The organism is Paenibacillus sp. OK060 (genome assembly GCF_900101205.1).
Classification (GTDB): domain Bacteria; phylum Bacillota; class Bacilli; order Paenibacillales; family Paenibacillaceae; genus Paenibacillus; species Paenibacillus marchantiae.
The window spans coordinates 403,701-461,371 of record NZ_FNFR01000002.1; the positions used below are offsets into that span (position 1 = coordinate 403,701).

The 57,671-nt window shown below is 43.7% G+C and carries 51 protein-coding genes (2 of these 51 cut by a window edge); 17 read left to right on the top strand and 34 right to left on the bottom strand.

All coding sequences use genetic code 11. The features are described from left to right. From BLS14_RS08090 to pdxS, 4 genes are all read right to left on the bottom strand, one after another. Positions 1-417, bottom strand: partial view of a serine hydrolase domain-containing protein gene (locus tag BLS14_RS08090; RefSeq protein ID WP_090950907.1) — the 5' portion only. The gene continues 1,635 nt to the left of window position 1, outside the view; 417 of the gene's 2,052 nt are visible here — the first part of the coding sequence; the start codon lies at positions 415-417; the stop codon falls past the left edge of the window. 118 nt (positions 418-535) lie between these two features. Continuing rightward, the gene (locus BLS14_RS08095) at positions 536-1,834 is read right to left on the bottom strand and encodes an ATP-binding protein (RefSeq protein ID WP_090950912.1); all 1,299 of its coding nucleotides are present in this window, start codon (positions 1,832-1,834) and stop codon (positions 536-538) included. Between the two features lies 1 nt (position 1,835). Then, positions 1,836-2,576, bottom strand: a complete 741-nt coding sequence (locus BLS14_RS08100) for a LytR/AlgR family response regulator transcription factor (RefSeq protein WP_072733171.1) — start codon at positions 2,574-2,576, stop codon at positions 1,836-1,838. Positions 2,577-2,826: 250 nt separating this feature from the next. Next, a complete protein-coding gene (gene pdxS, locus BLS14_RS08105) occupies positions 2,827-3,711 on the bottom strand; it encodes a pyridoxal 5'-phosphate synthase lyase subunit PdxS (RefSeq protein ID WP_211754044.1) in 885 nt (294 codons plus the stop codon). A 132-nt stretch (positions 3,712-3,843) separates the two neighbouring features. Here pdxS and BLS14_RS08110 point away from each other — a divergent pair, with 132 nt between their 5' ends. Continuing rightward, a complete protein-coding gene (locus BLS14_RS08110; protein WP_090950916.1) occupies positions 3,844-5,334 on the top strand; it encodes a MocR-like pyridoxine biosynthesis transcription factor PdxR in 1,491 nt (496 codons plus the stop codon). A 167-nt stretch (positions 5,335-5,501) separates the two neighbouring features. Here BLS14_RS08110 and BLS14_RS08115 read toward each other — a convergent pair whose 3' ends face one another. The 3 genes from BLS14_RS08115 to BLS14_RS08125 form a co-directional block, all read right to left on the bottom strand. Further along, positions 5,502-6,770: a cytosine deaminase gene (locus BLS14_RS08115; protein ID WP_063562655.1), complete on the bottom strand. Its 1,269-nt coding sequence runs from the start codon at positions 6,768-6,770 to the stop codon at positions 5,502-5,504. Further along, positions 6,739-8,019: a cytosine permease gene (gene codB / locus BLS14_RS08120; protein ID WP_090806903.1), complete on the bottom strand. Its 1,281-nt coding sequence runs from the start codon at positions 8,017-8,019 to the stop codon at positions 6,739-6,741. The genes BLS14_RS08115 and codB overlap by 32 nt, the downstream gene beginning before the upstream one ends. 406 nt (positions 8,020-8,425) lie before the next feature. After that, complete coding sequence (locus BLS14_RS08125; RefSeq protein WP_090950920.1) at positions 8,426-9,832, bottom strand: family 4 glycosyl hydrolase; 1,407 nt, start codon at positions 9,830-9,832, stop codon at positions 8,426-8,428. Positions 9,833-10,031: 199 nt separating this feature from the next. Between BLS14_RS08125 and BLS14_RS08130 the strand changes: the two genes are divergently transcribed. Then, the gene (locus tag BLS14_RS08130) at positions 10,032-10,862 is read left to right on the top strand and encodes a helix-turn-helix domain-containing protein (protein ID WP_072733527.1); all 831 of its coding nucleotides are present in this window, start codon (positions 10,032-10,034) and stop codon (positions 10,860-10,862) included. Between the two features lie 100 nt (positions 10,863-10,962). On the opposite strand, the gene BLS14_RS08135 is transcribed toward BLS14_RS08130, so the two are convergent. Next, positions 10,963-12,078, bottom strand: a complete 1,116-nt coding sequence (locus BLS14_RS08135) for a phosphotransferase enzyme family protein (protein WP_256336280.1) — start codon at positions 12,076-12,078, stop codon at positions 10,963-10,965. A 382-nt stretch (positions 12,079-12,460) separates the two neighbouring features. Between BLS14_RS08135 and BLS14_RS08140 the strand changes: the two genes are divergently transcribed. The 3 genes from BLS14_RS08140 to BLS14_RS08150 are packed head-to-tail and all read left to right on the top strand — an operon-like array spanning position 12,461 to position 15,893. Next, on the top strand, positions 12,461-14,065 hold the full coding sequence (locus BLS14_RS08140) for a type 2 periplasmic-binding domain-containing protein (protein ID WP_063562659.1): 1,605 nt from the start codon (positions 12,461-12,463) through the stop codon (positions 14,063-14,065). A gap of 31 nt (positions 14,066-14,096) precedes the next feature. Next, a complete protein-coding gene (locus BLS14_RS08145; RefSeq protein ID WP_063562660.1) occupies positions 14,097-14,987 on the top strand; it encodes an ABC transporter permease in 891 nt (296 codons plus the stop codon). A gap of 15 nt (positions 14,988-15,002) precedes the next feature. Continuing rightward, the gene (locus BLS14_RS08150; RefSeq protein ID WP_090950924.1) at positions 15,003-15,893 is read left to right on the top strand and encodes a carbohydrate ABC transporter permease; all 891 of its coding nucleotides are present in this window, start codon (positions 15,003-15,005) and stop codon (positions 15,891-15,893) included. A 108-nt stretch (positions 15,894-16,001) separates the two neighbouring features. Here BLS14_RS08150 and BLS14_RS08155 read toward each other — a convergent pair whose 3' ends face one another. Further along, positions 16,002-17,744: a cache domain-containing sensor histidine kinase gene (locus tag BLS14_RS08155; protein ID WP_090950928.1), complete on the bottom strand. Its 1,743-nt coding sequence runs from the start codon at positions 17,742-17,744 to the stop codon at positions 16,002-16,004. Positions 17,745-17,766: 22 nt separating this feature from the next. Next, on the bottom strand, positions 17,767-19,389 hold the full coding sequence (locus tag BLS14_RS08160) for a helix-turn-helix domain-containing protein (protein WP_176854436.1): 1,623 nt from the start codon (positions 19,387-19,389) through the stop codon (positions 17,767-17,769). A gap of 198 nt (positions 19,390-19,587) precedes the next feature. Between BLS14_RS08160 and BLS14_RS08165 the strand changes: the two genes are divergently transcribed. The 3 genes from BLS14_RS08165 to BLS14_RS08175 all read left to right on the top strand — a co-directional run bounded on the left by BLS14_RS08165 (position 19,588) and on the right by BLS14_RS08175 (position 23,103). Next, entirely contained in the window at positions 19,588-20,154 is a 567-nt protein-coding gene (locus tag BLS14_RS08165) for a GNAT family N-acetyltransferase (RefSeq protein WP_090950937.1), read from the top strand. Positions 20,155-20,407: 253 nt separating this feature from the next. Then, on the top strand, positions 20,408-22,429 hold the full coding sequence (locus tag BLS14_RS08170; protein ID WP_090950942.1) for an ATP-dependent DNA helicase: 2,022 nt from the start codon (positions 20,408-20,410) through the stop codon (positions 22,427-22,429). A gap of 146 nt (positions 22,430-22,575) precedes the next feature. Then, entirely contained in the window at positions 22,576-23,103 is a 528-nt protein-coding gene (locus BLS14_RS08175) for a DinB family protein (protein ID WP_090950945.1), read from the top strand. A gap of 6 nt (positions 23,104-23,109) precedes the next feature. Here the strand turns inward: BLS14_RS08175 and BLS14_RS08180 are convergent, their stop codons facing one another. Beyond that, positions 23,110-24,183 (bottom strand): NAD(P)H-dependent flavin oxidoreductase, encoded by a 1,074-nt coding sequence (locus tag BLS14_RS08180; protein WP_072733179.1) that lies wholly within the window; start codon positions 24,181-24,183, stop codon positions 23,110-23,112. A gap of 132 nt (positions 24,184-24,315) precedes the next feature. Here BLS14_RS08180 and BLS14_RS08185 point away from each other — a divergent pair, with 132 nt between their 5' ends. Next, positions 24,316-25,191, top strand: a complete 876-nt coding sequence (locus BLS14_RS08185) for a LysR family transcriptional regulator (RefSeq protein ID WP_090950948.1) — start codon at positions 24,316-24,318, stop codon at positions 25,189-25,191. A gap of 87 nt (positions 25,192-25,278) precedes the next feature. Here BLS14_RS08185 and BLS14_RS08190 read toward each other — a convergent pair whose 3' ends face one another. Beyond that, positions 25,279-25,743, bottom strand: coding sequence for a hypothetical protein (locus tag BLS14_RS08190; protein ID WP_064637420.1), 465 nt, complete (start codon positions 25,741-25,743; stop codon positions 25,279-25,281). An 18-nt stretch (positions 25,744-25,761) separates the two neighbouring features. After that, positions 25,762-26,241 carry a GyrI-like domain-containing protein gene (locus tag BLS14_RS08195; RefSeq protein ID WP_063562670.1) on the bottom strand — a complete coding sequence of 160 codons (480 nt, stop codon included), beginning with the start codon at positions 26,239-26,241 and terminating at the stop codon, positions 25,762-25,764. Positions 26,242-26,347: 106 nt separating this feature from the next. Here BLS14_RS08195 and BLS14_RS08200 point away from each other — a divergent pair, with 106 nt between their 5' ends. Beyond that, the gene (locus tag BLS14_RS08200) at positions 26,348-27,310 is read left to right on the top strand and encodes a helix-turn-helix transcriptional regulator (protein WP_090950951.1); all 963 of its coding nucleotides are present in this window, start codon (positions 26,348-26,350) and stop codon (positions 27,308-27,310) included. A gap of 188 nt (positions 27,311-27,498) precedes the next feature. Here BLS14_RS08200 and BLS14_RS08205 read toward each other — a convergent pair whose 3' ends face one another. Together BLS14_RS08205 and BLS14_RS08210 are read right to left on the bottom strand one after the other, a co-directional pair. Beyond that, complete coding sequence (locus BLS14_RS08205; protein ID WP_090950953.1) at positions 27,499-28,530, bottom strand: ketopantoate reductase family protein; 1,032 nt, start codon at positions 28,528-28,530, stop codon at positions 27,499-27,501. Between the two features lie 43 nt (positions 28,531-28,573). Further along, positions 28,574-29,323, bottom strand: a complete 750-nt coding sequence (locus BLS14_RS08210; protein WP_256336385.1) for an acetoacetate decarboxylase — start codon at positions 29,321-29,323, stop codon at positions 28,574-28,576. Positions 29,324-29,478: 155 nt separating this feature from the next. Between BLS14_RS08210 and BLS14_RS08215 the strand changes: the two genes are divergently transcribed. Further along, a complete protein-coding gene (locus BLS14_RS08215) occupies positions 29,479-30,363 on the top strand; it encodes a LysR family transcriptional regulator (protein WP_063562674.1) in 885 nt (294 codons plus the stop codon). 57 nt (positions 30,364-30,420) lie between these two features. On the opposite strand, the gene BLS14_RS08220 is transcribed toward BLS14_RS08215, so the two are convergent. Both BLS14_RS08220 and BLS14_RS08225 read right to left on the bottom strand, forming a co-directional pair. After that, positions 30,421-30,936, bottom strand: coding sequence for an AAA family ATPase (locus BLS14_RS08220; protein ID WP_063562675.1), 516 nt, complete (start codon positions 30,934-30,936; stop codon positions 30,421-30,423). An 81-nt stretch (positions 30,937-31,017) separates the two neighbouring features. After that, complete coding sequence (locus BLS14_RS08225) at positions 31,018-31,929, bottom strand: helix-turn-helix transcriptional regulator (RefSeq protein WP_090950963.1); 912 nt, start codon at positions 31,927-31,929, stop codon at positions 31,018-31,020. Between the two features lie 109 nt (positions 31,930-32,038). Between BLS14_RS08225 and BLS14_RS08230 the strand changes: the two genes are divergently transcribed. Together BLS14_RS08230 and BLS14_RS08235 are read left to right on the top strand one after the other, a co-directional pair. Beyond that, entirely contained in the window at positions 32,039-32,503 is a 465-nt protein-coding gene (locus BLS14_RS08230) for a VOC family protein (RefSeq protein ID WP_090950967.1), read from the top strand. Continuing rightward, positions 32,493-33,074: a YdeI/OmpD-associated family protein gene (locus BLS14_RS08235; protein WP_090950972.1), complete on the top strand. Its 582-nt coding sequence runs from the start codon at positions 32,493-32,495 to the stop codon at positions 33,072-33,074. Before BLS14_RS08230 ends, BLS14_RS08235 begins: the two co-directional genes overlap by 11 nt. A gap of 26 nt (positions 33,075-33,100) precedes the next feature. Here the strand turns inward: BLS14_RS08235 and BLS14_RS08240 are convergent, their stop codons facing one another. After that, positions 33,101-34,084, bottom strand: coding sequence for an aldo/keto reductase (locus tag BLS14_RS08240; protein WP_090950977.1), 984 nt, complete (start codon positions 34,082-34,084; stop codon positions 33,101-33,103). Positions 34,085-34,270: 186 nt separating this feature from the next. Here BLS14_RS08240 and BLS14_RS08245 point away from each other — a divergent pair, with 186 nt between their 5' ends. Beyond that, positions 34,271-35,152 carry a LysR family transcriptional regulator gene (locus tag BLS14_RS08245; protein WP_072733188.1) on the top strand — a complete coding sequence of 294 codons (882 nt, stop codon included), beginning with the start codon at positions 34,271-34,273 and terminating at the stop codon, positions 35,150-35,152. 173 nt (positions 35,153-35,325) lie between these two features. Here BLS14_RS08245 and BLS14_RS08250 read toward each other — a convergent pair whose 3' ends face one another. The 5 genes from BLS14_RS08250 to BLS14_RS08270 all read right to left on the bottom strand — a co-directional run bounded on the left by BLS14_RS08250 (position 35,326) and on the right by BLS14_RS08270 (position 40,184). Continuing rightward, entirely contained in the window at positions 35,326-36,294 is a 969-nt protein-coding gene (locus BLS14_RS08250) for a hypothetical protein (RefSeq protein WP_090950982.1), read from the bottom strand. Further along, positions 36,291-36,785 carry an RNA polymerase sigma factor gene (locus tag BLS14_RS08255; protein ID WP_076289255.1) on the bottom strand — a complete coding sequence of 165 codons (495 nt, stop codon included), beginning with the start codon at positions 36,783-36,785 and terminating at the stop codon, positions 36,291-36,293. Before BLS14_RS08255 ends, BLS14_RS08250 begins: the two co-directional genes overlap by 4 nt. Before the next feature lie 328 nt (positions 36,786-37,113). After that, entirely contained in the window at positions 37,114-38,178 is a 1,065-nt protein-coding gene (locus BLS14_RS08260; protein ID WP_090950986.1) for a Gfo/Idh/MocA family protein, read from the bottom strand. Positions 38,179-38,335: 157 nt separating this feature from the next. Continuing rightward, positions 38,336-39,226 (bottom strand): AraC family transcriptional regulator, encoded by an 891-nt coding sequence (locus tag BLS14_RS08265; protein WP_063562684.1) that lies wholly within the window; start codon positions 39,224-39,226, stop codon positions 38,336-38,338. Positions 39,227-39,503: 277 nt separating this feature from the next. Further along, complete coding sequence (locus BLS14_RS08270; RefSeq protein WP_090950990.1) at positions 39,504-40,184, bottom strand: TetR/AcrR family transcriptional regulator; 681 nt, start codon at positions 40,182-40,184, stop codon at positions 39,504-39,506. A 171-nt stretch (positions 40,185-40,355) separates the two neighbouring features. Here BLS14_RS08270 and BLS14_RS08275 point away from each other — a divergent pair, with 171 nt between their 5' ends. After that, entirely contained in the window at positions 40,356-41,708 is a 1,353-nt protein-coding gene (locus BLS14_RS08275) for an MATE family efflux transporter (protein ID WP_090950993.1), read from the top strand. 97 nt (positions 41,709-41,805) lie between these two features. On the opposite strand, the gene BLS14_RS08280 is transcribed toward BLS14_RS08275, so the two are convergent. The 7 genes from BLS14_RS08280 to BLS14_RS08310 all read right to left on the bottom strand — a co-directional run bounded on the left by BLS14_RS08280 (position 41,806) and on the right by BLS14_RS08310 (position 50,127). Then, positions 41,806-42,444, bottom strand: coding sequence for a sugar O-acetyltransferase (locus tag BLS14_RS08280; protein WP_090950996.1), 639 nt, complete (start codon positions 42,442-42,444; stop codon positions 41,806-41,808). A 195-nt stretch (positions 42,445-42,639) separates the two neighbouring features. Continuing rightward, positions 42,640-42,861, bottom strand: coding sequence for a DUF896 domain-containing protein (locus tag BLS14_RS08285; protein WP_063562690.1), 222 nt, complete (start codon positions 42,859-42,861; stop codon positions 42,640-42,642). A gap of 66 nt (positions 42,862-42,927) precedes the next feature. Then, positions 42,928-43,878 (bottom strand): LLM class oxidoreductase, encoded by a 951-nt coding sequence (locus BLS14_RS08290; RefSeq protein ID WP_090951000.1) that lies wholly within the window; start codon positions 43,876-43,878, stop codon positions 42,928-42,930. Between the two features lie 170 nt (positions 43,879-44,048). Next, on the bottom strand, positions 44,049-45,683 hold the full coding sequence (locus BLS14_RS08295) for a type 2 periplasmic-binding domain-containing protein (protein ID WP_090806938.1): 1,635 nt from the start codon (positions 45,681-45,683) through the stop codon (positions 44,049-44,051). A gap of 76 nt (positions 45,684-45,759) precedes the next feature. Further along, positions 45,760-46,656: a carbohydrate ABC transporter permease gene (locus tag BLS14_RS08300; protein ID WP_090806940.1), complete on the bottom strand. Its 897-nt coding sequence runs from the start codon at positions 46,654-46,656 to the stop codon at positions 45,760-45,762. A gap of 1 nt (position 46,657) precedes the next feature. Next, positions 46,658-47,551 (bottom strand): ABC transporter permease, encoded by an 894-nt coding sequence (locus tag BLS14_RS08305; protein WP_062319113.1) that lies wholly within the window; start codon positions 47,549-47,551, stop codon positions 46,658-46,660. Between the two features lie 110 nt (positions 47,552-47,661). After that, a complete protein-coding gene (locus tag BLS14_RS08310; RefSeq protein ID WP_090951003.1) occupies positions 47,662-50,127 on the bottom strand; it encodes a beta-mannosidase in 2,466 nt (821 codons plus the stop codon). A gap of 127 nt (positions 50,128-50,254) precedes the next feature. Between BLS14_RS08310 and BLS14_RS08315 the strand changes: the two genes are divergently transcribed. Next, a complete protein-coding gene (locus tag BLS14_RS08315; protein WP_163760625.1) occupies positions 50,255-51,115 on the top strand; it encodes an AraC family transcriptional regulator in 861 nt (286 codons plus the stop codon). Positions 51,116-51,348: 233 nt separating this feature from the next. Here BLS14_RS08315 and BLS14_RS08320 read toward each other — a convergent pair whose 3' ends face one another. Both BLS14_RS08320 and BLS14_RS08325 read right to left on the bottom strand, forming a co-directional pair. Next, positions 51,349-52,815: a sensor histidine kinase gene (locus BLS14_RS08320; protein ID WP_079693840.1), complete on the bottom strand. Its 1,467-nt coding sequence runs from the start codon at positions 52,813-52,815 to the stop codon at positions 51,349-51,351. Position 52,816: 1 nt separating this feature from the next. Beyond that, positions 52,817-53,533, bottom strand: a complete 717-nt coding sequence (locus BLS14_RS08325) for a response regulator transcription factor (protein WP_063562698.1) — start codon at positions 53,531-53,533, stop codon at positions 52,817-52,819. Positions 53,534-53,694: 161 nt separating this feature from the next. Here BLS14_RS08325 and BLS14_RS08330 point away from each other — a divergent pair, with 161 nt between their 5' ends. Then, positions 53,695-54,459: a hypothetical protein gene (locus tag BLS14_RS08330; protein WP_072733200.1), complete on the top strand. Its 765-nt coding sequence runs from the start codon at positions 53,695-53,697 to the stop codon at positions 54,457-54,459. A gap of 202 nt (positions 54,460-54,661) precedes the next feature. On the opposite strand, the gene BLS14_RS08335 is transcribed toward BLS14_RS08330, so the two are convergent. Beyond that, the gene (locus BLS14_RS08335) at positions 54,662-57,178 is read right to left on the bottom strand and encodes a glycoside hydrolase family 38 N-terminal domain-containing protein (protein WP_090951012.1); all 2,517 of its coding nucleotides are present in this window, start codon (positions 57,176-57,178) and stop codon (positions 54,662-54,664) included. A 24-nt stretch (positions 57,179-57,202) separates the two neighbouring features. Continuing rightward, positions 57,203-57,671, bottom strand: partial view of an ROK family protein gene (locus BLS14_RS08340; protein ID WP_090951017.1) — the final stretch only. The gene runs 500 nt beyond the window's last position; only the last 469 of its 969 coding nucleotides appear in the window; its start codon lies off the right edge, out of view — the gene reads right to left on this strand; its stop codon occupies positions 57,203-57,205.

Sequence of the window (57,671 nt, forward strand, 5' to 3'; positions counted from 1 at the left end):
GGAATGGTTCATGAGCATTCGTGGGGTTATTTGGGTATACCGGGCGTCTGCCATTTCAAAATCTTTAATATAGGAAGTGAGGGACTGATCCAGATCCACTTTACCGGAATCCACCAGCATCATGGTGGCAGCCGTGACAACCATTTTGCTAACGGAGCCTATTCCAAACATGGTATCCTTGTCGACTGGTGTCTTGGATGCTTTGTCCTGAAATCCAACACTGTCGGACAAAATGATCTTCCCTTCATCCATGATCGCATATTGTAAACCTGTGACACCATAATTCTGCACCATCTCTGTGGCGAGTCGCCCAGCCTGATCTTCAATCGCTCCCATCTTGTTCGTCTCTGCACTGACATCTGTCATCGGAATGACTACAAGTACAGCCGTACATAGCATACTGATTAGTTTCTTCATGATAATAACTTCCTCCCTTATGATACTGCTCATATAATTACATTCATCATATCGGGGAAGAAGCATATAGAATGATAACGAACCCTGAATGGAAAAAAACAATCCCCGAACGGTATGTTCAGAGACTGTTCATGTCAAAAGGAAGAACGACCATGTTATTAAATGTCCGATGATGATTCTCGATACTCATATGTCCGCCATACTTGTCGCACATTCTCGATATATTGGTTAAGCCGATCCCATGGAACTCGGGATTGGGCTTCTCACTCTTGAGGTGAGTCAATTTTTGCTCCACATGATTTAGAATCTGGATTACGAGTGCAGACGCCGTGGAGTGAATTGCAACCAGGATATACCTGTCTTCGGCATGTCTAACTTTCTTGGAAGCTTCGATGGCATTATCCAACATATTGCCGAGCACAACGCACAGATCATAACGATCGATATGGAGATGTTGTGAATGGAGTTGAATACGGGTGTCGACTTTGATCCCATTTGCCTTCCCCACGGCGATGGTATTCGTAACAAGGGCATCGATAACAAGATTGCCGGAGTTCACACGCTGGTACGCTCCTTCAATCTTATTCAATGTGAGTTTAATATGCTCACCTGCGGCATCAAGCTTGTTTTGCTTGATACACTCTTCAATGTACAGGAACTGCTGATTGGTATCATGGATGATGCTTTTCACGTTTTTGAAACTGTGCACTGTCTTTTCATAGTTGGCATCCTGATAGTCCATCTGACGCTGTAGTTGAACATTTTCATGTGCGAGCTGAACCTTTTCCACCATATTATCGAATACATAAACAATGAACACATTGAGAAAAAGAGAGCCCAGCACGGAAACGACGTAATATATATTTTTTTCACTATAAGTCGAGGCCACATTGATCTGATAGATCGTAATGGTAGGTACGATCAGAAACAAGAAATAATAACGATAATGCACAGCGAAACTTCTCCGTTTGGCAATCAAACGCACAATCTGGATAACAATGAACATGATACTGCAACCAAGCAACATCACTTTGGAGAACACCCAGTGATAATCCACGTTGAAATGATCCCATATGCTGTAATCCGTGGAATCGATCGCACTCATAATATATACGGCAATGTAATTTACCGTTGTGAGTAGTACTGCATAGAGGATGGTAAAAGCAAGTTTTATGATGAATTCCACCTCATAGGATTGTGCCAGGCTGAAGATGAATAACAATGCAAAAGCGGACGAAACGACAGGTGAAAATGAAGATACCAAATAGAAATACCCTAGTACGATAAATACAATGAAATAGATTGCTCTATATGGCTTTCGTCTGGACTTGCCCAGCACGGAATTGAAATAAAAATTCACCTGAAATGCCATAAGTAAAGGAACGACGAAGACGGACAAGATTACATACATATCCATATCACTGAATCCTCATGATCATATATTTGGTATAAGCATCCTTGACTTCCTTTACTTTGGAGCGGCCTATAGGCAATTCCGTACCATTTAACATGACGACTTGGGTACCCGCAAACTTCTGAACATGCATCAGGTTGATGATAATCGAGCGATGAATCTGCAAGAAACCATGATCTTTCAAAGCGGTAGCGTAACCGGATAAGATGCCTTTGCTCTCATGCGAATTTTCCTGAGTCACAAATTTTAATTTGTTCTTGATCGTCAAACTCTTCATGACCTCAATCCAGAGAATATCATCGTATTTCAATAGAAGCTCTTCATAGTCTGATTTAATCAGTACATACTTTTTGTCCAGCGCTATAAAATATTGGCACAGCTTAATCATTTTCTCCTCGAAGATATCCGGCAGGATTGGTTTGATCAGATATTGAAAAGTAACCACATCAAAACTCTCCACCATATACTCGGGGTAGCTGGTCAGAAACATGATTTGCACATCCAGATACTTCATATTCCTGATTTCTTTGGCTGTCTGGATTCCGTTCATTCCGCTCATCTCCACATCCATGATGAGGATATGAAACGTGTCTCCAACGTTTTTATAATGTGAGACGAGCTGCTCACCGGATGCAAATAATGTAATTTGAAAATCAATATTCGTTTTTAGAGATAAGGAGATAAGCATCGTTTTTACAAGTTCTCTTTGGTTCTCCTCGTCATCACAGATTGCAACATTGAACATGTTTGAACATCCGCCTTTCATCGACATCGATGCTGAATTTCACTCTCAAATATACTATTTTATCACAGGTTTAAGAGCGAGATTCGGATGAAACGCATGATTCAGACCCTAAAGCGCAACAAAGCCGATCAATTTTATCCATTGATCGGCTTTTCTTGATATCTATTCCTACTTCATTCAGGCTCAATGCTCATATACAGCGTTGTGCAAAATCATAACACTACTTTAAAACTACTGTTCTATTTACGCCTTACCAACCGCGGTTGGACATGCGCTCTTCTGGAGCCAATTTAGAAATTTCAATGCCTTTCATAGGGGCACCCAAGTTTTTGGATACTTCGGCAATCAGTTTGTAATCCGTGTAATGTGTTGTAGCTTCAACGATTGCACGAGCGAATTTCTCAGGGTTATCTGATTTGAAAATACCTGATCCTACAAACACACCGTCTGCTCCCAGATGCATCATTAGTGCTGCGTCTGCCGGAGTGGCTACACCGCCTGCTGCAAAGTTAACGACTGGAAGTTTTCCATTTTCATGAACATCGCGCAGTAATTCATAAGCTACGCCCAGATTCTTGGCTTCAGCGTACAACTCATCCTTGGACATGTTTTTCACTTTGCGGATCTGGCTGTTAATCAGACGCATATGACGAACTGCCTCAACAATGTTGCCCGTTCCAGGCTCACCTTTTGTACGAATCATCGATGCACCCTCACCAATACGGCGAAGAGCTTCTCCCAAATCTTTGGCTCCACATACAAAAGGTACAGTGAATTCATGTTTATCGATATGGAATACTTCGTCTGCAGGCGTAAGAACTTCACTTTCATCGAGATAGTCCACACCTAGGGATTCAAGTACTTTGGCTTCTATGTAATGACCGATACGCGCCTTGGCCATAACCGGAATAGACACAACCTTCATAACCTCTTCCACGATGGTTGGGTCTGCCATGCGAGCTACACCACCGGCTGCGCGAATATCGGAGGGTACCCGTTCAAGAGCCATAACAGCTGTTGCCCCTGCTGCTTCAGCAATTTTAGCTTGTTCTGCATTCATAACGTCCATGATGACGCCGCCCTTTTGCATCTCAGCCATTCCTCTTTTTACACGATCTGTACCTGTTTGCATGATTGTATTCCTCCTAATTAAATTTATTGTTTCACTTCAAGCTATGATTTAGTATAGAATGAGAATGGACAACTAAAAAGATCCAATAATTTCGGTTTTTATTGTACCACTTCTAAATTAAACTCTGGAGGGCATATGCAATTTCATGTAGCTTACAGTTCATATTTGAACCGAAAATATACCAAGATGAAGGCTCTCTATCATGCGATTCGTGATGCTATTCATGAAGGTAATCTGGTGCATGGCGAGAAGTTACCATCTACGAGAGAGTTAGCTGCGACGTATCACATTTCCCGAGGCACAGTGAATCAGGTTTATGATACATTGACTGCTCAAGGTTACATTCATTCAGAGCATGGAAGAGGAACCTTTGTTGCTTATCAGTTGGATTTAAGCAATGATGCGTCCACCGTGAAAGCTTGCGCTCATCACTTATCAGCCTGGGGGAATCGTATTCAGCAGTTTGAACAGCACACAACTCAAAGGAATTCACAAACCAATGCACAAACAAGCAATTCCAGAATAGAAAGCGACGAAGTTATTGATTTTAGCAAATACCAGCCTGATTTCTCCAAATTCCCTTACGATGAATGGAACAATCGATTGTATGCTGAGATACGAAATCGAGAGCATCACATAGAAACAACCTCTGCTCTTGTTAGTTCAACAGGAGAGCCGAAATTGCGAGAAGCCATTGCTGCCTACCTTCGGCGGATGCGGGGGATTCAAGTCGATGCGGATCATATTGCAGTGACTGCAGGCTCTATGCAAGCTATAGCTCTACTCACTCAATTACTTGCAGATCCCGGGGATCATGTAGTGACGGAGAGTCCTTGTTATATCGGGATTTCTCAAGCCATTTTGGCTGCAGGTGCAACGTTGATTGAAGCCAATCTCGATGGTCAAGGCGTTGTTCCCCAAAACTGGGAAGCACGTATGTTGTTTGTCACGCCGTCCCGACAATTCCCTACTGGCGAAATGCTCAGCCTTGAACGCAGACAAACATTGCTGGACTGGGCACATCGTCATGATGCCATGATTGTCGAGGATGATTATGATAGTGAATTCCGATATCGCGGAATGCATGTTGAACCGCTGAAAACATTGGATAAAGCGGGGCGCGTAATCTACCTGGGTAGCTTCACGAAAACCTTGCCTTTGGAAGTACGGCTTGGTTATGTGGTTCTCCCCCCTACTTTGGCAGACACCTTTAGAAAAGCACAGGCATTATACGAGCCAAGACCCGTCAATCTGATCGAGCAGCGGGCATTAGCCGCATTTATGACAAGCGGCCAATATGAGCGTCATCTGCGCAGGATGAATCGTTTATACAGTCGCAAATTTCATCTGTTACTCAAACTTTTGAACCAGCAACTCTCAACATGGTTTGATTGGGTGGAAAATGAAGCCGGTCTGCACGTGTTTGGCTGGTGGCGAGGTGATGCGTCCACTTATGAAGTCTTTCGTTCGTCGGCTAGATCAGAAGGGGTTGTATACGCAGAAGTCAGCAGTTCAACGTCTGACGGTACGAAGTATGGTATCTATTTATCATTTGCACATTTGTCAGATGTTCAATTACAGGAAGGCGTATCCAAATTAAAAAATGCCGTCACAGCTCCATTGTGAGGTACTCTCTCTCGTCTCTATCTCGACTTTCAAAACGGAACAACAAAAATCCCCTCTTTTGTACAGGAAGATTCCACAATCATGGAATCTCTATGGACCTGTCCACCCTGAGGGGATTTATTGGCTAATGCGAGGGCTATGGTTGATGCATCGCACTTTTCATTTAATTATTTATTGAACGTAACCTTCTCCGAACCACCTTCAAGAATGATCGACGTGTCACGAGGTTTTGTTTCCGCGATTTTACGGCCACCTCTATACGAGTACAGTACACCAGCCTGTTTTCGAACAGCCTCGTATTCATTCTCTGCTTCAAGAACGATGAAGTTGGCAGGTTTTCCTACTTCAATGCCGTATACATCCTCGATATGCAACGTTCTTGCGCTGTTTTTCGTAATGAGATCGACCGAATTTACGATTTGATCATAACCCAGCAACTGCGAAGCATGAATACCCATATGCAGTACTTGGAGCATGTTGCCCGTTCCTAGCGGATACCATGGATCGAAAATGTCATCATGACCGAAGCACACGTTAAGACCAGCTTCCTGCAGTTCTTTGACGCGAGTCAGACCTCTTCTTTTTGGATACGTGTCGAAGCGCCCTTGCAGGTGAATGTTGACCAACGGATTGGAGACGAAATTGAGGTCAGCCATCTTCAGCAATCTGAACAATTTGTACGTATATGCGTCATTATAAGACCCCATCGCTGTCGTGTGGCTTGCTGTTGTACGAGAGCCCAGTCCGCGTTCGTAGGCTTCCTTGGCAACGACTTCCACGAAGCGGGATTGCTCATCATCGATCTCGTCGCAATGGATGTCGATCAAACGGTCGTATTTTTCAGCAAGGTCAAAAGCAACCTTCATCGAATCGACGCCGTATTCTCTCGTGAATTCGAAGTGCGGAATGCCGCCGACCACGTCAACGCCCATTTTCAGTGACTCTTCCAGCAGTTCTGCACCGTTTGGATAGGAATGAATACCTTCCTGTGGGAAAGCCACAAGCTGAATGTCGATGTATGGTGCCATCTCTTCTTTTACTTCAAGCATCGCTTTGACTGCAGTCAAGGTTGGGTCTGTAACGTCCACATGTGTCCGCACATGTTGGATTCCTTGCGCCATTTGCCATTTCAGTGCTGTTTTGGAGCGAGTTTTAACATCTTCATGTGTCAAGAATGCTTTACGTTCCGACCAACGCTGGATGCCTTCAAACAGCGTCCCACTCAAATTCCACTCCGGCTCGCCAGCCGTTAACGTTGTATCCAGATGGATGTGAGGCTCAATGAACGGTGGCAATACAAGTGAACCGTTGACGTCAAGTACTTCCTCATTTGCAGTGGCTTGTAGCTCCTGTGTAATTTGTTCGAACTTCCCGTCTTTTACAACGATATTCCATAGACCTTCTTTACCCCGCAATTTTGCGTTCTGTATAATCATTTATTTTCCCCTTTTCTTTAATGGATTCTTTGTTAGGAACGATCAGCATCAATACGATGTAGGCCACTGCCGTACCGATCAGTGCATTCAGTGGTGTTACGCCTGGAGCCAACTGAGCAAACGCAACGCCGATGGCCCAAGCCACCATTGCTACCCAGTTTACAGTTTTGAAACTCATCTCAGCAAACGGTTTATAGTTTCTGCGCTTCACGAAGAAGTAGTCTGCGATGATGATGGCCCCAATGGACGGTACTGCCGCGCCCAGCACATTCAGAAAGCTGACGAAATTGTTGTACATCCACATGGCAAATACTGTACCCACAATGCCGTTTACGATGACGAAGAACTTTTTCGAAATTTTAGTAATGTTGGCAAAACCCAATCCGGAGGCGTACAAGGCGTTATCGTTGGTTGTCCAGATATTGAGTCCAAGAACGATAATCGCAGGAATGAGCAGGCCTTGTAGGAACATGACCTCCGAGATATCAGCCAGGTTATATGCCATTGCACCAACTGCCCCGAACAGGAACATAAGCGAGTTCCCAAGGAAGAAGGCAATAACCGTTGCGGTAACCGCCTGCTTGGACGTCCGGGAAAACCGAGCAAAATCGGGCGTCAACGTTCCGCCACTAATGAATGAACCGATACAAATGGTCAATGCTGCTGCCGCGGTGAGTGTCTCTGTCGGCGTGTAATCGAGCAATCCTTGCAGACCTCCCAGCGAGCCTGCACCTTCGAACATGGAGTAACCGCCGAGAATGGCAATTGCCGGTACCGCGATATAACCCAAGATGACGAGCGATTTCATACCGAAGATGGCTGATGCCGTCATAGCAAGACCAAACAGGATAATCAGCAAGTACACGTTCCAATCCATTGCTTTGGCAACCGGAATTGCGAACATGGCCACGCCTACCCCGAACCATCCGACCTGTGTGAAGCCGAGCAGGAACGATGGCAGGTACGATCCTTTCGCACCGAACGCATATTTAGCAAGTAAATGTGTGGAAAGGCCTGTCTTGGCAGCGATATGCGCCAGTGCTCCTGTATAGATACCGAGCACCAGATTGCCCGCAAGCACGATGCCAATGAATTCCATGAACGTCAAACTGACTCCAAGCGTACCCCCTGCCAACATACTCGCCGAGAAGAAGGTGAAACCCAACATTACGGATAACGTCTTCCAAAAATGATTTCTCTGCGTTTTTGGCACCTCTTGCCATGAAAACTCTTGATCTTGTTTGCTCATCAGAATACCTCCAGCTTAAAGTGTATCTGATACCAAAAAAAAGCAGAAAAAAGAGGCTACTCGTCAAGTTACACACTGACAAGTAGCCTCTTTTTACATCATAATCCGCGCGAAGACGCAGAGCATCCCTGTGGGGATATGCCCTGATTCACGCGTGATTATAAAATCCGCTGCCCTTGCCAGCCTCTCTGGACTGAATTAAAGGTACCAGTATTCAATTACATTTATTATTTTAGAAAACGCCGCAGATGTCAATGTCATTATTATCCAAAGGTTATAAAACCCTTCTACAGTAAGCTTTTTTATACTTCTTTATCTTTTAAATGAACTAGGATTTATTAATAAAATCAAAGACCACGTAGTTTCCTTCAGAAGGGTTAACGTGGTCTTTTATCATTATCTATACTTAGCTATACTGCAGTCTGTCCTTGTACCAGACGTCGGGAATCATATCACGTTCCAGTTCCAACAATTCATGAATGATCTTGTCCGCGTCACTGATGGAACTCACGAGTGGATCGGTGAGCATCGCCCTTCTCAGCTTCTCGTAGCTCTGCTCCAGAACAGCTTCGACCGTCAGCTCATGTGTATCCAGTACAAGTTCTTGCATTCCTCTTACTCCACGCGGCATCTCGCCTACATGAACTGGCTTAACTCCGTCCATTCCCACATCGCACAGCACTTCCAGGAACGAATCGGCATTCATATTGGTTACCGCGCCTTGATTAAGCGTATTGATGAAAAACTTCTTCCCCAAATTCCCTACCATGTTCTCAATGATATCAGTCGCATGGTCTGGCCCAAAGGTGCTCATGTAATCGGCAATCGGGATGTTCCCCGCAAGAAAGTCATCCACCTGACGCCACATTTCGTCGTGACGCTGATACCTGTCCTCTGTCTCCCAGATGGATAATGGCGGAATTGCGTCTGTAGTCTTACCCAGACCTTGCCAATACCGAACGTATTCCTTCGTATGAGCCGTGCAAGTGGGGATGATTCCGAAAATATCATACAGTTCGTAGGTAATCGCATCGTTAAAAATAGCTTTTGCTCCGCGATCACCGCCGTTGTTCTCATCACCTGCCATTTTGCGCATGGCTTCCGCGATTAGGGGCATCACATTTTTCCCTTCGAATTCCGCTTTAAGCAGCCAAGTGAAATGATTGACGCCAGCGATGCGGAAATCGAATTTCTGATCGATCTCATTGGTGAACTCGTCTGTCTTTTCGATGATTCCAGCGCTTACAGCGTAATAGGCTTTCTTATGCGGCATATGATGACTATCGCACAGGGCAAACGATTTCAGCTTCGGCGCATAGCGATGTAATGCGATGCCATGAACGGTAGACGGGTTAATATAATTAATTACCCAGGCATCAGGACATAGCTCTTCAATGTCTCTGGCGCATTCCATAATAACCGGAAGCTCTCTCATTGCCCTAAAAATTCCGCCGGGGCCAATCGTATCGCCGGAACACATACGAATGCCATACTTTAGAGAGACTTGGCAGTCAATTCCTCGATATTTGACTGATTGCTCTGCAAAGCTAAGCACAACGAAGTCAGCTCCCGGAAGCACTTGTCTTCGGTCCACCGAGCCCTCAATCTTTAAGGATACATTGTTTTCCCGGGCGACCCTCTCTGCAAGTGTTACCATTTTCGAGAGCCGCTCCTCGTCCGTATCCACTAAAGCTAAAGTTCCCTGGTTCAAGTATGGTGAGTGAACCATCTGCCAGATGGACTGACGACCAAAAAACAGGCTTCCCGCCCCAATAACAACTACCTTTGGATGCTGTGTGTTTGTACCATTCATTACGAACCCCTCCTCTTAACGATATAAGTTCATTATAGGCGAGTCGTCTGAGATCGGAATGTGTGATAGTTTTCAAAACATGTCATATGGTACGATGATTAACAAGAGATAAAACCTTGGTTATATTAGTGATAAATCAAAGGATGTCATAAAGTGGAGGGGTGATGAGTTGGATCAGACGCATGCAGGGATAGTAAATATGAGTATAATGGACGAACTTTCGGAGTATATCACACTTCGTATGAGCTCTTATTTGGAACAAACTCACGATAGCAATTGGATGGAGCACAAGTCACATTCCGATTATGATCTGTGGTTTATTACAGCAGGCTCCGTCCAGATCACCATCGATGGAATCGCGTATACAGCGAACCCGGATGACGTCGTGTTTTTTTATCCAGATATGCCCTATATTGCTTCTACGACTGGAGAGCTGTGCCGATTCATATACATGCACTTTGATTTCAGCATTGCCGAGCAAAAGCGAATTCTAGGCGAGTTTCAACTGCCGGGCATCGTACCTGGCAACCTGGTTCGGGAGGAATCAACACTGTTCACCTCGTCCTATCGAAGGTTCAAGCAGGACAGCGGCGCTTCCGGAAGTCCACTCTATTTGAAGGCTTCCCTGCTTCTCGTCATTGCAAAAATTTTGGAGCTTCACGGGCAAGGTCTGTATAACGGTGAATTTCTAAAAGACCAAAAACCGAGGAAAACGGAAGGAAGTCTGGAGGTTCTACAGAACGTATTTCCATACGTGGATGCGAATCTGCACCGTGTCATCCGAGTTAGCGAACTTGCGGCCATTGCCGGTGTCTCTGAGAAATATTTCATTTCTTTGTTCAAGAAAATTCTGGGCATTACGCCGGGACAGTACATCAATCAAATCAAGATGAACCGGGCACGTGACTATCTGTATGAGAAAAAATATACGGTCCAGCAAATTGCCGGATTTCTGGGCTATCCCGATCCCTTCACCTTTTCCAAAGCATTTAAAAAATTTTACAACGTGCCTCCTTCCAAATTCGAATAGAGTGCCATAGCTAAACGAAGAGGCAACCGGTCTATGCCGGCTGCCTCTTTGTTTAGTCACTGGTTATTCATGCTTCAGGTGTATGTCACTTCAGCGGTCCTCATAACGTAAAGGGTGCTTCACTCGAATACATGTCATGGAAAAATCCCCTGTACGGTATATCCTCTTCCAGACATTTAATGAGATACAACACTTCTTCGTTATCCTCCGGTTCTTCGCCCGTATGCTGCATTTCCTCCAATTGACCTAGGATATTCTCCAAAAGGGTAACTTGAATAAATAAAGGCAGCTTCTCCAACATCGAATCTTCGATCTTGGTTTCGGAAGTATAACCAGCGAGGGCGGTTTCAAAATAATCATGCATGAACGCTTTGCGTTTACCAGCGTCAGGTTCGAATTGTATCCAGCCCACACCATGTGTCCATAGATCTGCTAGATCATACATATACCAACCGAAGCATGAATTATCGAAATCATACACCGTGATCTGACCCGTATCAAAATCGATCGAGTAATTCCCATCGTTATAATCGAAATGGATCATTCCGAATGTTTCCTGGTTTGTATCCAAACCTGTTAAAGTATTCAGCAGCTCGACCATCTTCTCCTTAAGCAGCGAGAATGATTCAGGTATCAAGTTGTTGATATATTCACCTTTGTAATTATCAAAAAAATGATGCCGGCGATGGACGGGTACATAGCTTTTGGATAGCTGATGCATTTTGCCCAGAACTTTGCCGCTATTATAATAGTATTCGGTAAGTGGAACACCTTCTCGGTACTGATAATTATTTTCTACCAGCAACTTTCCCTTGGCCTTGTTAAACAGGCTGACAAAAAACGTATGATGATCATAAGTGATCTCTTCTAACAGACTGCCCTTCTTGGAACTCACTACATTCGAAACGCTGGCTCCATGATCAAACAGATACTGGACATATTCCAGCTCGGCAATGTAATCTTCCCGCTTTCTGTCAGGCAAAAAAGACACTCGGAGAATTAGCGATTCATCCCCCTCTTGCTCACAGGTGTAAACGACATTCCGCCCACCCTCATGAGGTGGAATAAGCTGAATGTTATAACCCTCCAGATGAAACAGCTCGGATACCAATGCCAGTACATGCGTATTGCTGATGTTAACAGCTTCGTTAAAGTTAATAATAATCTCCTCCAGTAAACATTGTCGGGACGATCTCCCGCACTGCAATGTCCACAAAAGGAATTCCCATGCCGCAAATATCCTTCTGTGAACCTAAAGCACAATCACCTTGTTAGTCATTGAAATTCGCTCCTTTTTGTTCAGATGTATATATCTTAACCTAAAATTCCAGATTCTTCTATTGTTTTTGTTAATACTGCCGCCACGTAATAATATCGAATCAAAATATCTGGGTCGTTGTCATTGGGCCATGAGTAAAAAAAGATTTGGTGAAAAGTAAAAAAAGTGCACAACCCACTTTTGTCATTTCTCCGCTTTAACCCAAAAGTAAAAAAACATGTGGATTCTCGTCAATAACCTTTATATCCCGTTCTCCCTTTCTCGTTTAGACTATTTTCAAGAAAACGTATTCAAATATGACGCTTAAGGGGGAAAGGAAATGAACAAGAAAACCAAAACTTTGATGTTGTCTTTATGCCTGTCGACCTTATTGGTCGCCGCCTGTACAAATGGAAGCAGCACCGAGAAAAGTACATCCAATACCGATTCGGATGCCAACGAGGGCGGAATAACAACCATCCACACCGTAACGTCAGAATATACTTCTGCCAAATATCCAAAGGGAGATGATATCACAAACAATGTGTGGATTAAGCGATACAAAGAGCAGTTTAATATCGATGTCAAAACAGACTGGGTCAGCGATGAGTATGATACCAAATTGAATTTGGCTATAGCATCGAATGATCTCCCCGACGTGTTTAGGGTTAATCCATCACAATTAAGGCAGCTAGTCGAAGCAGATATGGTAATGGACCTTACCGATGTCTTTGAACAACACGCTTCAGAACGTCTCAAAGGCTATATGGAAACGGATGCGGATAGCTATGAGTCTGGTAAAAAGGACGGCAAACTGTACGGGATACCGCAGATGCACTGGGGATTAATTGAACAACCCGATTTCATCTGGATTCGGAACGATTGGAAAGAAGAACTGGGTCTCCAAGATCCGAAATCGGTGGAAGACATCAAGAACATTGCACTGAAATTTATGGAAAAGCACGGCGGATATGGCATAGCAGTAGATCAATCACTCGATTACCTCAACCTGCTCGCCATTGCATGGAATGCGCATCCAGATATGTGGATGGAGGATAACAGTGGGAAATTAGTGTATGGCTCAGTCCAGCCTGAGATGAAGAATGCACTGGCTGAGTGGTCGGAATGGTACAAGCAAGGTATCATTGATCCGGAATTTGCAATCAAAGACTTTAATGCGATGAACGCGGATATCGTAGCCGGCAAAGTGGGCGTACAGCCTTATTACCAGTGGTGGGGTTATAATCCTGGCGTTGATACAGTAGCCAATCTGGGTAAAGACGCGATCTTTTATCCGTATATCATCCCTACCATTGATGGTAAGGAAGCGAAACAATCCATCTTCTTCGCCAACAACAATTATATTGTCATGAAAAAGGGATTTAAGAGCCCTCAAGAAGTGATTAAGATTTTGAATGACTATGCTTATATCGTTGATGAAGGCAATGGTAAGGAATCCAAAGAAACACTATCCGCTTTGCTCGACAATGATATTGCCCATGTGGTCGGGGCGTTCCGTGTACTTAATCCGAATTCAGATTACGAGCAGTTCGAGGCTGTATCAGCAGCCCTTCAATCCGAGGATACCAGTGGGCTCACAACTTCGGGAATGTGGCAGAAATATAACAACAGCGTTGAGTTTATGAAGAATGCAACACCGGGAGCAGTTGGTGATTATCTGCAACAGGGTGCTCCAAAGAATGCGTATGGTCTGGCTAAGAAAGTACTCGATAGCGAGAACTACACAAAGACGGCGCTATGGGGTGTTTCACCGGAGGTGCTATCAAGTTACGGTACAACGCTGGATGATATTCTGACAGAAGGCTTCACCAAGATCATCATGGGTAGTGAACGTATCGATTATTTCGATGTTGTCGTCCAGAATTGGCGAGCGGCCGGAGGCGATGAAGCAACCCAGGCAGTTAATGATGCCTACGGAAAATAATAATGCGGTTGCCAAGAACGGAGGAATATGAATGCTGAGAAAATGGAAGCAGCAGAGTCCCTACCATCTCATGTTGATCCCAAGCCTAGTCTTGGTCTTCATCTTTAGCTACATCCCTTTTTATGGGCTTATTATTGCATTTCAAAAATACAATCCGGGTCTCGGCTTTAACTCTCCATGGGTTGGATGGGACAATTTTTCCCATGTATTTAGTCAGCCAAACTTCGTAAGAACCATCTGGAATACACTGTATATGTCCGTCTTTAAGATTATCGGGGGCATTATCGTGCCTGTTATTTTCGCATTACTGCTTAACGAAGTGCTGAACAGTGGTGTCAAACGTACATTTCAAACCCTGGTTTATATTCCGAACTTTCTGTCTTGGGTCATTATGGCTGGCATCATGCTGGATATACTTAGCTCCGATGGCATCATCAACACATTTCTAGGCGTATTCGGGATTGCACCTATCTCTTTTCTGGGCACACCGTCCATATTCCCATGGACGATGATCGTGAGTGATATCTGGAAAGGCTTCGGATTCGGCACGGTTGTATATCTAGCAGCCCTGACCAGTATTGACCCTGGTCTATATGAGGCTGCGGTAATTGATGGAGCCAAACGATGGAAGCAGACCATCTACATCACTTTGCCCCTCCTCATGCCAACGATTGTCTTAATGACTGTGTTGTCACTTGGTAACGTCCTCAATGCCGGATTCGATCAAATCTATAACCTGTATTCCCCTGTCGTGTATCAGACTGGAGATATTATTGATACCTATGTATACCGTCTAGGAATTCAGCAGGCACAGTATTCGATTGGTACGGCTGTCGGATTATTTAAATCCATCATTTCCAGTGTTCTCGTTGCCGTATCGTATTTCCTGGCTTACAGGGTAGCCGGCTATCGTATCTTCTAAGGAGGAACGTTCATTATGATCTGTGATAAAAGTATGAGCAGGCGTTTGTTCCATATCCTAAACTACATGATATTGCTTCTAATCTCCCTACTCTGTATCCTTCCATTTATCAACCTGTTGGCTGTTTCATTCAGTAGCAGTTCGGCTGTATCCGCGGGCAGTGTTACGTTCTGGCCAGTTGAATTCACAACTAAGGCTTATGAATTTGCATTATCTGGAGGGTCATTTTTCTCCTCTCTCTGGGTGGCGATCCAACGAACCGTTCTCGGTACGTTTGTAAATCTGGTTCTGATCGTGCTCACCGCCTATCCACTATCCAAATCCAAACAAAAATTGATGGGCCGTAATATCTATATGGGATTTTTCATTGTGACCATGTTATTTAGCGGAGGATTAATTCCTACCTATCTGGTGGTCGTCAAAATGGGCTTGATTGATTCGATTTGGTCTCTGATCCTGCCCGGAGCTCTGCCCGTATTTAGTATGATTATTCTTATGAATTTCATTAGAGGTTTGCCGGAGGAGATAGAAGAATCAGCGATCATCGACGGTGCAGGGCCTGTGCAGGTATTGCTTCGTATTCTACTGCCGCTCCTCAAGCCCGCTCTCGCTACGGTCGGTTTGTTCAGTATCGTCGGCCATTGGAATTCATGGTTCGATGGCATTATCTATATGAACAATCCAGCCAATTATCCATTACAAAGCTACCTACAGACCCTGCTGCAGAGCTTTGAGCAAATCATGCTGAAATCCGGCTCCGATTACACTCAACTGTTATCGATGATGAACGCCAGAACTGGACGCGCTGCTCAAATGTTCTTGGGTGCCATTCCGATTTTGCTCGTTTATCCGTTCTTGCAGAAATACTTTACCAAGGGTTTGGTACTCGGTAGTGTCAAAGGATAACCAAAAGAGCTTGCAGTTAATCCTGCAAGCTCTTTGCGTGTGTTTAACCTACGAAATATACTTGGAATCGTTCTAACATTGTAAACGTTTGCATGATAATTTCTATGACTACAGTGTTTCTTTGATGGCAGGTAGCAGAATGGTAAAAGTCGTACCTTCTCCAATCTGACTAGCCACCTGTATTCCATAAGGCTTGCCAAAATGAAGTTGAATACGCCGCTGCACATTATGCAGGCCGATGCCTGTTCCTTTGTCTGCTTCGAGCTTATCTTCCATAAAGTTCTGGATCGTATGTTGATCCATACCAATGCCATTATCGCAGACTTCAATCACAATATCTCTGCCCCGTGATTGAATCCGAATGGTAATGACTCCGTCTTCTTCAAGTTCGGCCAGACCGTGAAAGATTGCATTCTCCACAATGGGCTGCAGAATCATTTTGGGCATACGATAATCGAGCAGTCTATCCTCAATCTCATATTTCATTTGAATACAGTCGTAGTACCTGACATTCTGGATCGTCACGTAATTCGCTATATTATCTATTTCTTCACGAATCGTTACGAGGGTTCCATCGGATCTAGTTGCATAACGAAGCATCGAGATTAATGCATCGGTCATTTCCACGATTTTGTCAGCCTGCTGCATGGAGGCGATCCATTTCACTGAACCCAGAGTATTATACAGAAAATGAGGCTTGATCTGGTCGTGAAGCGCACGCATCTCGGCCTTTGCCTTCTCTATTTCTTCCTGTTGCATCCGCTCAACCATACGCTTCAATTCATGTGACATCTTGTTAAATCGAACTGATAAGTGCCCAATCTCATCGCGAGAACGAATATGTTCAACTTGTTCAAACTGCCCCTTCTCGACCAACGAGATATTGCGCAGCAGCTTCTTGATGGGGGTGGTGATGACATGAGATAGAAAAATCGAAATAATGGCAGCAAAAAGAACCAGGACAATGGACAGTGTCACCAGATTATGCCCTAATATTTTGCCGTCGGCAGTCAGCTCATCCAAAGGCATGTATAAGTAAGTAGTCCATTTCTGCTGACTAAGTGGACTGGTCACCACAACATTTAATGATTCGGGAGGACGAACGTTGTCCCGGAACAATGTACCGATTAAGCGGTCATCTACGTTATATACAATTTTGTCATTCTCATCGACAATCATGAACCTGGAACGTAGCCCTTCCTGCAAGTTACGATTAACGATTTCGATGAACTTTATATCAATGCTGACGACAATCACGCCAAGCAGTTCCCCGCTAGCCACATCATGAATTTTACGAGCGTGTGACACTGCCAGAATTTTATTCTCCAATTGCTCATCGATTCGGGTTGTCAACGTGATGGTTCGATCATTATCATGCATGAACTTTTTAAACCACAATTCGTTCGCCACTTTGAAGTCCGGGTCAATAGGCTGGTTAGGACTGACGAAGAGATCTTGTCCCCCGTTCAAATTATAGAGGTAGATGGAAAATACGCGATCCTTCATCATGATATAATTCATCAAAATATTGTATGCGGCAATCTCATTTTGTTCATCACCCTCTCGCAGGAAATCCTGGATCGGAAAGCTTCCTTCATGGGTTGCAGATAAATTGTCGCTCAGTCCATTACTGGCAAGCAGTGTGATCTTCTCAATCTCCTTTAGGAACTCGTCAATGCGAATATTCGTTTGCTTGGCCAGATCGTTGAGCAGATTTGTATAATTCTGTGCCAGTAATCGCTCAGAAGAGTAATACGAGCTAATCGTCATCACAAGTACTGGAAGAATGATGACTGTAATGCATATCACCATGATTTTGTACTTGATTGGTAAGAGCTGGGCATGCTTCATATGCTGCACCTCTATTCACCGATTACATGAGTCCCTGCTGTTGATCTCGATATTCCTCAGGAGTGAATCCTACCGATTTTTTGAAAATCTTACTGAAGTACGTGTAATTATGGTAGCCCACCTTGTCAGCGATTTCATATACTCTCAGTTCCCTGCTCAATAGGTAAGCCTTGGCATGTTCAATCCGAACTCGTGTCAGGTATGCGATGAAGTTCTCTCCTTTTTCCTGCTTAAACAATCGGCTAAGATACGAAGGATTGACACTGATCTGGCTAGCAATACTATGCAACGAAATATCCTCAGCATAATACTTGTCCATTAACTCAATGGCGAGGTCTGTGTAGGAACGTTCCTGCATGATCTGGGAATCGGTTTTAAAGTAATACGCGATATGAGCCAGCATATCTTGGTGAATATCCTCCCAATACTCTCCTCTCAAAACGATTTCGTAAGGCGATCTCTCGGTAAATGAAAGCTTGCCTCTTTCAGTAACTCGTGAGAGATGGGAGTGTATGGTTTCCATCACCATGATATATTGCTTGCGAATACTGCTCTCATCTGCTCGTTGCACCTCCAGATCAGAGCGAATTTCTTCAAGGAACTCCTCCGCCTTTTTGTTATCTTTACTCACCCATAATTTGAGGAAATCTCGTTCTTGCTCCGGACTGAGCATTCCATTCACTTCTCTCCGAGATGGAGCTTGAATCACGTCCGCGTAATACAGTATCTGGTTACTGCCTTTAAAGAAACTTTGTTTTAGGGCGAATTCCGCTTCTCGACATGCCTGTCTTATGCCATGGAAATCGGAAACGATTGTACTTACACCCGCTGAGAGTGACAGATTCATAAAATCTTTGATTGAAGACAGAAGCTTATTACATAGTTTGTTTAGATCAGCTTGTACAGACTCACTCCCAGGAAGAACATTGACAATAACCCAATATTCAGAGGAGCTTTCCACGAAAATCTCTTTCTCCCATTTGGATGGAATGATCTCTTCCATAATATTCAGAATAGAGAATCGAAGTAGTTTTTCCCCCTTCTCGACATATTTCCTCTTCGCTTCCTCGTAATAGTCCACAATAAACTGGATGACGACCAACTTGTCTGATCGTATACGGAAATGCATTTCTTCAGCTTTGGGAACCATATCCTTTTCATTTATGAATCCGCTTACAATATCTTGGAAAAAGCTATCCTTTAGATGTCTCAGGCTCTTGAAATAGTCGTGTGTCATAAATGGTACGTTGGTCTTAGTGTCACGTTCACTTTTTAATTTCTCTTCAATGGTGATAAGAAGATCAACTAGAGAGGTTTCTGTAATCTCACTTTTAATCAAGTAGTCTACAGCCCCAAGCTTCAGTGCCTCTTTTACATAATGGAATTCGTCAAAATTGCTCAGGATGACATATTTACAGGTTTTCAATAAACAAGATGCCTCTTGTATGAGCTCTAACCCATCCATGATCGGCATCTTGATATCGGTAATAATTAGATCAGGGGTCACTTCTAGCGCGAGTTCCAACGCTTCCCTCCCGTTCCCCGCTTCTCCCGCAACATAGAAATTGTAGTCTTCCCAGTTTAGCATGGAACGAATTCCAACCCGCATGAGCAGTTCATCCTCTACGATCATCAGTTTATACATGAGCATCCTCCAACATGAACCATTTTCACTATTTTACCATTAAACCGTTTATTGCAAAGATGTCTAGCCGCCCTATTAATTGTGATTTCTAATCAAATGGATGTCCCTTTCGTTCTTGTTCTCAACAGATGTATCCTATGATAAACTTGGATTGCTTAATGATGTAAATGAAAAAAGATAATTCAGAGGAGATGTCACTTGGGATTGAATGCAGAACAATTTGATTATATTTCAGAGACAGAACGGTTAGTAATAAGACCTTTAAAAAAAGACGACTATGAAAATTGGTTAAATGCATTTGAAAACCGTTTTCCCTCCCAACACCGAAACGATAAAGGGAAAATGGATATGACTGAATGTACACCGAATTGGTTTCATCATCTTGTAGATCGACATCAAGAGTTAGCGCGTACAGATGCCGTTTATGTATTTGGTGTATTTAGAAAGGAAGATGGTACACATCTGGGTATGATTGATATTGCGACTTTAGCAAGAGCGGATTTTCAATGGGCAAGCTTCGGATATACCATCCATAATCAGTATTGGAGAAAAGGCTACGGCAAAGAAGCCGTGAATGAAGCTCTTCTTATTGCATTTGAACAACTGAAATTCCACCGTATAGAAGCCCATATTAATATGGATAATATATCTTCTATGAAACTTGCGGAAAGTGTAGGCATGGAATTTGAATGTGTTCGCAAAGGTTTCATACACGAAAACGATGAGTGGACAGATCATTTGGTTTATTATAAGAATTTCAATTAATCAATTCCAACCGTTGATTAAGAAGAGCGAACAAAGCACTGGTGTGCCCTGTTCGCTCTTCTCCTTGTCTTCATATTACTGTCTTCGTCTTATTCGGCCCAATGTTTTTTCGTATCTGACCAATTAGCTGGTTGCTTACCTTCTATCGCTTCCTTATGAACACTTGACTGTTATCTCAGTATCTAAGATAATTACAGTTTGACTAAAAAATTCCTTACAAGAAGATCATTCATTTGGAAGAGGGGCGATCGTTATGAATTGGTTAAATGAACTCTATACGATAAATAAGCGGGAATCGAAAAGGGAAATCGAACGTTCTTTGGTTAACGCCATCTTCCGAATCTATGATCGGTTCCCTCGAATTGGTCTTAGAGAGCGAATCGGGCAGCAAGAAATGTCTCTCGATATAGCCGAAGCTTATATCCACGGGCATAACGCCATGATTGAAGCTGGTGTCGGAATCGGCAAGTCTTTTGGGTACCTGATACCGAGCCTGCTCATGAATCAAATGTCGCAGAAACCGGTCATTATAGCTACATCTTCCATTCAGCTTTCGGAACAGATACATAAAGATTTAAGGGTCATTGGTAGCCGGTTGGGCTTCACAACGGTTCGCTCTGTCGTTGGGAAAGGTATGGGTCAGTATGCCTGCCGAAGTAGGGCCGCGGAATGGAACAGGCCTGATGATCCGAACTCCTCACTGTCTACCCTTGCCCAGCGCATTTTAGATTTTGAAATTGATGAAAGAGCGGATATTAAAGCTGGAATTAGTGATCCCGAATGGTCCAACTTTTCCGTAAATGATTGCAAATTTGAACGTTGCCATCATAAAAATGCGTGCTTGTTTTACGATATGAGAGCTAAATTAAATGCAAAGGCCCATGAGATTGATTTTATTATTGTGAACCAGGACCTGCTCATACGGGATTTGATGAAGAAAAAAGAAGGCACCAAGAGTATCATCTCAGAACAGCCTGCTCTGATCGTCATTGATGAAGCGCATAATCTGGAAGCAAAAGTTCGAGATGCCCGAACGCTCGAGTTCACTTATCGGGGAATCTGCCGCATACTGGATAACACTGTGCAGCTTCTCACGAAGCAGTCCGGGGATAAAAGTCTCTTCTCACAATCCAAGTTTATAAAAAAATGTATTGAACGCATCTTCCAACAGATAAATGCGGATCTGCTCCACCATGCCAAGCAGGATAGCGACCGTATAAAAGTGTCGGAGATCAAAGGAATACCGTTATATCAAGTCTCGAACGATTTGAAAGATCTTAGTCTTCGCCTTTCCATTTTGACCTCCCGTCACGAACGGGAGATTGATGACGCTTTTGAAGCTATAAACGGGCTTATTACCCTCATCCATGTTTTGGCTGAAATAGAGGATAACTATCTCATATGGGCAAGCAGTCCCTTGGGAGTAGCCACAATCAGCATCTGTCCCAAAGATATAAGCCAATTTCTGAAGTATGCTTTATTTAATGGCAAAGCGCCTGTTATCCTAACGTCGGCAACGCTGTGCCAAGGCGGGGATACGCTGGAGGAACAATACTCTTATTTGACGCAGTCCCTCGGTTATAAGGGGGATTTTATGGATCGAAAATCCTCCCCTTTTGATTACACCAACCATACCATGATGTACATCTCCAACAAAGTTCCATATTACCACCATGACCAGCGTGAAGACTATCTTGAAGCAGCCTACAACGAATTGGTTCAACTCTGTAATTTAACACAAGGAAGAACAATCGTCCTTTTTTCAGCAAAGGAAGACATGAAGTTCATTCATAAGAAGCTGATTTCAAGGCCTGATGAATATAAAGGGTCAGTTCATGTTCAAAAAGAAGGATCTTCCCAGGACAGTGTCATCGCCGAATTCAGGAAAAGCAAAGGTGTGCTCCTGGGTACCGGTGTATTCTGGGAAGGCGTGAATATCGAGGGTTCTGACCTGTCACAGGTCATTATTTTCCGGCTGCCCTTCCCTGTTCCTTCGGATCCTATTTATGAATATAAGGCATCTGTAACGAAGAATTCGTTCATGGAGGTGTTTGTACCGGATATGCTTCTCCGGTTAAGGCAAGGAACGGGACGCTTGATTCGCAGTGAAACGGATCTTGGCATACTCAGCATACTAGACTCCCGTCTCAGCGCAGCGGCAAAAAAGAATTACCGGGAACAGGTGCTGGACACGCTACCATTCAAAGAAGTGACTGAGGATTTTTCGATTTTGGAGAAATTTGTTCAACAAAAGGCGATACGACGTACGGATTGAAAGTGGAACAGCCCAACCATAAAACTGTGCAAATCACATGAAATCGGCCCTTCCGCCCATAAAGCGGAGGGGCCGATTTCAATGCTGGAAGCAAGATATGTGCTACAATATATTCCAGAGCTATGAATCCCAAAGGAGGCATTTACATGGTTGAAAGACCTACTACAGCGGAATATGCAGCTTTTTATGAAGGGTACATCCGGCTTATTCCTGAAGGAAATATCATCGAAAGGTTAGAGCAGCAGGCCAACATCGTACAAACTTTGCTTTCTTCATTAACAGAGGAGCAAGCAAATTATCGTTACGCCGAAGGCAAATGGAGCGTGAAGGAGGTCATTGGCCACCTTTTGGATAACGAACGTATCATGAGCGGCCGACTGCTTCGCATCGCCAGAGGCGACAAAGCGAATCATCCTGGCTACGATCAGGACGTGCTTATGCAGAGCCAACCCTTCAATGCGTATACCGCAGCCGATCTGAACGAAGAATATGCCGTCACACGCCGCTCAACCATTCTTATGCTCCGTCGCCTCACACCAGAAGCTTGGCTCTGTAGAGGGATCGTCAGTGATAATCCTGCTTCAGCTCGATCGATCGCATTTGTTATGGCTGGACATGAGCTCCACCATTTGTCAGTACTTCGCGATCGCTATTCGCTGGATGTGAAATTATAATCACTACTAAATGATTGCTCTGGCTTCTTCTACCATTTGATTAATGATATCGCTTGCAGATTGGTTATCTGTTAACATTCTCGTTCCCTGACCTGCCCAAAGGGCCATATACTCGGGATTATTTTGCTTAGCAGAAGCATTCCTGATCTCGCGAGTTAATGTATTTTGGGTAGGAAAGGTTAGCGGCTTAATACTGGATGCTTCCCAATGCTGTATAAAGTCGTTCTTGATGCCACGCGCTGGCCGTCCAGAAAAGGCATTTGTAATTACAGTGCTTTCCTCTGTGCTATCAAGCAACGCACGTTTATATACCTCATGTGCACCAGACTCAACTGATGTCAAGAAACGAGTCCCCATTTGCACCCCTTGTGCTCCCAAAGCAAGTGAAGCCACCAGCCCTCTACCATCCATAATTCCGCCTGCCGCAAGGACTGGAATATGGACATGATCTACAATTTGTGGGACAAGTGCCATGGTTCCGATATTTGCTCCACTGAGCTGAGATGATACATCAAAAGTTCCTCGATGCCCTCCTGCTTCACTACCTTGAGCAACAATGACATCACATCCGCGCATCTCCGCTTGAATAGCTTCCTCTACCGTGGTGACCTTACTCATAATTTTGATGCCTAACGATTTTGCCTTCTGCATATGATGCTCGGAAAGTAATCCAAACGTTGTACTAATAATCGGAACTTTTTCGTCCAACAAGATGTCAAACTGTTCTTCAAAATGATTGGGTGTACGTATTTCATCTTGAGCACGCTGCTTCACACCCAAGAATTCTCGAATCGGGGTCAACTCTTCGTTTACCGCATCAAAATTCGTATAATGATCCGGTCCAACATGAGCAAAAATATTTACGGCAAACGGTGCTTGCGTCCGTTTTTTAATCTCGTGTATGGCGCCTCTTAGTTCCTCAGGACTCATATACGCAGCGCCTAACGTCCCTAACCCACCTGCATTAGAAACCGCAGCGACTAGGGGTGCCATGTTTGCAATACCGGCCATCCCCGCAAGAACGATTGGATAACGAATATTGAAGCTTTCACAGAGCTTATTGTTTAATTGAATAGACATCGAGGTTTCCTCCCCATCAATTCAGATTCCATTCTTTATAGTTTACATCGAGTTTATCCATCTTGTATAATCCGTAAATCAGATGTTACATATCATGATTTCAGATAGATTGTTTTCTAAAGGAGTGTCAACTTGGAAATTCACTTACTGGAAATTTTCATTCAAACCGTTCAAGAAGGAAGTATTTCCAAAACAGCGAAAAAACTAAATTATGCTCAGTCCAATGTTACAAACAAAATTCAACAGTTAGAGGCGGATCTTCAGACCGCATTATTTTACCGTCACAAAAAGGGAGTTACACTTACTCCTTCAGGACAAATTTTAGTCGGTTACGCCGAAAAGATTCTACATACCATTAACGAAGCCAAAGCCGCAGTAGGAAGCAGCTCCATTCCTTCAGGTCCTCTGGTTATCGGTTCTATGGAAACAACTGCAGCGGTCCGGCTGCCTTCCGTGTTCGCGCAATATCATTTGAAATATCACAATGTTGATTTCTCTTTAGTTACAGGGCCAACAGAAAAGCTGCTTCATGGAGTTCTGCATTATGAACTGCATGGAGCTTTTGTTTCCGGTCCGATAGAACACGCAGATCTCACGCAGGACAAAGTCATCAATGAGAAACTTGTTCTTGTCACTTCACCCAAACATCCCTTGATACAATCGATCCATGATTTACAAAATCATACGATGCTGGTTTTTCCCAAAGGATGTTCATACCGAGCCAAACTTAACACTCTCCTGCAAGAAGAAGGATTATTGCCTGTGAAATTAATGGAATTTGGAACCCTCGAAACGATAATTGCTTGTGTTAGTGCTGGTATGGGTATTACTTTACTGCCTTATTCCATCATTGCGGATTATGAAGTCCGTGACAAGGTAACCTGCCACTCCTTACCGGAGAAGTATTCTTCAGTAACGACCATGTTTATTAAACGAAAAGACACCCTCATTACACCGGCGCTATCTGCTTTTTTAGATGAAACCAAGAAAGAGATTCTCCAAAGCTAGTTGCACAGATAAAACAAAAAAAGCCGCTAATACAGCGACTTTCAATGGGGCTATGCTCAGCTTCTTCCACATGCACTTTTGCCCACTTCAATACTCTCTCTTGATTACAAAAAATGAGCCCCGAATGGTTCCAGCTAACTTAGATTTCTGTCTGGCAAACTTAAACTTGCCTTCTAACTCCGCTGGAACTTCCATCCCCTCAGAAAGCTTAAAACCCACGGCCCGCTTCTTAGGGTCATCCACCGTATACATGACATTGAGTCCAAGACCATCTTCATAAAAGACGTAGGAGAATCGAATGTTTTCCACTTGAAAAGCTGATGTTTCCAAGGGCTTGGCTGCAAACTCAATATCACGTTCTTCCTTCAAAATTCGTGTTACATAGTCAAGGGTGTCCTGACTTTCGCTAGCAGGAACAACCGTAAATTCATGCTTATATTTGTTCATAAAATAACGGGCTTCATTTGCACGCAAACCTGCAAGCGCTGCTGCTACTGGTGAGGACTCTAGACCGACTGTAGACACATTTTTAAAATCAACGATATATGACATTCCGATCTCTCCTTTACCTTATTTCCTAACAACAGGAATCCATATTTCACCAAATAACAAGCCGTTTTGTTGTCCCATCTCGACCGTAGTATTTGGCCCACCAACATATGCATAATTCGTTTCCGCTGGTAGAACTTGTCCGAATGCAACGCCAGTAAGGTTATTACTCAACTCATCAGATGTTGTCCCTTCCCCTTTAACGACCAGGTATTCTCCCTTGGGGAATTGGATTACTCTAGTTGCTTCTGGCAGTGTTTCTTCTGTCATGACGCCCGCATAATGCATCATCTTGTTATTCACCGCTTCGTTCACGGCAAAAATATAGTCATTTGTCGCTATAGCTTTTAAAGCATCCAGGCTTCCATCTTCTTTCACAGCCGACCAAAAATCCACCTTTTCTTTGTTAATACCAGCAAAGTCGGTGTAGTGGCTCTTAAGCTCAGTTCCTATACCTAAAACGATAAAGCTGTCTTTTTCCTCAATATTGTAATTACTCATTCCTAACACCGTCCTCTTTAAATTTATCAATGGATTTGTCTTTTCACTTGATGGGTTTATAATAACCTTAAATCATGTCAAATTATGATACTGTTTAGGGGGACCCATGAAAAAAGTTGAACGGATCAATATCATCATGAGGTATATCAATAACCGCGCCCACTTTACCATTTCCGAAATCATGCGGGAATTTAACATCTCTCGTTCGACCGCTATTCGAGATATCCGAGAAATTGAAGCTATGGGTATGCCGCTTGTGGCTGAAGTTGGGAGGGATGGGGGTTATTTTGTCATGAACAACTCTGTCCTGCCTACGGTCCGCTTTACGGATAATGAAATCAAAGCTCTTTTTCTCGCCTTTATGGCAACCCGAAATCAACAACTTCCTTATCTGAAGAGTCGTCAAACTTTAACCGAAAAGTTACTGGGCCTCATCTCCGAAAATCAGCAAGATGACCTTGTTCTTTTAAATCAAATATTGCTTTTTGAAGGAACCAACCCCCATAATCCCGACTTGCTTGATCTGTCAGACCTGCCCCACCCTATGTTGGAAAAACTCATACAGCTTCTTCTTATAGAGAACTATCTGTTGGTTACCGTCCAAGAAGAGATGGAAATAAAGTCTTATCCCATTTATCTTTTGCACCTTTATCGTGAAAAAAGCCTATGGCTCATTGAAGGCTTTGACTTAGAGGAAGAAAAGAGACGGATTTTATCTGTCGATAATCTCACCCATATAGAATTATTCCCTGTGAAAAAAAAGTTAAGTAAGAAAAAGATTTTAGAACAACTAAGTAAGCAGGAGAAAATGATTAACCTTGTCCTTGAACTGGGTCCAAAAGCGATTGGCCAATTCAAGAAATACCATCCTTTAAAGCTTTCACTTTCTTATACGAACCCTTACCAAACCACAGCCGTTATAAAGACCTTCATCAATGTTCATCATGCAGAAGAATTAACCGAAATAACCAATTGGTTGCTTTTCTTAGGTGGAGATATCAAGATCAAGGAGATGCCAGAAGAAATCTTAGCAGGTGTACAAAAGAGATTAAGCTTATATTGCCCGTAAGTAGTGGATAGTTAAAAACAAATAACTTTGAGCATGGCCGTGTTTTTATTATCTGCTGTTTCTACTGAGATCTACTATGGGACATTATCCCAATTGCCCTTAACTTTAAGGAAACGTTTAGCGATAAAAAAACGCATTGAGGAATTATCTCCTCAACACGTTTTCTGGCGATCTATAACTCACTCACATCATCTGTTATTGTTAAGCTCTTCAAAGAACTTAATATTAGTCTCGAAATTAGGCACAGTTTGAGATTCTTCAGCTTGTTTGACTAATCTTACAACCATATCATTATAAGGTGTTGAGATTTGTTTGCCTGAAGCTGAGCGCGGAACTACTCCACTGATATAATCAATTTCGGTCTTCCGTTGCTTTTCGAGATCCTGTAGCATGCTTGCTTTTAACAGTCTGGACGACTCCATGAGAACCCGAAGTGTTTTAATTCGTTCCGGGATATCCTCTTCACTTTGTATTTCCAAAGATTCAATATCAAAGCCACTCATCGTGGCAAATTTCACACCATTTGCGTGTCCAACTTTGACCGTTTCATTGGCAATACGGACGGCACTTACGATACTAATATCATGGTCAAGCACAACGCCATACTCCACGTTTAGTGCTGCAGATAGGCCGCTAAATGCATTGTTAATAAGCAATTTAGACCACTTCGTGCCCACCAGGTTATCGGAAATATGTGTTCCACCCACAAGGTCTAGTATAGATTTGATCTGTTGAATTCTTTCGGTTGTTTCACCATTTAATTCGCCGATTTGAAAAGCGTACTGCTTAAAGCGATTGAACTCTGTTGTAAGCCTTGATACTCCCGGTTCAATAAACGTAGCACCAAATTCAACAGATCCGGCAATCACCCGTTCTCGGCCAACAATGGAAGCCACCTTTTCTTCAGGGATACCGTTTTGCAAGGAAAGCACAACACTTTGGTCATCTAAAAACGGCAACAGGTCTTGTAGAACGGACTCGTTATATAGCTGTTTAGTTAAAAGCAAGATTAGATCATAAGTTCCTGACATCTCGTCAGGAGTAATGGCCTTCACCTTTGCCTGAAAATCCGTAGTGCCAGTAATTTGGGCCCCTGTCTGCTTTAATGCGTCCACATGTGCTTGATAGACATCGATCAACTCTACATCTTGTCCGCCGGCAGCAATATATGCACCAGCAATGGTCCCTAAGGAACCTGCTCCTAAAATTGCAATTCTCATATGAATTTCCCTACCTTTTATGTTTGATTGCTTTTAATGACGTTTATTTTTCATCAGCTAAATAATCATATATAACTGTTGGAGAAGGCAGCGAAAGCTCTGTTATGATATGGGAAGCTGAAACAACCTCAAGTACAGGCAAATCTGCCATTGGCGCAAGAGCATGAGCGAATAGCTCCAGTCTTGCAGGACCTGACCAGGCGCCCTGAATTTTAATATCCGTAATTTGGCTCCGTACCAATTCACAGATTCTTGGATATCCGTCATAATCAGGCATCTTTTTCAGCATATAATTTGGTTTAACAATCTCTTGTAGCGCCTCCGAATGATCAAGCGGAAAATGCTTATATCCCATGGTCGCGGTAGCCACTCTTAAAGAGCCATAATCCATAAGTCCAACCAATGTGTCGGAATCTACATACAAACTGGGTTTGCCCATTTTTTTAGGATAGGCACCTATTTCCCTGCCTGATGCGATTGCAGGAAAACTGTCTACGTACATTGCGTGGAGATAATCTCCTTCCTCCCCTTCAAAGTTAACAGGTATTACCTGTCCACACTCTGTATAGGAACCAAGGCCTGTTACATCCGGCATTTTAATGATCTCAAACCTTACAAACGGAGAGGTAACTTCCAATGGCTCCGGAACGATTTTTCTTAAGCTCTCCAGATCAGTTCTATATAAAATGTTCAAGTATTCGCGATTATAGAAACGATATGGTCCCAAAGGAAATGCCCCTGCATCCAGCGGAGTTGTAAATTGCCTAACCACTTCTTCCTTTCTCATCTGAATGACACCTTCCGATCTCTAATTTCTTCATTCTGTTGTCTGATTTCTCTACCGAAATGATGATTACATAATCAATCTTACATCTCAATTTACATTTAATCTAATACATGATAATATATAAACTCATTTATTATAATAAATATAAGAGGTGCACTATAGTGGAGCTGCTTCAGTTGAAATACTTTCAGACCGTCGCTTATACAGAACATATATCTAAGGCTGCCGAACAACTAAATATTGCTCAGCCTTCTTTAAGCCTGACGATAAAGAGACTTGAGGATGAATTGGGTACAACCTTATTCGATCGGAAAGGAAGAAATATTCAATTGAATGTATCCGGAAAAATCCTCTTGAAACATGTCAACAGGATTTTCACCGAAATTGAAAATGCAAGAATGGAAATACAAACGCAGGATAACGAAATGGCCCATACCATCAAAATATCGATTTCAAATCCCAGATTCCTATCAGGACTGATCACCAGGTATATTACCCAGTGTCCGGATACCAATATACAACAGGGACTTGGAGCTAGAAATGACATCCTTGCAAGCTTAAAAAAAGGGGATATTGATTTGGGGATCGCAGGTCCACCTATAGCGGACGATGAGATTGAGAGTTGTGTCCTTATTAATGAAGATATCGTGCTGGTTTTACCTTCCACACACAAGTTTGCGACAAAATCTGAAATTTCGTTAAGCAAATTGGCCGAAGAATCTTTTATTTCCCTTGCTAATAATGAGGAATATAGCTTTTTCACAACCGAGCTTTGCAAAAAAGCAGGATTCACTCCCAAGAATATATTCGAGGTGGACTCTCATTTACTCGCGGAGATTATTAAGGTCAATCAGGGTATCTCGTTAATCCCTATCTCGGTCTGTAGAAAGTTGGATTTGAATTACGTCAGAATCGCAGATATTAATCCCACCTATCCAGTGGGGCTATCTTGGGTGAAGGATAGACATTTATCCTCCTCCACCAGAAATTTCCGGGACTTTATTATTGCATATTTTAATGATCATTATGCATTGTACAAAGTTTAAAAACTACATATTCGGAGCATTCTGTGACTTTTGCGACTTGAAATTAGTCATTGGTTTTCATCTAAAATGCAGTAAAATATCGTTCACTGATTGTTCAGCGGACTGCTCCGAACTATCCAGCCAAAATCCGATTTGAGGCGTTTCCTTCAAAAAGTCTGAATACAAATTCTCTACCGTGAAGCCAGTGTACCCCACTTTTCCTCTTGATTTTTCACGCTCTTTTACCACTTCTACCTTCGGACACAGCACAACTAACTGAACCGGGTAATCCTTTAACTGCTCCATCATATAGACTAATTCCGCGCCGTAGTAATTATCCTGCAAAACAACAGAAAAACCATTCTCATAATAGGTTTTTGCGGCATTTGCGGCTAACTGATAACGCAAATATAATTGACGGAATGCTTCTTCCGACGGTTCAGCGGACATGTCTTCGCGGCCGGATACAATCATGCGACGGAATATATCACCACGCAGATGCACGGCTTTTCCCAGCTTGGAAGCCAGCAGCTCCGACACTGTTGACTTACCAGAAGCCATTACGCCTGTAATTAAGTAGATCGCTTTTTCCATAACTAAATACCTCCTTCTTATCATAAAAAGAGACCGGCCTATACAAAGAAGAAACATTCAACAGAATTAAGATATGGGTTCTTAGACATATTTATTTATCATGGCATTTAGAAACTCTCGAAATTCTTCAACATATGCTTTAGGTTCTATGATTTCCAAATCCGTTCCAAAGCTAGCTAAAAACCGGAATCCAAAGTGGTTTTGCGGCATATCTATTTCGGCTATAAGCAGTTCGGAATTGTGAGCCTCAATCCTTTTTTGACCGTATCTTTCAATAAATTGATCTTTTATTCGATGTGAGATCAATACTTTAATTGTAATTAGATTCGGTTGATAATATTGCTCTGTTTTCTGTTCAGTCATATAATCTCTAGCAATAAATGTTTTAATATCGATATTCAGATTATCCGTTCTGGACAGTTTAAACGTTCGATACTCCATTCGATCTAAACAAAACCCCTTCAAATACCAACTCGTTTCACTAAAATGAAGTTGGTATGGCTCGACCCGTCTCTGTGACTTGACCCCACTTTGATCTATATAATCGAATGTAAGTAACCTTCCTTGCTCTATTGCTTCCTGACAGGTCTTTAAGATTTGGACAATTTCAGGACGACCATCCCAATTATAAAAAGACAGTTGAATTGTACCTCCCGAAATCGTTGAACCTATCATCGATTCAATCTTTTTAAGCGTTGATTCTACTTCGTCACTAAAGAGAATTTTCCCTAATCCGCCCAGTGCAGTTAGTATATTTTCTAAATCATTGCTACTTAGAAGTCGTTTGTCTATTTTGTATTCATCCATAATCCCGTATCCACCGTTCACTCCATTTATAGAATAAATGGGAATGTTAGATAATCCAAGTGTTTCCATATCACGTAGAATCGTTCTTTTGGACACATTGAATAATTTTGCAAATTCGGTAGCTGATACGACATTCTTTTGCAGCAAGATCATTATGATCGATATTAATCTTTCAATTTTGTTCATGATAATCCTCTTTAGGTAAATGAATTTCGAATATAGCTATAATAGGTGACAATCTAGCTGTCACCTATTATAGCTTACACTTCATGTATTACAAGAAGGAGGTTTTATCATGTCAGTTATTGCATATTTAAATTTTGATGGGAACACAGAACAGGTCATCGCGTTTTACTCAGAAGCTTTAAACGCAAATGAGGTAAAAAAAGTGAAATTCAAGGATTTTCCACAAGATCCAAACTATCCTTTACCAGAAAATGAATTGAATATGATTATGGAGTCATCGTTAGAATTCGCTGGTGGGAAAATAATGATGTCGGATCTTCTTCCTTCGATGAAGAACGTAACGGGTGAGCTGGTTAAAGGTAACAATGTAATCATTAGTATCATTATTGATGATAAACAGGCAATGAAAAACTACTTTACTAATTTGTCTGAAGGCGGCTATGTGATCATGCCATTATCAGAGATGCCTTGGTCTTCCTGCTTCGGAATGTTGGTTGATAAATTTGGTATCGTTTGGAAGTTTAATAGCGATGCTTACACATTCCTGGATAGCGTAATTTCTAATGCTACTTAATGAACTGCTTCCAGCAAAGTCAAAAAGCGAATTGAGATTTTGGTTTCAAGAACATTGCCTGACTGAAAATTCTTGCTGGATCGTTGTGAGTATGAAATCAACACCAGGTACGCTGCTGTATCTGGATGCTGTTGAAGAAGCCTTGTGTTTTGGATGGATTGATGGACAAAAAAAGAAAATTTCCGAGACTCAATTAGCTCAAAGACTATCTCCGAGAAGCAAAAATAGTTCGTGGACTGAATTGAATAAAGAACGAGCCCGTCGCCTTGAATCGTTGGGATTAATGACAGATGAAGGTCGAAAGGCTCTCCCTGATCTCAGTTACGAATCATTTAAAATTGACCCTATTATTGAGCAGAGGTTGAAAGAGGACACGGATGTATATCAGAATTTTGCGGCATTCCCAGATCTTTATAAAAGAATTCGAATCGACACCATCCAAAGCTATAAAACTCAACCTGAGTTATTTAACAAAAGATTAGATAAATTTATAACAAACACCAAACAAAATAAAATGTATGGCAATTGGAATGACAATGAGCGCCTATACAACCAAAACACCTCACCTTGAATATTCAAGGTGAGGTGTTTAACCTGTTAAATGCCTGTCTTTTTCTTCTCAGATTCGGGATAGCGGTCACCAACAATTTGGATCTTGCTGATCTCATCATTAATTGTCATCAATTCTTGCTCGGTGAAGACGATATCAGTTGCTGCAACATTTTCTGAGATTCTACTGACATTTGTTGTGCCTGGGATAGGAACAATAGAGGGTTTCTGAGCAAGAATCCATGCTAGTGCAATTTGCGCTGTGGTTACATTTTTCATCTCAGCAAGCTTGTTTAGGTACTGAATAAACACCTGATTCGCTTCCATCGCTTCCTTTGTAAACCGCGGAAGCTCGCCCCTATTGTCGTTCTCGGTGAATGAAGCATTCTTGTCTAATTTCCCGGTAAGAAATCCACGACCCAAGGGACTATAGGCTACCAAACCGATCCCCAATTCATCGAGTACGGGAAAAATGTCTCTTTCCAGCTCTCGCCACCACATCGAGTATTCACTTTCCACTGCCGTCAGTGGTTCAACGCTATGCGCACGACGAATCGTTGTAGCGCTCGCCTCTGACAAACCCCAGTGGAGAATCTTACCTTCTTTTTTCAGCTTTTGCATCGTCAACGCCACATCTTCAATTGGAACCTTTGGATCAACACGGTGGATGTAGTATAAATCGATATAATCTGTTTTTAATCTTTTTAATGATCCTTCAACCGAACGAATAATGGATTCTGGACGGCTGTCCAGTTCATTTGTTGTGCTAGCAATTTTATGGCCTCCTTTCGTTGCAATCTGTACCTTATGCCGACGCCCTGTGAGCGCCTCACCAACAAGCTCCTCATTGGTGTAAGGCCCATAAACCTCCGCTGTATCAAACATCGTGATGCCTGCATCAATAGCTGAGTGTACAACGGATATCATTTCACCCCGGTCTTTTGCCGGTCCCCGATGGTAGTTCAGCCCCATACATCCAAATCCAACTTCAGAGGTTTCCAAACCGTTGACTCCCAAAATTCTTTTCTTCATCATCGTTTCCTTTCTTAACCGTATTTTTTATCAGGCTTATAAATTTGTGTAAGAGTATCTACTCCTATGGTAATTTCCAAAGTGAAAGATTTCTAATACCTATGATGAATGTTTTATCATGCCTAATATGTATCGTATAATAATCTGTAAGTTATCCATTAGTGGACTTATGGAAGGATGATTAGAATGGATATTCGTGTTTTGAAGTATTTTTTAACTGTGGCTAACGTAGGCAATATAACAAAAGCAGCAGAAATCCTTCACATTACACAACCAACATTAAGCCGACAGCTTATGGATCTTGAAGAAGAGCTGGGTACTCGTTTGTTTATACGGGGCAAGAGGCAAATTACGCTGACCGATAGCGGGCTACTTTTTCAACAACGGGTAAAAGAAATTATTTCCCTTCTAGATAAGACAGAAAGAGATCTGGCAGAACAAAAAGATTTGATTGGTGGCGTTGTTTCTATTGGATGTGTTGAGTCCACCGTTTCTAGAGCGTTGCCAGAATTATTAGAGGAATTCTCCAATCGGCACCCTAGGGTACAATATGAATTGTACAGCGCAGATGGAGATGACATTAGAGAGAAACTTGATCGAGGGAATATCGATATCGGTATATTTTTGGAACCAATTGAAGCTGCAAAGTATGAATATATTCGATTACCTTATGAGGAAAAGTGGGGGATTCTGATGAGACGTGATGATCCTCTTGCTCAGAAAAAATTTATTGGTATTGAAGATATTCTTGCTTTACCCTTAATTCCGCCCCGACGTACAATTGTACAAAATGAGATTGCAAGCTGGCTTGGAGTTGAGAATGATAGCCTGTCAATTTTTGCATCACATAATTTACTGACGAATGCTATGCTGTTGGTAGAACGGAAACTTGGATATGCCATTTGTGTGAGTGGATCTTATACGATCCGGGAAAGTAGTCGTACTTGTTTTGTTCCATTTGAACCTGAACGAACCACTAGTCATGTACTCGCTTGGAAAAAGAATAAAATATTCAGTTCAGCTACTGCACACTTTATTCAGTTTATAAAAGATACCTATCAAACTTAATCTCCATGATTATTAAAATAACCCAAAGCCCACGTACTGCTCCAACTTGAGCAATACATGGGCTTTTACGATCTTAATTCATCTGAACAGTTAGGTGACCTTCTCCGGTATTTTTGGATTCAGCATGAAGTCATCTCCCTAATCCTAAATGTTCATCAATCGCTAGCTTCGCCTTACTCGCCCAGGCTGTTCCAGAACGCTTGGAAGGCACCTTTCTCGATTTCGAAGAATACCGGTACATTGCCGTAACGCACCAGACCTTCCCCAAACAGAACTAATTGGACCTGCGTCTTATCTTCGAGCGTCAGGTAGATGATCTTGCGATTTTCCTGCCCGTAAAGGCGCTCCTCCAGTTGAGGGCTTGTTGCTATCGGTTTAGCCGCGTAAAGCGCTGAGATAAAGCTGTTAAGCGATTTGTCCGCTGCGAGCGGCTGCAGTTGCTGCAAGCCGTTGTTCCAGCTGGCGAAGGTCTCCCACTGCGCCGAAGTGACGTTGCCTTCGAGATGAAGCTTGCCGATAAGGTCTTCGCCGCTGCCGATAGTGATGCCGTTGCTCTGGTCAAACAGTTGGGCATATACCTGACCATCGATCTCGGTGTAAGACATGATACGGAAATTCGTGTCGTAGCCGTTGACCGCATAGATGTCCGCTTCTCCAATGTTGGAGGCCAGCTCCGTGTACTCACCCTTGTCGCTCAGCTCATGAATGCCCCCTGTTGTAGTACCGAGCTTCTCGCCTCGCAGGGCAAGCGCATCCGTACCGTCAAGCGATGTAGCAGACTGTGTATAGACGTTGCCCTGATAAACCACCAGTTGAAGCATATCGGCCTTCACGCCGTTCTTTGAATCCGGCAGCTCTGTCTTCGGAATCACCACAGGGTCGAATGATGCGCCCGGAGTGACCTGTGCCACCTGCGTCGCTGGCGCGGCCGGTCCGCTCACTTGCTGCCATATGCTTGGCGCCGCGAGTCCAACACTGGCAGCAATGACGACGCTCGCTGCAATATATAGAGGTTTTCGCTGGCGCTTTTGTTCATGGCGTTGTGTGTTCAAGGTTTGCTCTATCCGTTTTTTCATTTGGTCATTTGTTTTCATATGGTCCACCGCTTTCTTATAATTTCGTTTGAATTGTTCCTCGTTCATTGGGGTTCTTCTCCTTCCAGCTCCAGTTTTAACAGCTGTCTTCCCCGCTTCAATCGCATCTTCACTGCAGACTCGCTGATCTGCAGAATCTCGCCGATTTCCCGGATCGGATAATCTTCGTAATAGTACAAATGAACCACCGATCTATACTTGACGGGCAGTGACAACACGAGTTCGATCAGTGCCTGATCTTCGGGGTCGTCTGTCGTAAGGGGATCTGCTCCCTCCAACTTGACCTCCCGTTTGCGCCAGCCTCTGCCTAATAAGGATTTACAATGATTGGTGATGACCCGGATCAACCATGCTTTCTGATGCTCTGCATCGTTGAATGTAGGGGCTTTTTCCATTAACTTGATGAAGGTATCCTGAGTGGCTTCCTCCGCGTCCTCTCTCCTGCCGAGGTGCACCATGGCAATCCGGAACAGCGTATCCGCGTAAGTCTCATAGACTTTCATCATATGATCTCCCCGTTGGGGCATTGATCGCTGCATGGTTGTTCTGCCCTCCTTTATATCTCTAACACTCTCAAGGACGGCATTTGGTCACATTTTGTTGTAAATTTAATATTTAGATATTTTTCAAACGAGTGACCAGACCAACCTCTTGCTCTCAAGGATGGATATGGATTTGTAAAATAAAATAATAAAAAGCCGCTAAAATAGCGACTTTGAAGATTAAAATCCAATTGGGATTCATCATATAGCGAGCCTTTTGGCCACAATTAAACTTACGGAAATTTAGACAGACAAAAAGCCGTCATTATGACGGCTTACACGATTTAACGCATCTATGGTAGTTACAGCAATAACAGAAAGCGTGTTAAATACTTCTATGGATTACACTTTTGGTCACTGCTGCCTCAAAAATGGTCTCAATCAGTACAAGTACTCTGTGAACTTCATCATTCTTAATTGCAATTTCAGATTTCCCTTCGAGTACAGAGACGAAATTTTCATAGAAGCTTTGCTCCTCCAAATCCGGCTTTTCAATCGCAAACTTTAGTGTGGACTGTTCGGACGGCGGTGCCATCGTTTTGGTCAATCCCTGCCCCGCTTTGATAGGTTTCGGCTCTATATGAGCAACATCCGGATTTCGAGTGATAATCTCTCCACTTAAATCCCAGTCCCTAATCACTGCTGTACCTTCCGTTCCTTTGAGATACCATCTCGGTAACTTCACATAATTGGTCGTTCCCACTTCAATAAGTGCCGTAAGGCCATCTTTAAATGTTATATAACTCGTAAAGCCATCATCCACTTCGGTTCCCAAAATATAACTTAAATTAGCCGCTACACTTTCGATTTGGCTATCTGTAATCCGTAGCAGTTGGTCCAGCAAATGCACGCCCCAATCCAGCAGCATACCTCCACCGTAATCCTTCAGCTGGCGCCAGTCGCCAGGAATGCCATTGGCTCCTTGAACCCGAGATTCCAAATGGAACAGCTCGCCCAATGTCTTTTTATCGATGATGTCCTTGGCAGTCCGGAAATCTTCATCCCAGCGACGATTTTGATGAACCGTGAATACACGTTTCTCCTCGTTCGCTACCTTGACAATATCATTAAAATCCTTGCTGGTTATTGTAACCGGTTTTTCGCAAATTACATGTTTACCAGCCTGCAGAGCTTGAATTGCTATATCTTTGTGAACATCATTAGGTGTAGCAATCAAAACGATATCCACCAGCTCATCTGTCAGAACAGCATCCAGACTTGCGTATGTTTTATAGCCGGCTTCCTTTCCCAATTCCATCCGATATTCAACAGTATCGTATACCCCGATTACGGAAATCTGTGATACAGGCTCAATTAACTGGCAATGATAGCTGCCCATCCCCCCAAAGCCAACAATTGCTATATTATAAATTCGGTTATTCATCTTCATCGTCCTTTCCCTTTTTGAATATGCCTACATGTTAGATTTCTCACAGCAAACTTTATGTAAAAAAGATGAGTGGCTGCGACCTTGATTTATGCAAGATGTATAGCACCTCAACTTGTTTAATACCCTTATCATACAAGTCTCATAAAAGACTATCTTCCTATTTTCTTGCTGTTTTATTCCCGGATATTGTCATGCGATACTTTAAAGGCGATGTCCCCGTCGCTTCCTTGAAGAAGTGATGAAACGTCTTAACGCTATTAAATCCGGCCTGCTCTGCTATTTCGGTAATCGAATAATTTTCATTGAGCAAAATCCATTTCGCTTTATTAAGTCGATATTCGTTTAGAAAAGTTACGAAGGTCATTCCTGTATTTTTCTTAAAAAACTTAGTGAAATAATAAGGACTGAACCCTATATAATCGGCAACGTCTTTTAGTATAATTGATTCCTGGTAATGGCTTTCTACATATTCAAAAATTCGTTCCAGCTTTAAAAGCATTTCTTTGGTCGGAGTCAGGATATTTTCCGAGATTTGGGGTCGATGTTTCTCACTCCCCCTTGGTACTTCTCTTAGAATAAAAGTCAACATTTCATAAAGTTTGGCCTTGATCATATATGCATAGCCCTCTTTGCGCTCGTAATCTTCTGTGCTTATGTTTTGAAGAAGAGGAAGAAGCTTGGTTGCCGTTTCATGAGGCCAGTTTCTGCTGGATTGCTCTATTTGAGTAAAAATGTCACGAAGCGACCGATCATCGTAAATTAGTGTGGATACGTCTTGGAACAGGCTCAGATCAAATTGAATAACAATTCGCTCACTATCAGGGGATGACAAAAAAAAGTGGACGTCACCGCCATTAATGAATTGGACTTCCCCCTGCTTCAGACGGATTACCTTGTCATTCAACCCCAAATCCAGACTTCCCTGGGTAACATAAATAATTTCAATTTCCTTATGCCAGTGAGGATAACAGAGCACATCTCCTTTATGAATAAAGCTTCGAAATGGGAGTCTTTTGTCGAGTTCCGGGATTTCTAGATATAAACTCATGTACGCTAGCAGTCCTCCTTATATGTGTTGCATTCAATAATATATCTTGTAATCGTTTTCATAAAAACTTCCTGTGCAAATTCCTTCTGTTCATTCTCTGTAGATCCTAATAATAATTCAAAAGGATATGTTTATAAATGTTTTTCTCATAAGAATTGTTGCTGAGTAGCCCTGCGTCATCAAGTCGATTTTGAAGGTAACGGTGCAATATAAGATTAACAATAAGCCTTATCAAAAACCGCACATCCGATATCCTGATGTACGGTTTTTTTGCATTCTAATTTTCTTGTTCCTTTATCACCTGCTCAATTCCCGACAAAATCAGCTTCAAGCCGAACTCAAACGCTCCGTCGCTCCCCATCATCTCAAACAACCCGCCCTTGTGCATTCGCCTGAACAGTCCTGCTTCCGTCTCGCTCATGGAGTCCAGTAGCTGGATCATCTCCCCGCCCGGAAGCTCTCCCTGGTTCTTAATCATTACGGAGACCGTGCGCTGGTGCTCATAATTATCCAGAACAAAGAAGAAAACATAGTTCACAAGCGTAAGAACGGCTTGCAATTTCTGCTCTTGCTCAAGTGGCGTAGATTCCATACAGAGCAGCATACGGTTGGTGAAGCGAATCATGTCCGGCTCATGGGGCAGCGTCTGCATCATAAGCTGCGTGGAGCAGGGATACCGGCGGAGTACACTCCGTATCGATATCGCAAGGCCCTCCATTTGCACCTTCCAGTTCCCGTCGGATTGGAATTCATTCAGGATCATTTTCGATATCTGGTTGGCCAGATGCTGGTAGAGATGCTGCTTGCTCTTAAAGTACCAGTACAGAGAAGGAGCCTGAATACCCAGCCGATCGGCCAATCGCCTCATACTGAATTTCTCAATGCCTTCATCCCCAAGAAGCTCCCAAGAAGCTTCCAAAATCTTATCCTCCGAAATCTGAGGCTGTTGTTTTTTCATCCATATCCGCCCTTTTATCTAACAGTGTAAGATTATGCTTTACAGGTCCATAAGTTCATGATAACATCTAACACTGTAAGGCACAAACTAACACTGTTAGATTGAAAATTGGAATATCGTTCGAATTTCAAATCATTTCAAAAAATAAATGAAGAAAGTAGTGACTCACACATGGATGCAGAAAACCTCCATTATTTTGAAAAAGCACCGATCGCAAAAGCCGTAGCTCACTTCGCTGTACCGATGATGTTAGGTACGTCGATGAGTGTCATCTACTCTATCCTGAACGCCTATTTCCTTGGTACATTAGGCAATACTGCCATGTTAACCGCACTCGCCCTAACCTTGCCATTATTCGCATTAATTATGGCGCTCGGCAACTTGATTGGTATGGGTAGCGGTACATTCATCTCCCGTTTGTTAGGAGAAAAAAGATATGATGACCTAAAACATGTTTCCTCATTCGCCTTTTACAGCAGTTTAGTTCTTGGTCTTATCGTAATAGCCATCGGCCTCCCGCTGATCGATCCAATCGTTCATAGCTTGGGAGCAACGGCTGAATCCTTCGGATTTACAAAAGACTATGTCACGATTATGCTTATCGGTTCACCATTCGTCATATTGTTCTTCACGCTCGAGAACATCGTGCGCTCGGAGGGTGCAGCAATCACTTCCATGATCGGTATGATTCTTAGCGTGGTTGTAAATATTATTCTTGATGCGATTGTCATCTTCATCTTCCATTGGGGTGTAATCGGCGTTGCTTCTGCAACGGTCATTTCTAACTTGGTTGCCAGTGTTTTTTACGCATACCATATGGGATATAAAAGCCAATTCTTGACTATCTCCGTAAAATGGTTCAAGGCTTCCAAGGAAATTATGAGTAATGTGTTCAAAATCGGAGTTCCCGTCTTTATCATGAGTATCTTCTTGGGTGCAATGTCGCTCATTTTGAACCATTTTCTTGTCGAATATGGAGATCAGGCCATAGCTGGGTACGGAATTTCATCACGTTTGTTGCAATTTCCTGAGTTTATTCTGATGGGCTTATGCGAGGGAGTTGTGCCGTTGATTGCTTTCTCTTTTACAGCAAATAAATTACGCATGAAGCATACCATTGGATTTACGATCAAAACGATTGTTGCGTTAGCTGTTGTGTTCGGCGTTGTCGTCTATTTGATTTCCGACCACTTAATTGGTTTATTTACGAATGACCCGCAATTAATTGAAATGGGTAGCTACATTCTACATGTGACGTTCCTATCCTTGTTCATAACAGGAATGACCTCGTTGTTTGTGGGGATCTTCCAAGCAACAGCGCAAGGAACCGCCGCGTTTGTTATGTCAGTCATTCAAGGAATTACTTTGATTCCTGTACTCTATATCGCCAACCGATTGAATGGCTTCCATGGGGTGGTATGGTCACTCGTCATTGCGGATCTCGTCGCGTTCCTTGTTGGAGCTATCATGCTGTATATTCTGCGCAACAAATTGCAGCCAGATTTAGAGAATCTAGTGCACTAGAAAACAGTTAATAAGCTTTCCACCTAATCAACGAAATACTAATCAAAATAAGAAAACCGTTCCTCTTGTCTAGGAACGGTTTTCTTTTTTATGTGTTTTATTCAATTACGCTGCAATCAGCCAGAACTTCCGGTTTATAACGCATGCTGTCCGATTCTGTGATGGGACGAATGACTCTGCAGGGTACACCCGCTGCAAAAGAGCCTTCAGGGATATCTTGGGTTACTACACTTCCAGCACCAATGACGCATCCGTTGCCAATGGTAACACCGCCGCATACGGTGACGTTAGCCGAAATCCAAACATCATTTCCGATGGTGACAGGTTTAGCATAACAGAGCGACTTAGGTTCCCCGTTTTGGTCCAGCATTTGTCGACGTTCTGAAGCAATGAATGGGTGAACCGGTGTAACAATAGTCACATTAGGTCCAAAGCTGACGTGATCACCAATGGTAACCTTAGCATCATCCTGGACGGTCAGATTGTAGTTCGCAAAAAAATGGTTACCGATTTCTGTGTGAACGCCATAATGAAAGAAAATGGGGCCTTGTATAAAACAACGCTCTCCTTTTCGACCCAGAATCTGCATGAGTAATGCTTCACGTTCCTCCGTTTGATCCTCAAAAGTACGACTGTATTGACTACTTAGATTGTGAGAGCGAAGCTTAATAGCCTTAAGGTCTGGATGGCCGGGACTAAATAAGATCCCATTAAAAATTCGTTCTTCTTCAGTCATGTTATCAACTCCTGTTATAAATACTTCGATACATGAATCAACCTAACACTTTGTACAATACCTTTATAATGAATATTTATAAAGTGTATAAAAAGCATCCTACGAAATCAACTACAAAACAAGTGTATTTATCCACACCATTTCTGTCAATGAATACTCGGAGGCTTTTCGTTCTTCCCAAAAAGTTTATTTTCCCTACAAACTGATTCCCTTTTCATTTCGTACTTTGTCCGGTGTTACATCATTTCCATCTGCATCAAGTATGGTAAGCACTGAAAAAGTGTTTAGAACTTGCCCACGAATTTCCCGTAAATAGTCTTCTCGTAATACTTGTTGTTCAACTCGTTCCGCATTGGTCAAACCTTCTTCACGCTCTTTTTTCGCCAATTCATTAATGCGACCTAAATGTTTAATCATCCTTTTCCTCTCCTTCTTTACAATTAATCTTACTGGTAGTCTAGCACCGAAATGCATACATTGCACCTATTTATTAGATAACGCCGGGAAATATGGAACCACTTCCTCCCCTAATTCTTGAATCACCTCGTCAACCGGACGTGTTCCATATTTCAAGTTGAATGCAAGATGATTCACACCGATTCCTTTTAAAGCATTGAGGTATTCAATTAAAAATTTATATCCGCTCCTAAACCCTAAGTGAATAGGAGTTGGATCTTCATCTGGATTTTCTGATAAATCGATATATAAAGACTGATTAAAAGGCTTAAATTCATCCGTTAATGTACGCCATTGTTGAATAAGTGATGCTTGATCAATGATATTTCGTGGGTAATACAGCCAGCCATCACTGTGTTTTGCTATCCATTCCGGTGTCTGTGAAGAATAGCCTGTTACTAAAATAGGAATATCCTTTAATTCCGGTTTGGGTAACAAATCGCCACCCTGAAGGTTAAGGCTTGGTGAATGAATTACCGGGAATTCCTCATTCCAGACTTCTCTCATGACATGCAAAGATTCTTGAAATAATTCACCACGTTTTTCTCGGTCCACTGAAAACGCTGAAAACTCACTAGGTCGATCCCCTGTAGCAATGCCCAGCACAAGTCGTTTTCCGGAAATTCGATCAACAGAAGCTGCTGCTTTTGCTACATGCAACGGATGGCGTAGTGTGGTGATCATACTTCCGGTACCCAATGAAATCTTTTTCGTATGAGCTGCTAAGAATCCAAGAAAAACCCATGGATCATATATTTGTCCCACATCCCCAAAGCTTGGAACATTTAAAGGAACATCTCTAACGAATAAGGAAGCAAAGCGCGCTTCTTCTGCCTTTTTCGCCAATTGCATTTGTTGCTCTAACTGCATCTCTGGGATACTACCCTTATAAGACTCTATTGGAAAATATATCCCGAGCGTAAGTTGGTCTTCTTTAAACATGTTTGTATAGCCCAGATGTGATTCAAATTTATTCATTTCCTGACCTCCGCATAAATATCCAATATTCATTTGCAAAGGCAATGATAAACCATATAACCTTCAGAAAATAGTACGCACAATTTTGTTCTATAGGATAAAATTTGTGATATTGTATACTTTTTTATACCAAACGGGAACTGTCACGTTCGACAGTCCCCGTCTCCTATTTACTGCTTGCCTTGAAGCTCCTCATGCCATTCCTGTTTGAGTTCACTCCAATGTGCTCGTTTTTCCAGTGCAGCCTGGAAATCACTCCAAGCCTGTTCAAATTGTGAGTCATCCTTAGCCATAATCAGCTTGGCTTTATACTCTTTTCGCACATTATCAAGTTCAGGTAAATATTTCTCCCATAAGCCACCGGGTTTGGCCTTCACCATATCGTAGTTTTCAGCAACCCGGGTCCCACCCATTTTGCCAATCTTTTCGGTGAATTCGATCGTTTTGAATCTTCCTTTCGGATCAGTAACCCCATAATTCCACCATGGGTACCAGTCATTACTATAGGAAGATGCCGCATAAAGCTCTGGCGTCGTGCTTGCCTTCTTCGCTTGATCTCCAGAGTCATGCAACGCTTTATATTTCTCGTCCGTGTACACCCATTTTCCTAATGGTTTATCCACCCAATCCCAGAACACTCCTGGCGGACCTTCGTTCACAACCTGCTGCTGTTCGGGCTTGGACTGTAGTGTGTAATCGAAGAAAGCAAGAATGGAATCGAGATTTTTAGTATTTTTATTGATAAATACGTCATTGGCAGGATAAGGATTGATAATCTGATTAGCGCCAATCTCACTCACGCCATCCACTTTCGGATAGGGAATGACATCATAGTACCATGCCGGATCGGTTGGTCCATCGAGAACCTCCCATAACTGGGCGTCCATATTAAAGAACCCACCTGCATTCATGGCTACACGTCCAGATTTGTTTTTCTCTTTGTAACGCTCCTTCTTGTCTGTAATCGCTTCGTGATCCAGAAGCCCTTCCCTGAACATGTGGTTCATCCATTGGTAAGCCGCTTTATAATGTGGATTGTCATAGATAAACTGAAAGTCATTACCTTGCTTCTCTACTGGAATGACGCCACCCGCTGTGCTGACCGTAACGCCAAATGTACTTAGGATGACATTTTCATCGCTTGCGTCAGAGAGAAAACTAAGGGGAATCAACGGTTTCCCGTTTTCATCTTTCTGTTTAGCCGACAATCTCAAATACTTCTCTATACCGTCCAACGATTTCAGATCATCCATCGTCATGCCGGTTTTCTCCAGTACATCTGTACGGACAAACCAGCCGTAGGAAGCCCAACCGGGCCAAGGATCATCGGGATTTTGATCAAACCATGTCGGAATGGAATAGATATGTCCGTCCGAAGCTTTCATCTGATCCAGATAGATTTTCGGAATGGAGGCCAATCCAGGATATTTATCCGGCATATCGAAGTATTGCTCCAGCGGAAGAACGCTGCCCGAACGCGTCATCGCAGTGGTCACGACATCACTACGTGAGAACAGAGCTGCATCATCAAAACCACCAGTATTCAATTTCAGGTTCAGCTCTGTCATTACATCGCCCTGCGTAGCCTCCAGCCGAACGTCTATGCCCGGCTCCTTTTCTTTCCAATACATTTGGACCATACTTTGGTTATTAATTGTTGCATTCCATCCCAGCCATAGCTTAAAGGAATTTGCAGAACTGCTGCCACTCTCCGTACTACTGCTTGAGCATGCCGTTATCCCAAACATCAGTAGAGCCAAGGATAATAGCGCCAGCTTTCTTCCCTTTTGTTGACGTAAACTCATCACATGCGTCCCCCTTGGTTATTTTGAAATTGTATAGGATTAGAAAACCCATTCTGTTGCTTCATTTTTCATTGGGTTATCCTTTTACTGAGCCGATAAGCACACCTTTTACAAAATACTTTTGCAGGAATGGGTACACACACAAGATCGGAAGCGCGCTTACCATGACTGTCGCCATTTTGATGGACATGAGTGTAACGTTAGAGAGCATGGTGCCCCGGGCAAGCGCTTCCTGATTATTGTTGGATCCGAGGACAGTCGAGATATCCTGGGCAGACAGCAGTTGTTGCAAAAACGTTTGAACCGGAATCAGATTCTGATCTGAAACATAAAATGCGCCAGAAAACCAGTCGTTCCAGTGCCCCACTGCAGTAAAAAGGCCAATCGCTGCAAGCATGGGTTTCGAAAGCGGCATAATAATAATGAAGAGAATGCGGACAGGATTGGCGCCATCAATCTCAGCCGATTCGATCAGTGCTTCCGGAATCCCCTGGATGAATTTCATCATCACAAACATATTCCACGCCGAGAATGCGGACGGAATGATATACACCCAGAATGAGTTTAATAATGACAAGTGATTAAGCTGGATATACAAAGGGATTAATCCGCCACTAAACAGCATCGTAATCAGCACGTATCCCAGGAGGGATTTCCTGAAAGGAAGCTGCCGATAGGACAAGCCATAAGCCGCCAGTAGTGTGATGAGTAAGCCGACAAAAGTGCCTACGATCGTTCGGGATATCGTAATTAAGTAAGCATGTTGAATAACCGAATTCCCAAGCACAACCTCATAATTGTACAAAGTAAACTCCCTAGGCCACAGATAGACACCGCCTTTTGCCGCATCGCTGCCAACGTTTAAGGAAACGGCAAGCATATACGTGAATGGATAGATTACCGAGATACAGAGAAGTGCCAATAGAAACACAATAATTGTCTGACCCACCCGTTCCCTCATAGAAGTTCTCATATTACCAAAGCCCCTCTCCGTTGAACTTTCGCGCCATCTGATTGGTGCATAGTACCAACACCAGACTGATGACCGAAGAAAGGAGACCCACTGCAGTGGCCATTCCAAAATAACCTTGCTGCAAGCCATTGCGTAAAATATATGTGTCTAGCACGTCCGCGACTGGCTGATTGGCCGGATTCATCAGAGGATAGATTTGATCCATGCCTACTGCAATCAGTCCAGGCATACTGAGAATCAACACGATGGAGATGGTCGGCATTATACCCGGCAGGGTAATGTTGCGAATTTGTGCGAGCCGTCCTGCTCCTTCCACCCTAGCTGCTTCATAGAGCTGCGGGTCAATCGTTGTAATTGCCGCCAGATACAAGATCGTATTCCAGCCTACCTCCTTCCATAGACCACTCACTACGATCATGGGCCGGAACCACTCCGTGGATCCCAAGAAAAAGACTGAATCTCCCCCGAGCTTCTCTATCAACTGATTGACCAATCCGCCGTCCAACGTCAGCAGGGATTGCAGAATGTAAGCCACCACGATCCACGAAAAGAAATGCGGAAGATAACTTACGGATTGGACAAACCGCTTGTATTTGTTGTTTTTCACCTCATTGATGAGCAATGCCAAAATAATAGGAGCTGGAAATCCGAACACAAACTTGAGAATTGCGATGTAAATTGTATTCTTCACCACAATCCAGAACTGTTCATCTTGCAAGAATGAGAAGTTTTCCAAACCAACCCATTCACTACTCCACATCGTGCTGCCGATGTGAAAATCCTTGAATGCCACCTGGATGCCCACCATCGGAATGTAGCTGAAGAGAAGCAGCAGGATCGCACCAGGTAGTATCATTACATATTGCCAACGGTATTTTGCCAGTCGTTCAATCATTTAACCACCTCTGACATCAGTATAGAGATCATTTGAAAGCGGTAACATACAACAACGATCGGATTTCTATCGATTGGATTGGCAATATCAGAAAAAAGCGAAGGAACAACTTACAAATCAAATACGCTGCGTACGATTAGCTGTGATTGCAGTTCTTCAAGGGATGCCGGTTTGTTGAGATCATCTTTCTTCAGAGAAATGGTCTTTCTTCCACCTGCTGACAAGTCAAAATAATTGTTACTGAAAATACCGTCTAATTCACTGAAATCAAGCTCCACAAACCGTGCAAAAGCTTTCGAATCAACCGTAATAACAAAACGATCCTCTTCTTCTGTCATCGTGGTCTCAATTGCAGGATCAATAAAACCAAAATGCTTTGGCTTCACAAATAACACTGTACCTTCGCTGACAACTTCACCATCCACCACAAAGGAAAACTGTAAATACGTATTCCGTTTTTTTGTAGTTGTATCGAGCATCTCAGTGAAATCAAGCTGTTCGAATAATGAGGTTGATAACGCTTTCAACTCAATCACTTTTGAAGAAGCTACGATTTCATTGGATTGCGAATCCATGAGACTCCATTTCAATTCTCCTTTTACAGCATTCCTACTCTCATTCGATACGTGAAGTTCTACCTTCGAACCATCTTCCCGAGCCGATACAAGAACAGGCGCGAAAAAGCGTTTGGCTGCATAATGCAGTGCTTTCCAGCGACCAAAGTAATCGATACTGGACCAGGAAGCAACAGGCCAGCAATCATTCAACTGCCAGTACAGTGCTCCCATACAGCGTCCACGATGTCTGCGCCAGTGCTCAACCCCACATGAGATTCCTTCAGCCTGAATGAGCTGTGAAGCGTATAACAGGGAACTGAAATCTTTTGGCAAGCGATACGTCTCCCCGATGTAATACAGAATTTTCTCATTTCCCGTACCATTCTTCTGATGAGATTCCATGACCGGTGAGAAGATATTGCGGTCTTCCGGCAACGTAAACGTTTCTATGGTCTTGTGATTCGGGAAGGATTGCAATCCGAATTCGGACATGTAGCGCGGGAACAATGTGCGGAATTCGGTAAAAGGTTTCTTGCCATGCCACACATCCCAGTAATGCATGTCTCCGTAATTTTCATCGTTCGGATTGTCAAAGCTGCCTTTGGATGAAGGTGAAGCTAACCAGTAGAACGTGTTTGGATCATATTCCTTCGCAATAGCCGGAAGTAATACCTCATATTGCTTAATATAGTCTGCTTGTAACTGTAAGGATGTTTTCTTCGCCCAGTCCCATTCAACCCAAGCCATCTCCTGCTCATTGTTTCCACACCAGATTCCTAATGAGGCATGATGACGCAAGCGTTTCATGTTATCGATGGTCTCTTTAGTAATCGATTGCTTAAATTCCTCAGTCAGTTCATATACCCCGCAGGCATACATCAAGTCCTGCCATACAATCAAGCCGTATTCGTCGCACAAATCATAGAAGTAATTCTCCGGATAATGTCCCCCACCCCAGACACGAATTGTATTGAAATGGGCTTGCGCACAGCTCTTGATCAATCGTTCTGTCCGATCTGGGTTACAGCGCGGCAAGATGTTATCTTCCGGAATATAGTCAGCACCCATCGAGAAAAAGGATACACCGTTCACTTCAAATTCGAAGGACTCACCCCATTGATCCTGCTCTTGCTTCACAGTTAATGTTCTCAGTCCAATGCGCTTAGCATCACGATCCAGCTCCACGCCTTGTTCCATAAGCGCAACGCTTAGCTGATACAATGGCTGTTTGCCCAGACCATTCGGCCACCATAACTCGGGATGGTCCACTTCAATCCAGATATGATGATTCGCATCATTCACGACGGACGTGCATCCTTTCAATGTCTCCCCGGAAGGAGTATCTAATGTGACCGTGATCTCTTGCTCTTCTTCTACCCAACCTGATGCCTTTACCCGTACATCTAAGGTTACCTTGCCTTCGCTATGCATTTGTGTAACGTAGACATCTTCCAAACGGGCATGATCATAGGCTTGAATGGAGATATTTCGCCAGATCCCCAAATCAGGTAATTGTGGACCCCAATCCCAACCGAACATGGAGTGTGCTTTACGCAAATGGGAGATTCCTTCCACTGCATCACTGCAGTTAATCAACGGGCGCTCGGCTTGTTTACGCAGTACATACTCCACCGGGGAACGAAGAATAATGTGTATGGTATTTTCACCTTGTTTGATAAAGGAGATAATATCGATTTCATAAGTACTGTGCATATTACTTACATTCGCGATATTTTTTCCATTCAGAAACAATTCACCAATTGTATCCAACCCTTCACATAACAGGATGATCCGGTCATGCTTGAGATCCGCTGCGCTTACTTCAAAAGAGTGTTTGTATTCATAATCATAATTACACAATTCAAGTGCCGCCTGCTCTTGCTCGCGGTAGTAAGGGTCTTCCATTTGTCCAGCTTGAAGCAAATCATTAAAGACCGAACCTGGAACCGTAGCCAGAAGCCATTCGGCATGATCCACTCTCTTCATTTGCCACCTGCCATTGAGATCGATAAGCAACATTTGTGATACCTCCTGATGTCTTTGTAATCTATTTCATTCTATCAAGAGGTCTCCATACTTTCTTATGTTGTGTTCACGGAATTCGTGTGCTATTTTGACATTAACAATAACTGGAGAGGTTCGAGCCATGATCAAATACACAGCGTCTACTCACATCCATCCCGACCTGCTCGTAGATCCGTTCTGGGTCGATTCCTTATCGAAAGTATCACCCGAGCATACCCATGACTTTTACGAGTTCTTCATTCTAAGTGAAGGGCAGTGCCAACATATCGTCAATGGAACAACCCAGCATTTAAGGCCGGGCTGCCTTGTCTTTATTCGACCGCATGATATTCACCGTTATGAACCGGAAGGCACTCAGGACTGCCGTTTTCTGAATAGCCCGTGTCGTTCCGCAGTAATAGAAGAAGCTTTAGCCTACTTGAATGAACAGAAGTATGCGCAAGGACTCTTGCAGGCTCCCGTTCCCCAGATTGCCATGTTATCTCAGTTAGAAATGACAGAGATGGTTCGAAGCTTTGAACGGATTATGATGCTCTCCACAGTGGATAAGAAGAAGGCTCGCGTATACGCAAAAGGGCTGATTATTCAGATTTTTACGCAGCACTTCTTTGAGTTGGAAACCATTGAACAACCCATTCTCCCGCTATGGCTTGAGCATGCGATCTCCAAAATGCAGCTGAAGGAAAACATGATTCGTGGTCTTCATGCGCTCTATGAATTGTCAGGTCGAAGCGTTGGTCATGTGAACCGTGCCTTTCGTCAATATCTGAATCAGACACCAACAGAGTATATTAATCAGCTTCGGCTGAATGTAGCCAAAAACTTGCTGCTCACGACTGAGCTTCGCGTGCTTGAGATTGCACTGGAAGCGGGATTTGAGAACGTCAGCCACTTCTACCATCAGTTCAAAAAATACTATAATCAAGCTCCGCTAGATTTCCGTAAAAACGCGACAATGAATAAGGAATCGCTGCTGCCATAAGGATTCAAAGCATCCATGTAGTGGTATCTACGGCATCCCATCCCATCACATCCGTACTCAAAACTCAAAAAAAGCTCTCCCTATATGGCAGGGAGAGCAGAGTACACACAAAGCAACTTATGCGAAGTATTTATATTGGCGATTGGCGACACGAACCCCTTCGAGCATTTGATCTATTTCTCTCACTTCGAGGTTTGGTGCAGCTAGAAGGATATTGTTGCCGTCCTTTCCTTTCAGACACGCTGGGCCGCAGGGAAGCCAAACGAGATTACAGCTCCTCCCTCCTTACGGTTGGTGGCCTGAATCAGCCCGCCGCAGCGTTCCACAATGGCCCGGGCAATCGCCAGACCCAGTCCGGAATCACCATCTTTTCCTTTGACAAAACGGTGGAATAAGGTGGGCAGCAGCTCCTGCGGAAAGCCGGGACCGTCATCCGAGACGGATAGCGCGATCTTCCCTTTTTCCAAGTTCGCAGTGATGTGAATTTCTTCTTTGGCGTATCTTGCAGCATTCGTCACGACGTTGAGCAGTGCCTGCAGCAGTTTATCCTGATCAGCCATGATGAACAGCTCTTTATTCTCCGGACAAGCGATATGGAGTGTAAGTCCTTTCTTTACAAGCAGCGGATTGACACGTTCGGATGTTTCCGTCAACAATTCATTTAGACTGACCTTGGAAGGTTTGAAGATATCCTCTTCACTATCCAGCTTCGCAAGCAGCGTCATTTCGGTCACAATCTTGCCTAATCTACCGCTCTCCCCCAGGATCACGTCCAGTCCTTTACGAACGTTCTCCCCTTCAAAAATTCCATCTCGAATGCCCTCCGCATAGCCTGCAATGGACATCAGAGGGGTCTTCAGCTCATGAGAAGCATTCTGGAAAAACTGCTTCTGCACCTCATTGAACCTGTTCAGTTCGCCAGCCATCTCGTATACCGTCTGTGCCACAGCTCCAATCTCACCGCCAGCCTTGACCAGCTGCACATCCGTGAAATGACGTTGTTTGACCTTCTTAAGTTCCTGCTTCAGATTCATCAATGGCTGAATCAGCCTTTTCGTAATAAACAAACTGAGCAGGAACATAATGGCTCCAACGATACAGATCACCAGGATGAGACGACCCAGAAGCGCCTGTTCGATTGCTTTAATCTTGCTCATGGGCGTCAACAGAGTCAGGGTTCCTTGGGGGATGGGACTGACATCCATCACATAACGCCCATCCGTTCCCTTCCACAGGTCCTTGATGCTGGATGAAGTGACCGCTGTGTATTTCGACAAGTTTGCTGGTACAGCTTCAGTCAATGTGTTACTGCTCGCTATTCCGGTTGTACCACTCACAGACAAAGTCCCTGACAGTACATTTCCGTTAAAATCAGTGACAAAGGCTTCAACATCCGCAGGAATGAGTGTTGAAGGAGCACTCGTAACTTCTCCCGTTACCAACTGGACGGACTGCATACCCGTAATATTCGAATTAGGCGGCATCGTGACCGCAGCTCCAGTGGAAAGTACAGGACTCATTGTGAGATCCCCCGTTTTCGTTATAGAAGCGGACATCGCCGCACTTAACGTCTTGAGATCATTCTTCTCTGTCCCAATGAAATGATCCAGCAGCACATAATGAAGTAAAACGGCCGTGACGGAGAGGATCAGAACCAGTGACAATCCGAACGCAAGGTTAATTTGATGAACAAGTTTCATATTAAACTTCACTCCGATCTGTACGCATACGATACCCGTGTCCCCACACCGACTCGACGGGAAGTTCCTCAATTTTTTTGCGAATCCGCTTAATTAAATGATCCACGGCACGGTCACTGCCAAAATAATCTTCTCCCCAGACAAAACTGAGCAGCTCGTCCCTCGTAAACGCACGATTCGGATGTTCAGCCAGTACCTTGAGCATGGTGAACTCTTTGCTGGTCAGGTCCACTTCTTCCCCTCTCCATATGGCCCGCCTCTCTTCCAACATTAATTGAAGATCACCGGTATCGATTCTTGGCGTCGCAGCTTCGCTTACAACAGCTCTTTCTTCGGCACCGGTAAGTCTAATCCAACGTTCCAGCTGCCGCTTGATGCGGGCTACCAGCTCACGGGGGCTGAAAGGCTTCACTAGATAATCGTCACTGCCTAGCTCAAGGCCAAGTATTTTGTCCACCTCATTATCCTTCGCCGAGATCATAATAATGGGTACCTCTCCTTCACTACGGATGCGTTTGCACAATTCATAACCATCCATTCCGGGCAGCATAATATCCATCACCCACATGCTCGGCGGACTTATTCTATATAAAGACCAGGCATCCTCGGCATTAGCAAGGCCTATCGTTCGATAGTTCTCTTTGTGCAAATAAGCTTGAATCAGTGTGCGTATATTCTCGTCATCATCTACAACCGCGATGAGGTAATCGTTATTCATGAACGGGGCCTCCTGTACTTTTCTCTATAGTGAGTATACCAAAGGTATATATATGGGAAGAGCTTTGCCATTGTTTTTCCACAATTACACCAATATTGTGCCACACTCCTTCGGTAAATTGATAACTGTAAGACAAACCAAACCATAAGGAGTGTTACGAAATGAACTACAGTTTTAAATTCAGAAATGTTGCCCTGTCCGCCCTGCTGCTCACTGCGATCTCCGCACCGATTGTCGCGAATGCCGACAGCGCCGCTAACGCAAATGCTGTTACAAATGGAACTGCTACCTTGAAAGAAGCTAAATCCGCCATTGCGACCTTTACATTGGCTAATCCGGTGGAGCAGGCCAAAAAGTACGCGCCAGAAACAGTAAGCGAATGGGAAAAAACGCTAGCCCGTTACAATAAACTGCTTTCACAAAACTATACATCCCAAGTAATGGCCACTTTGGTTGCTGTTGACGTAGACTCTGACGAATGGAAGAAAGTTTCCGAGAACGCCAAACCAGGTGAGATCAAAGAAATGCAGGCCTTAAAGGTTGAGGAAGGCAAACTTACCCCAGTTGAGAGTGTAAAAGCCGAAAAATTACCTAATTCCGAAAATAAGAACACCTTGTCTTTCTCCATTACCACAAGCAGTTCGGATCTGAAAGGATTAGTTGAGAATGCAGAATCTGGAGTGGCAATTGCCGTCAGCCCTCTGAATCTTGACGAAAAATCAACCGGAACAACAAGCGCGGTTATAGCAAATGCTGAAAGTCTTCAATTTAGCGGTACTACAGCTGCCAGTGCATTCTTCTTAGCACAAAGTAATTTGAATAATGCTGTAACAGCTAAGGACGAAGCGGCAATCAAGACTTCCCTTGCCGACCTTCTGAAGCAATACAAAGCGCAAATCACTGAGCTAGAGGCAGCTCAAGAGTAGGTTTAAATACATTTCAGCTTTAACTACATCATTAAGCAAAAACGCCAAATCTTACACGAACTAAAAGACCGAACGCCAACAACCAGCAAGCCTCCACATGGAAGCCTGCTGGTTGTTGTTTTGTTGGCTATAAGCTATATCTGCTACGTGTTATCTAATGCCTGCCCTGATCTTAAATGAGTCAGGGCTTTTGCTCTTCGGTTTATTTTTCGTTAACCCGGGTAACTACAAATGGCTCGTTCAACGCCTGCAGAGCTGCGGCCATATCTTCAGCTGAAAGTCTGCTGCCAGCCGAAATATGATATTGAAACTCATAGAAGCCGCCCAATGTCGCTTTGAAATTCGTTTCCCAATAATTTGTCATCAGCCAGGCATAGGCTTCCGGTTGAGCGTCAGGTGCTTGCTGGGTGTGGACCTTTCTGGTCCCGTAATCCAGCGTTCCCCATTGTACGAGAGGTGTGTCCGGGACAGCAAGCAGCAGACTGCGGTCATGATCCTGCCAGGCAATGCCCGACTGTACAGCGGAATAATCCAGGCAAGTTCCCGGAATCTGATCCTTCCAGGGGCGAACGAGGCCTCCTGGCTTGTCGGCAAACAGGGAAACCGGCCCAGTGCCTCCCGGGTTGAACGGTAGGGCCAGATAAACGTTCTCCGGATTCCAGATGCTCTCTTTATGGAACCGCGCCGAAATATCCATCCGGTTTTGACGGGTATAGATCCGCAAGTGTAGTGAAAAATAGGCGATACCCTTGAGCTGATAACCAAGCTCAAAGGTAGCATACAGCGGTCCATTATCCACCGCTCGCACGGAGATAAGCTGACCAACCGAACGCTCCACGTTCAAGCCTTTACGGTTGCGTCCCATTTTGGAACGGACGCTCCATACCTGAGATGCATCCGCAGGGTTCGCCGGATGGGTCACCTCATAGATGGGTGTAAATGCCCCATACAGATCATCCGCTTTCAGCAGTTCGCGTCCTGTCTCCTTATCGATCCACGACACAATGCCGCGCTCTTTCGACCAAGTCAAGCGTACAAAAGGGGACTCCAGCCCAGTTTGGCAAACGGAGATCGGCGCTTGCTGTCCGCCTATCGTTAAGGAATACATATCCTCCATATCGTACACCTGGTCAGCGCCGATCAGCTTCGAATTGGAGGTTGACGTTAAGGAAGAAAGACTCTTCTGCGCTGCCAGTAGTGGGCGCAGAATCAGTATGCAGCTCTCCATGCCTTGGAGTTTGAGCTCCGCAATAATCGTCTGCGGGTGGCTTGACTGCTGGATCAGCACCTGTCCAGTGTCCTCCCGGATTACTTCTACTCCGTTCAATAGCTCATCCGGTTCCCATCCTTCAAGCTTCAACTGAACCAACTCGGTTACCTCCCGCTCCGAGAGATTCGTTACCTTGAAGCGATAAGGACGCCCCGGGTACAAGGTGGCGGCATTATCGGCAAGCAGTACCTGATCTAGCGCGCGGTAAGCAAGCTTGCTTGCCTCTGCAGCGTGAGCTGTCTTGCGAACCTCAAGCATCTGCACATTTTTATGCCACGGTTCATAAACAGAGGAGTGATACCCCCAAGTGTGTTCGGCATAAAGAGTAAGCGCCTGCTCTACAGCCTCGATTTCCTGGAGACTAACACTTTTCTGTTCAGGGTCGAGCTTTTCCACCTTGCGAAGTGTCCGCTGTGCGTCACGGTAAATCTGAGTGTGCATCGGTGTGGAGCTTACACCGTCCGACCACCAGTCAGGCCAATCCCCTTTATGCACAGGCAGATCGTCCGTGCCTTCCTCCTTCAAGCGGGCAAAAAAGCCACTCAACGTACTCATCTCCACGGAGATTCCCTCGCCGTTTTGACGGTTCCATGCATCGATCCATTCCATGATTGCGCTATTGGGCGATCCGTTGTCTGTGGGCAATCCGGACAGCATCATCGGCACGAAATCATATGGATACTGTTCCGCCTCAAGCTGGGCCAAGTACCGGTGGATGCGAATATTGGCGATTTGATTATGAATGTTCGCTGGTTCCACAAGTCTGTGGCCGAATTCATCACGAATCATATATTTGCCAAGCGCACCAGGACAGAAACCAAGCTCGTTGCCAAGCATGTAGTGGTCTCCATTCCAGACCAGCAGGCGTTCCCCACTTGGAGCTTCCCACCAGAAAGGGGACTGCTTGCGGCCCAGCGCATACATGCCGTGATGAGTATGTATACAGCTCAATAAATGTCCGATTCCGTTATTTAGCAGGCTATCGGCATATCCCCAGCTGTAGCCATTGATATCCGCCGTCATCGCACTGTCTATTGGGTGACCGATAGATTTGGCATATGTCTGAGCTTTGCTGTGTATTTTGTTCAACAACTGTAGGTCGGGCAGCTCGGTCATATTCAAATACGTGCCGGAGAGCTCGATATCGCCGCGCCGCACGGCATCAGCAAATGCAACTTTTTCCTCGTCTCGAGCCTGCTTCAGGAATTTCTCCACAGCCCAGAAGGTCTCACAGGTCCAACGGAACCCTTTCCACTCGGGGTTTACACCGTTATGGGCATCATTAACAATACGCAGCGCCTGACGGATAAAATCGATATGATATTGTTCAATCTTCTCCTGCCGGTCAGTATAACCAATGTCAGTATGGGAATGGTGAATGACATATATTTTCCATTTCCGTTTAAGCGTCGGGATGGCGGCCTGTTTGATTTGTTGTTCGAGTGTCATCTTTTTTTCTCCTTTATTGGTGGATTAGGTACCTTTTACGAGTTGGAAAATCCCGTGGAACACATGCTCTTGCATTTGTTTCTCATTATGCTGAGAAATCTTCTCGGGCAAGAGCGCTTCCGAAAGCGCGCCGCCAAATAGATCATGGGTTTCGGCAATTTGTCCCCCCAGGATCAGACGAGCGGGGCGAAACTCTGCCACGTACGGACGCAACATTTCCCCAAGCCGCTGGCCGTAAAGCTGCCATACACGGATGGCGGAGGAATTCCCCTGTCTGGCCGCTATGGCCAGATGGTACACGTCCTCTCCCTGCCTTCGAGCATCATGGCTATCTGCCAAGGCCAAAATCCCTCGGCTTCCGAACAGATCATCCACGGTTCCTCCGTTGTATTGCTCGGCATACAACATGCCAGAGTCGGGAATTCCCCATTTCCCGCTGACAATGGACTGGTTCTCAACAAAAGCGGAGCCGAGGCCCGTTCCCAATGTAAGG

Coding starts and splice junctions, on each gene's coding strand:
- BLS14_RS08095 (WP_090950912.1), bottom strand. CDS start 1,834: ATGGATATGTATGTAATCTTGTCCGTCTTCGTCGTTCCTTTACTTATG.
- BLS14_RS08100 (WP_072733171.1), bottom strand. CDS start 2,576: ATGTTCAATGTTGCAATCTGTGATGACGAGGAGAACCAAAGAGAACTT.
- BLS14_RS08110 (WP_090950916.1), top strand. CDS start 3,844: ATGCAATTTCATGTAGCTTACAGTTCATATTTGAACCGAAAATATACC.
- BLS14_RS08115 (WP_063562655.1), bottom strand. CDS start 6,770: ATGATTATACAGAACGCAAAATTGCGGGGTAAAGAAGGTCTATGGAAT.
- codB (WP_090806903.1), bottom strand. CDS start 8,019: ATGAGCAAACAAGATCAAGAGTTTTCATGGCAAGAGGTGCCAAAAACG.
- BLS14_RS08125 (WP_090950920.1), bottom strand. CDS start 9,832: ATGAATGGTACAAACACACAGCATCCAAAGGTAGTTGTTATTGGGGCG.
- BLS14_RS08130 (WP_072733527.1), top strand. CDS start 10,032: ATGAGTATAATGGACGAACTTTCGGAGTATATCACACTTCGTATGAGC.
- BLS14_RS08140 (WP_063562659.1), top strand. CDS start 12,461: ATGAACAAGAAAACCAAAACTTTGATGTTGTCTTTATGCCTGTCGACC.
- BLS14_RS08145 (WP_063562660.1), top strand. CDS start 14,097: ATGCTGAGAAAATGGAAGCAGCAGAGTCCCTACCATCTCATGTTGATC.
- BLS14_RS08150 (WP_090950924.1), top strand. CDS start 15,003: ATGATCTGTGATAAAAGTATGAGCAGGCGTTTGTTCCATATCCTAAAC.
- BLS14_RS08155 (WP_090950928.1), bottom strand. CDS start 17,744: ATGAAGCATGCCCAGCTCTTACCAATCAAGTACAAAATCATGGTGATA.
- BLS14_RS08160 (WP_176854436.1), bottom strand. CDS start 19,389: ATGTATAAACTGATGATCGTAGAGGATGAACTGCTCATGCGGGTTGGA.
- BLS14_RS08170 (WP_090950942.1), top strand. CDS start 20,408: ATGAATTGGTTAAATGAACTCTATACGATAAATAAGCGGGAATCGAAA.
- BLS14_RS08175 (WP_090950945.1), top strand. CDS start 22,576: ATGGTTGAAAGACCTACTACAGCGGAATATGCAGCTTTTTATGAAGGG.
- BLS14_RS08180 (WP_072733179.1), bottom strand. CDS start 24,183: ATGTCTATTCAATTAAACAATAAGCTCTGTGAAAGCTTCAATATTCGT.
- BLS14_RS08190 (WP_064637420.1), bottom strand. CDS start 25,743: ATGTCATATATCGTTGATTTTAAAAATGTGTCTACAGTCGGTCTAGAG.
- BLS14_RS08195 (WP_063562670.1), bottom strand. CDS start 26,241: ATGAGTAATTACAATATTGAGGAAAAAGACAGCTTTATCGTTTTAGGT.
- BLS14_RS08200 (WP_090950951.1), top strand. CDS start 26,348: ATGAAAAAAGTTGAACGGATCAATATCATCATGAGGTATATCAATAAC.
- BLS14_RS08205 (WP_090950953.1), bottom strand. CDS start 28,530: ATGAGAATTGCAATTTTAGGAGCAGGTTCCTTAGGGACCATTGCTGGT.
- BLS14_RS08220 (WP_063562675.1), bottom strand. CDS start 30,936: ATGGAAAAAGCGATCTACTTAATTACAGGCGTAATGGCTTCTGGTAAG.
- BLS14_RS08225 (WP_090950963.1), bottom strand. CDS start 31,929: ATGAACAAAATTGAAAGATTAATATCGATCATAATGATCTTGCTGCAA.
- BLS14_RS08230 (WP_090950967.1), top strand. CDS start 32,039: ATGTCAGTTATTGCATATTTAAATTTTGATGGGAACACAGAACAGGTC.
- BLS14_RS08235 (WP_090950972.1), top strand. CDS start 32,493: ATGCTACTTAATGAACTGCTTCCAGCAAAGTCAAAAAGCGAATTGAGA.
- BLS14_RS08240 (WP_090950977.1), bottom strand. CDS start 34,084: ATGAAGAAAAGAATTTTGGGAGTCAACGGTTTGGAAACCTCTGAAGTT.
- BLS14_RS08245 (WP_072733188.1), top strand. CDS start 34,271: ATGGATATTCGTGTTTTGAAGTATTTTTTAACTGTGGCTAACGTAGGC.
- BLS14_RS08250 (WP_090950982.1), bottom strand. CDS start 36,294: ATGAACGAGGAACAATTCAAACGAAATTATAAGAAAGCGGTGGACCAT.
- BLS14_RS08255 (WP_076289255.1), bottom strand. CDS start 36,785: ATGCAGCGATCAATGCCCCAACGGGGAGATCATATGATGAAAGTCTAT.
- BLS14_RS08260 (WP_090950986.1), bottom strand. CDS start 38,178: ATGAAGATGAATAACCGAATTTATAATATAGCAATTGTTGGCTTTGGG.
- BLS14_RS08265 (WP_063562684.1), bottom strand. CDS start 39,226: ATGAGTTTATATCTAGAAATCCCGGAACTCGACAAAAGACTCCCATTT.
- BLS14_RS08270 (WP_090950990.1), bottom strand. CDS start 40,184: ATGAAAAAACAACAGCCTCAGATTTCGGAGGATAAGATTTTGGAAGCT.
- BLS14_RS08275 (WP_090950993.1), top strand. CDS start 40,356: ATGGATGCAGAAAACCTCCATTATTTTGAAAAAGCACCGATCGCAAAA.
- BLS14_RS08280 (WP_090950996.1), bottom strand. CDS start 42,444: ATGACTGAAGAAGAACGAATTTTTAATGGGATCTTATTTAGTCCCGGC.
- BLS14_RS08285 (WP_063562690.1), bottom strand. CDS start 42,861: ATGATTAAACATTTAGGTCGCATTAATGAATTGGCGAAAAAAGAGCGT.
- BLS14_RS08290 (WP_090951000.1), bottom strand. CDS start 43,878: ATGAATAAATTTGAATCACATCTGGGCTATACAAACATGTTTAAAGAA.
- BLS14_RS08295 (WP_090806938.1), bottom strand. CDS start 45,683: ATGAGTTTACGTCAACAAAAGGGAAGAAAGCTGGCGCTATTATCCTTG.
- BLS14_RS08300 (WP_090806940.1), bottom strand. CDS start 46,656: ATGAGAACTTCTATGAGGGAACGGGTGGGTCAGACAATTATTGTGTTT.
- BLS14_RS08305 (WP_062319113.1), bottom strand. CDS start 47,551: ATGATTGAACGACTGGCAAAATACCGTTGGCAATATGTAATGATACTA.
- BLS14_RS08310 (WP_090951003.1), bottom strand. CDS start 50,127: ATGTTGCTTATCGATCTCAATGGCAGGTGGCAAATGAAGAGAGTGGAT.
- BLS14_RS08315 (WP_163760625.1), top strand. CDS start 50,255: ATGATCAAATACACAGCGTCTACTCACATCCATCCCGACCTGCTCGTA.
- BLS14_RS08320 (WP_079693840.1), bottom strand. CDS start 52,815: ATGAAACTTGTTCATCAAATTAACCTTGCGTTCGGATTGTCACTGGTT.
- BLS14_RS08325 (WP_063562698.1), bottom strand. CDS start 53,533: ATGAATAACGATTACCTCATCGCGGTTGTAGATGATGACGAGAATATA.
- BLS14_RS08330 (WP_072733200.1), top strand. CDS start 53,695: ATGAACTACAGTTTTAAATTCAGAAATGTTGCCCTGTCCGCCCTGCTG.
- BLS14_RS08335 (WP_090951012.1), bottom strand. CDS start 57,178: ATGACACTCGAACAACAAATCAAACAGGCCGCCATCCCGACGCTTAAA.